Origin of the sequence: Salinisphaera sp. T5B8 (assembly GCF_040361255.1) — a bacterium.
Classification (GTDB): domain Bacteria; phylum Pseudomonadota; class Gammaproteobacteria; order Nevskiales; family Salinisphaeraceae; genus Salinisphaera.
Genome location: NZ_APNG01000020.1, coordinates 1 through 57,671, shown reverse-complemented (window position 1 = coordinate 57,671; position 57,671 = coordinate 1). Strand labels below are relative to the sequence as shown.

At 62.5% G+C, this 57,671-nt stretch carries 54 protein-coding genes (1 of these 54 running past the window's edge); 43 read left to right on the top strand and 11 right to left on the bottom strand.

The window, feature by feature from the left end; genetic code table 11:
- The 3 genes in view from dapC to map are tightly spaced (each overlapping or abutting the next) and all read right to left on the bottom strand, a layout consistent with a single transcriptional unit that may run on beyond the window.
- On the bottom strand, window positions 1-199 hold the start of the coding sequence (gene dapC, locus T5B8_RS16165) for a succinyldiaminopimelate transaminase (RefSeq protein WP_353180403.1). The gene continues 1,007 nt to the left of window position 1, outside the view; only the first 199 of its 1,206 coding nucleotides appear in the window; its start codon is at window positions 197-199; its stop codon lies beyond the left edge, outside the window.
- Window positions 196-2,868, bottom strand: a complete 2,673-nt coding sequence (gene glnD, locus T5B8_RS16160) for a [protein-PII] uridylyltransferase (RefSeq protein WP_353180402.1) — start codon at window positions 2,866-2,868, stop codon at window positions 196-198. Before glnD ends, dapC begins: the two co-directional genes overlap by 4 nt.
- Window positions 2,869-3,633 carry a type I methionyl aminopeptidase gene (map, locus tag T5B8_RS16155; protein WP_353180400.1) on the bottom strand — a complete coding sequence of 255 codons (765 nt, stop codon included), beginning with the start codon at window positions 3,631-3,633 and terminating at the stop codon, window positions 2,869-2,871.
- 260 nt (window positions 3,634-3,893) lie between these two features.
- Here map and rpsB point away from each other — a divergent pair, with 260 nt between their 5' ends.
- The 22 genes from rpsB (at window position 3,894) to truD (ending at window position 28,690) form a co-directional block, all read left to right on the top strand.
- Window positions 3,894-4,808, top strand: a complete 915-nt coding sequence (gene rpsB / locus T5B8_RS16150) for a 30S ribosomal protein S2 (protein WP_353180398.1) — start codon at window positions 3,894-3,896, stop codon at window positions 4,806-4,808.
- A 68-nt stretch (window positions 4,809-4,876) separates the two neighbouring features.
- Window positions 4,877-5,758, top strand: coding sequence for a translation elongation factor Ts (gene tsf / locus T5B8_RS16145; protein ID WP_353180396.1), 882 nt, complete (start codon window positions 4,877-4,879; stop codon window positions 5,756-5,758).
- 127 nt (window positions 5,759-5,885) lie between these two features.
- Window positions 5,886-6,629: a UMP kinase gene (gene pyrH / locus T5B8_RS16140; protein WP_353180394.1), complete on the top strand. Its 744-nt coding sequence runs from the start codon at window positions 5,886-5,888 to the stop codon at window positions 6,627-6,629.
- Complete coding sequence (gene frr / locus T5B8_RS16135; RefSeq protein WP_353180393.1) at window positions 6,626-7,183, top strand: ribosome recycling factor; 558 nt, start codon at window positions 6,626-6,628, stop codon at window positions 7,181-7,183. Before pyrH ends, frr begins: the two co-directional genes overlap by 4 nt.
- 37 nt (window positions 7,184-7,220) lie before the next feature.
- Window positions 7,221-7,943 (top strand): polyprenyl diphosphate synthase, encoded by a 723-nt coding sequence (gene uppS / locus T5B8_RS16130; protein WP_353180391.1) that lies wholly within the window; start codon window positions 7,221-7,223, stop codon window positions 7,941-7,943.
- 3 nt (window positions 7,944-7,946) lie between these two features.
- A complete protein-coding gene (locus T5B8_RS16125; protein ID WP_353180389.1) occupies window positions 7,947-8,777 on the top strand; it encodes a phosphatidate cytidylyltransferase in 831 nt (276 codons plus the stop codon).
- Between the two features lie 131 nt (window positions 8,778-8,908).
- Window positions 8,909-10,270, top strand: a complete 1,362-nt coding sequence (gene rseP, locus T5B8_RS16120) for an RIP metalloprotease RseP (RefSeq protein ID WP_353180388.1) — start codon at window positions 8,909-8,911, stop codon at window positions 10,268-10,270.
- A gap of 16 nt (window positions 10,271-10,286) precedes the next feature.
- Window positions 10,287-12,650 (top strand): outer membrane protein assembly factor BamA, encoded by a 2,364-nt coding sequence (gene bamA / locus T5B8_RS16115; RefSeq protein WP_353180386.1) that lies wholly within the window; start codon window positions 10,287-10,289, stop codon window positions 12,648-12,650.
- Window positions 12,651-12,684: 34 nt separating this feature from the next.
- A complete protein-coding gene (locus tag T5B8_RS16110; protein WP_353180385.1) occupies window positions 12,685-13,224 on the top strand; it encodes an OmpH/Skp family outer membrane protein in 540 nt (179 codons plus the stop codon).
- A 2-nt stretch (window positions 13,225-13,226) separates the two neighbouring features.
- On the top strand, window positions 13,227-14,276 hold the full coding sequence (gene lpxD, locus T5B8_RS16105) for a UDP-3-O-(3-hydroxymyristoyl)glucosamine N-acyltransferase (RefSeq protein ID WP_353180384.1): 1,050 nt from the start codon (window positions 13,227-13,229) through the stop codon (window positions 14,274-14,276).
- The gene (gene fabZ / locus T5B8_RS16100) at window positions 14,273-14,722 is read left to right on the top strand and encodes a 3-hydroxyacyl-ACP dehydratase FabZ (RefSeq protein WP_353180382.1); all 450 of its coding nucleotides are present in this window, start codon (window positions 14,273-14,275) and stop codon (window positions 14,720-14,722) included. Before lpxD ends, fabZ begins: the two co-directional genes overlap by 4 nt.
- Entirely contained in the window at window positions 14,712-15,485 is a 774-nt protein-coding gene (lpxA, locus tag T5B8_RS16095; RefSeq protein WP_353180380.1) for an acyl-ACP--UDP-N-acetylglucosamine O-acyltransferase, read from the top strand. Before fabZ ends, lpxA begins: the two co-directional genes overlap by 11 nt.
- Window position 15,486: 1 nt before the next feature.
- Window positions 15,487-16,647: a lipid-A-disaccharide synthase gene (gene lpxB / locus T5B8_RS16090; protein WP_353180378.1), complete on the top strand. Its 1,161-nt coding sequence runs from the start codon at window positions 15,487-15,489 to the stop codon at window positions 16,645-16,647.
- Window positions 16,644-17,258, top strand: a complete 615-nt coding sequence (gene rnhB, locus T5B8_RS16085; RefSeq protein ID WP_353180376.1) for a ribonuclease HII — start codon at window positions 16,644-16,646, stop codon at window positions 17,256-17,258. The genes lpxB and rnhB overlap by 4 nt, the downstream gene beginning before the upstream one ends.
- A 204-nt stretch (window positions 17,259-17,462) precedes the next feature.
- The gene (gene dnaE, locus T5B8_RS16080) at window positions 17,463-20,963 is read left to right on the top strand and encodes a DNA polymerase III subunit alpha (protein ID WP_353180374.1); all 3,501 of its coding nucleotides are present in this window, start codon (window positions 17,463-17,465) and stop codon (window positions 20,961-20,963) included.
- A 30-nt stretch (window positions 20,964-20,993) separates the two neighbouring features.
- Window positions 20,994-21,965: an acetyl-CoA carboxylase carboxyltransferase subunit alpha gene (locus T5B8_RS16075; protein WP_353180373.1), complete on the top strand. Its 972-nt coding sequence runs from the start codon at window positions 20,994-20,996 to the stop codon at window positions 21,963-21,965.
- A complete protein-coding gene (gene tilS / locus T5B8_RS16070) occupies window positions 21,962-23,257 on the top strand; it encodes a tRNA lysidine(34) synthetase TilS (protein WP_353180371.1) in 1,296 nt (431 codons plus the stop codon). The genes T5B8_RS16075 and tilS overlap by 4 nt, the downstream gene beginning before the upstream one ends.
- Before the next feature lie 81 nt (window positions 23,258-23,338).
- Window positions 23,339-24,994: a CTP synthase gene (pyrG, locus tag T5B8_RS16065; protein WP_353180369.1), complete on the top strand. Its 1,656-nt coding sequence runs from the start codon at window positions 23,339-23,341 to the stop codon at window positions 24,992-24,994.
- Window positions 24,995-24,999: 5 nt separating this feature from the next.
- Complete coding sequence (gene kdsA, locus T5B8_RS16060) at window positions 25,000-25,842, top strand: 3-deoxy-8-phosphooctulonate synthase (protein WP_353180422.1); 843 nt, start codon at window positions 25,000-25,002, stop codon at window positions 25,840-25,842.
- A gap of 23 nt (window positions 25,843-25,865) precedes the next feature.
- Window positions 25,866-27,149, top strand: coding sequence for a phosphopyruvate hydratase (gene eno, locus T5B8_RS16055; RefSeq protein WP_353180367.1), 1,284 nt, complete (start codon window positions 25,866-25,868; stop codon window positions 27,147-27,149).
- A gap of 48 nt (window positions 27,150-27,197) precedes the next feature.
- Window positions 27,198-27,632: a septum formation initiator family protein gene (locus T5B8_RS16050; protein ID WP_353180365.1), complete on the top strand. Its 435-nt coding sequence runs from the start codon at window positions 27,198-27,200 to the stop codon at window positions 27,630-27,632.
- Complete coding sequence (gene truD / locus T5B8_RS16045) at window positions 27,629-28,690, top strand: tRNA pseudouridine(13) synthase TruD (protein WP_353180363.1); 1,062 nt, start codon at window positions 27,629-27,631, stop codon at window positions 28,688-28,690. Before T5B8_RS16050 ends, truD begins: the two co-directional genes overlap by 4 nt.
- Window positions 28,691-28,769: 79 nt before the next feature.
- On the opposite strand, the gene T5B8_RS16040 is transcribed toward truD, so the two are convergent.
- Entirely contained in the window at window positions 28,770-29,366 is a 597-nt protein-coding gene (locus tag T5B8_RS16040) for a Smr/MutS family protein (RefSeq protein WP_353180361.1), read from the bottom strand.
- Between the two features lie 85 nt (window positions 29,367-29,451).
- Between T5B8_RS16040 and surE the strand changes: the two genes are divergently transcribed.
- The 8 genes from surE to recJ all read left to right on the top strand — a co-directional run bounded on the left by surE (window position 29,452) and on the right by recJ (window position 38,394).
- A complete protein-coding gene (surE, locus tag T5B8_RS16035) occupies window positions 29,452-30,201 on the top strand; it encodes a 5'/3'-nucleotidase SurE (protein WP_353180359.1) in 750 nt (249 codons plus the stop codon).
- 2 nt (window positions 30,202-30,203) lie between these two features.
- The gene (locus T5B8_RS16030; RefSeq protein ID WP_353180357.1) at window positions 30,204-30,890 is read left to right on the top strand and encodes a protein-L-isoaspartate(D-aspartate) O-methyltransferase; all 687 of its coding nucleotides are present in this window, start codon (window positions 30,204-30,206) and stop codon (window positions 30,888-30,890) included.
- A 63-nt stretch (window positions 30,891-30,953) separates the two neighbouring features.
- The gene (locus T5B8_RS16025) at window positions 30,954-31,529 is read left to right on the top strand and encodes a YqaA family protein (RefSeq protein ID WP_353180355.1); all 576 of its coding nucleotides are present in this window, start codon (window positions 30,954-30,956) and stop codon (window positions 31,527-31,529) included.
- On the top strand, window positions 31,526-32,437 hold the full coding sequence (locus T5B8_RS16020; protein ID WP_353180354.1) for a peptidoglycan DD-metalloendopeptidase family protein: 912 nt from the start codon (window positions 31,526-31,528) through the stop codon (window positions 32,435-32,437). Before T5B8_RS16025 ends, T5B8_RS16020 begins: the two co-directional genes overlap by 4 nt.
- A gap of 205 nt (window positions 32,438-32,642) precedes the next feature.
- The gene (gene alaC / locus T5B8_RS16015; RefSeq protein ID WP_353180353.1) at window positions 32,643-33,854 is read left to right on the top strand and encodes an alanine transaminase; all 1,212 of its coding nucleotides are present in this window, start codon (window positions 32,643-32,645) and stop codon (window positions 33,852-33,854) included.
- Window positions 33,855-33,888: 34 nt separating this feature from the next.
- The gene (locus tag T5B8_RS16010) at window positions 33,889-35,202 is read left to right on the top strand and encodes a homoserine dehydrogenase (protein WP_353180352.1); all 1,314 of its coding nucleotides are present in this window, start codon (window positions 33,889-33,891) and stop codon (window positions 35,200-35,202) included.
- A gap of 16 nt (window positions 35,203-35,218) precedes the next feature.
- Window positions 35,219-36,607: a threonine synthase gene (gene thrC / locus T5B8_RS16005; protein ID WP_353180350.1), complete on the top strand. Its 1,389-nt coding sequence runs from the start codon at window positions 35,219-35,221 to the stop codon at window positions 36,605-36,607.
- A 62-nt stretch (window positions 36,608-36,669) separates the two neighbouring features.
- Entirely contained in the window at window positions 36,670-38,394 is a 1,725-nt protein-coding gene (recJ, locus tag T5B8_RS16000; RefSeq protein WP_353180348.1) for a single-stranded-DNA-specific exonuclease RecJ, read from the top strand.
- 37 nt (window positions 38,395-38,431) lie between these two features.
- Here the strand turns inward: recJ and T5B8_RS15995 are convergent, their stop codons facing one another.
- From T5B8_RS15995 to sufB, 6 genes are all read right to left on the bottom strand, one after another.
- Window positions 38,432-38,728: a hypothetical protein gene (locus T5B8_RS15995; RefSeq protein ID WP_353180346.1), complete on the bottom strand. Its 297-nt coding sequence runs from the start codon at window positions 38,726-38,728 to the stop codon at window positions 38,432-38,434.
- A gap of 52 nt (window positions 38,729-38,780) precedes the next feature.
- Window positions 38,781-39,101 (bottom strand): non-heme iron oxygenase ferredoxin subunit, encoded by a 321-nt coding sequence (locus T5B8_RS15990; protein ID WP_353180344.1) that lies wholly within the window; start codon window positions 39,099-39,101, stop codon window positions 38,781-38,783.
- A 136-nt stretch (window positions 39,102-39,237) separates the two neighbouring features.
- Window positions 39,238-40,488 carry a SufS family cysteine desulfurase gene (locus tag T5B8_RS15985; RefSeq protein ID WP_353180342.1) on the bottom strand — a complete coding sequence of 417 codons (1,251 nt, stop codon included), beginning with the start codon at window positions 40,486-40,488 and terminating at the stop codon, window positions 39,238-39,240.
- A gap of 25 nt (window positions 40,489-40,513) precedes the next feature.
- Window positions 40,514-41,842 carry a Fe-S cluster assembly protein SufD gene (sufD, locus tag T5B8_RS15980; RefSeq protein WP_353180340.1) on the bottom strand — a complete coding sequence of 443 codons (1,329 nt, stop codon included), beginning with the start codon at window positions 41,840-41,842 and terminating at the stop codon, window positions 40,514-40,516.
- Window positions 41,839-42,600: a Fe-S cluster assembly ATPase SufC gene (sufC, locus tag T5B8_RS15975; protein WP_353180338.1), complete on the bottom strand. Its 762-nt coding sequence runs from the start codon at window positions 42,598-42,600 to the stop codon at window positions 41,839-41,841. Before sufC ends, sufD begins: the two co-directional genes overlap by 4 nt.
- 83 nt (window positions 42,601-42,683) lie before the next feature.
- Window positions 42,684-44,171 (bottom strand): Fe-S cluster assembly protein SufB, encoded by a 1,488-nt coding sequence (gene sufB, locus T5B8_RS15970; protein ID WP_353180336.1) that lies wholly within the window; start codon window positions 44,169-44,171, stop codon window positions 42,684-42,686.
- 209 nt (window positions 44,172-44,380) lie between these two features.
- Here sufB and T5B8_RS15965 point away from each other — a divergent pair, with 209 nt between their 5' ends.
- From T5B8_RS15965 to T5B8_RS15945, 5 genes are all read left to right on the top strand, one after another.
- Window positions 44,381-44,821 carry a DUF3015 family protein gene (locus tag T5B8_RS15965; protein ID WP_353180334.1) on the top strand — a complete coding sequence of 147 codons (441 nt, stop codon included), beginning with the start codon at window positions 44,381-44,383 and terminating at the stop codon, window positions 44,819-44,821.
- A gap of 122 nt (window positions 44,822-44,943) precedes the next feature.
- Window positions 44,944-45,387, top strand: a complete 444-nt coding sequence (locus tag T5B8_RS15960) for an acyl-CoA thioesterase (RefSeq protein WP_353180332.1) — start codon at window positions 44,944-44,946, stop codon at window positions 45,385-45,387.
- 2 nt (window positions 45,388-45,389) lie between these two features.
- On the top strand, window positions 45,390-45,665 hold the full coding sequence (locus tag T5B8_RS15955) for an Rdx family protein (protein WP_353180331.1): 276 nt from the start codon (window positions 45,390-45,392) through the stop codon (window positions 45,663-45,665).
- 268 nt (window positions 45,666-45,933) lie between these two features.
- On the top strand, window positions 45,934-47,070 hold the full coding sequence (locus T5B8_RS15950) for a helix-turn-helix transcriptional regulator (protein ID WP_353180329.1): 1,137 nt from the start codon (window positions 45,934-45,936) through the stop codon (window positions 47,068-47,070).
- Between the two features lie 233 nt (window positions 47,071-47,303).
- Window positions 47,304-48,143, top strand: a complete 840-nt coding sequence (locus T5B8_RS15945; protein ID WP_353180328.1) for a hypothetical protein — start codon at window positions 47,304-47,306, stop codon at window positions 48,141-48,143.
- Between the two features lie 143 nt (window positions 48,144-48,286).
- Here the strand turns inward: T5B8_RS15945 and T5B8_RS15940 are convergent, their stop codons facing one another.
- Window positions 48,287-48,688: a MerR family transcriptional regulator gene (locus T5B8_RS15940; RefSeq protein ID WP_348767776.1), complete on the bottom strand. Its 402-nt coding sequence runs from the start codon at window positions 48,686-48,688 to the stop codon at window positions 48,287-48,289.
- 88 nt (window positions 48,689-48,776) lie between these two features.
- On the opposite strand from T5B8_RS15940, the gene lnt reads away from it, so the two are divergent.
- The 8 genes from lnt to T5B8_RS15900 form a co-directional block, all read left to right on the top strand.
- Window positions 48,777-50,318, top strand: coding sequence for an apolipoprotein N-acyltransferase (gene lnt, locus T5B8_RS15935; protein ID WP_348767775.1), 1,542 nt, complete (start codon window positions 48,777-48,779; stop codon window positions 50,316-50,318).
- 134 nt (window positions 50,319-50,452) lie between these two features.
- The gene (locus tag T5B8_RS15930; protein WP_353180325.1) at window positions 50,453-51,082 is read left to right on the top strand and encodes a cation efflux transmembrane domain-containing protein; all 630 of its coding nucleotides are present in this window, start codon (window positions 50,453-50,455) and stop codon (window positions 51,080-51,082) included.
- Window positions 51,083-51,184: 102 nt separating this feature from the next.
- Entirely contained in the window at window positions 51,185-51,673 is a 489-nt protein-coding gene (gene lspA, locus T5B8_RS15925) for a signal peptidase II (RefSeq protein ID WP_353180323.1), read from the top strand.
- Window positions 51,674-51,809: 136 nt separating this feature from the next.
- Window positions 51,810-52,046: a hypothetical protein gene (locus T5B8_RS15920; RefSeq protein WP_348767950.1), complete on the top strand. Its 237-nt coding sequence runs from the start codon at window positions 51,810-51,812 to the stop codon at window positions 52,044-52,046.
- Entirely contained in the window at window positions 52,046-53,686 is a 1,641-nt protein-coding gene (locus T5B8_RS15915; protein ID WP_353180321.1) for a multicopper oxidase family protein, read from the top strand. The genes T5B8_RS15920 and T5B8_RS15915 overlap by 1 nt, the downstream gene beginning before the upstream one ends.
- Before the next feature lie 143 nt (window positions 53,687-53,829).
- On the top strand, window positions 53,830-54,465 hold the full coding sequence (locus T5B8_RS15910) for a peroxiredoxin (protein WP_353180319.1): 636 nt from the start codon (window positions 53,830-53,832) through the stop codon (window positions 54,463-54,465).
- A gap of 275 nt (window positions 54,466-54,740) precedes the next feature.
- Window positions 54,741-55,301: a recombinase family protein gene (locus tag T5B8_RS15905; protein WP_348766634.1), complete on the top strand. Its 561-nt coding sequence runs from the start codon at window positions 54,741-54,743 to the stop codon at window positions 55,299-55,301.
- A 3-nt stretch (window positions 55,302-55,304) separates the two neighbouring features.
- Window positions 55,305-57,671: Tn3 family transposase (locus tag T5B8_RS15900; protein ID WP_353180316.1), on the top strand; the 2,367-nt coding region annotated here is incomplete at its 3' end.

Sequence of the window (57,671 nt, the reverse complement as noted above, 5' to 3'; positions counted from 1 at the left end):
TGCCCTGGGTTGGCGGATAGTGGGCGATGCCGTCGAGGGCGCCGAGTAGTGCGACGCGGGCTACTTCCGCCGGTGGGTGCTGAGGCTCGCCGATCGCCAGGGAAATGGGTGGCTGGGCCGTGTTCGGCTGCGTATCGCGCAACAGCGCCGACAGGCGCTCGAATGGATACGGCTGCAGCGCATCGAGACGTGGGTTCATGGGCCGTTCTTGTCGAGTTCGTTGGTCAGGGTCTGTCGTAGCCGCGATCGGGTTTCGCGATCCCGTAGGGGCGCGTGGTCGCGGTCGGTAATAAAGAACACGTCTTCGGCCCGTTCGCCGATGGTCGCGATCTTGGCGGTCTCCAGCAGAATGCCGAAGCGGTAGAAGGTATCGCCGATCAGCGACAACAGGCCGGGCCGGTCGGCGGTGACCACCTCCATGACGGTACAGGCACGCTCGGGTGTCTCGCTGAAATAGATCTGGGTGGGCACATTGAAATAACGGGCACGCCGCGACGCGCGCCGGGTGACGTCAATGCTCTCGACCTCGGGATTGGCAATCGCCGCGCGCAGGGTGTCCTCGATTTCCCGTCGGCGATAGGCATCGGTGATGGGCTGGCCGTCGCTTTCGCAGATTACGTAGGTGTCGAGCGTGTAGTCGTCACGCGTGGTGTTGATACGCGCATCCAGAATCGATAACCCTAGCTGGGCCAGTACGCCGGTGGCCACGCCGAACAGATAGTTGCGATCACGGCTGTAGACGAACAGGGTGCTGCCCTGATCGGAGATCTCGGCGACAGTGACCAGCGGGCCGTCACCGTCGTGGGTGACGATCGCACGTGTCTGTCGGGCGATTTCTTCGGGGCTGTGCCGGAGGAAATAATCCGGTTCAAAACGTGACCATACTTCCTTGAATCGCGGTGTATTTACCCGGGATCGGGTCAGCATGGCAGCGGCTGCACTACGGGTTTCGGCAATCAGCTCGGCTTCGTCGAGTGGATCGTCCAGGCCGCGTTCGAGCGCACGCCGTGTGCTGGTATACAGATCGACGAGCAGGCTTTCCTTCCAGGAGTTCCACAGATTCGGGTTCGTGGCACGGATATCGCAAACCGTCAGCAGGAACAGCCGATCCAGTCGTTCCCGGTTGCCGACTTCACGTGCGAACTCATTAACCACCTGTACATCGTTGATATCGCGTCGTTGTGCGGTCATCGACATCAGCAGGTGCTGGCGTACGAGCCAGCACACCAGCTCGGTATCGTCCGACGAAATACCGTGGTCCACGCAGAATTTGCGGGCGTCGACTGCGCCCAGTTCGGAATGGTCGCCGCCGCGGCCCTTGGCGATATCGTGCATGAGCCCGGCGATATAGAGGATCTGCGGTTTGTTGAGCGACTGCATGAGTTCGCTTGCAAAGGGCAGTTCGTGCTGGAAGCGGGGCAGTACCAGCCGGCGCAGATTGCGAATGACGAACAGGGTGTGTTCGTCGACCGTGAGCGTATGAAACAGGTCGTACTGCATGCGCCCGATGATCTTGCCGAAGTTCGGCAGGTAGCGGCCCAGTATGCCGTAGCGGTTCATCCGCCTGAGTGCCCGGGTCACTCCGCCGCGCTGGCGTAGTATCTCGGTAAAAAGTCGCCGGCAATGGATTGAATTGCGGAAGTTTTTATCGATGAGGTGGCGATCGCGACGCATCAGGCGCAGGGTATGCGCACGAATGCCGGTCAAGCGCGGACGCGTCTGCATGAGATAGAAGATCTCGAGCAGTGCGCTGGGGTGCTTGACGAAGACATCGTCGGCGGTAACTTCAATGAAACCGTGGCGTGACTGGAACCGTTCGTTGATCGGGCGCGCGCGTTCGTCGTCGCCGAAATGAAGAATCGCTTCGGAAAAAAGTTGCAGCAGAATATCGTTAAGCGCGGTTAGCGCTTTGATATTACGGTAATATTTCTGCATGAACTGTTCGACGGCAAGGTTGTTTTCCTCGTCCTCGTAGCCCAGCAGTTTGGCGATCTGGATCTGGTGATCGAACAGCAGTCGGTCTTCCGGTCGGTCCGTGAGCGTGTGCAGAGCAAAGCGTACGCGCCAGAGAAAGGCCTGACCCCGTTTGAGCTCAGTGAACTCGCGGTCGCTCAGGAAGCCGTAGTCGACCAGCCCGTCCAGCGTCTGGGCGGCGAACTGACGTTTGGCCACCCAGGCGATGGTCTGGATATCGCGCAGCCCGCCGGGCGATTCCTTGGTATTGGGTTCGAGCTTGTAGGCGGTTTCGTCGTAGCGGGCATGGCGCGCCTGCTGTTCCTCGATCTTGGCCTTGAAGAACTCGGCCGAGGGCCAGATGTGTTCGACCGAGGTCGCTGCGCGCATGGCGGCGAACAGGGCCGCGTCGCCGGCTAGCGCACGCGACTCCATGAGGTTGGTCATGATGGTGATATCGCCTGCGGCCTGTTCGGCACACTCGGCCGGAGAGCGCACGCTATGGCCGACTTCCAGACCGATATCCCATAGATGGGTCAAAAAGCGCTCTAGCGCCGGGCCGACCGTATCGAGCGTGCCCTGGCGATAGAGTATGAGCAGGTCGATATCCGAATGCGGCAGCAGTTCGCCGCGCCCGTAGCCGCCGACCGCCACCAGGCAGGCATCGGATGAGTCAGCCAGGGCCTGCCAGGCATTGGTGAGCACGGCATCGACCAGTTCGCTACGCGCGCCCACGAGCACATCGACATGCGCGCCGGCCCGAAACGCGCGTTCGATACGTTCGCGCCCGGTATCGAGATATTCGCGCGCCTGCGCGATCGACGCACCTTCGGCGTTGCCCGCGCGGGCAATGAAATCGTCCCAGTCGCCGAGTTCGGCCTGGGCGCGGCGGCGGGTCTCGACGGTTTGAGCCATCTAGGCGCTCAGCTGGCTGGGGGTGAGGATTTCCACGCCATCTTCGGTCACCAGCACGGTGTGTTCCCACTGGGCCGACAGCGAATGATCCTTGGTGACCACGGTCCAGCCGTCGGGCAGTACTTTTACGTGCCGCTTGCCGGCGTTGACCATGGGCTCGATGGTGAACGTCATGCCGGCTTCCAGGCGCAGGCCCTGGCCGGCCTTGCCGTAGTGCAGCACCTGTGGCTCTTCATGAAAACCCAGACCGATGCCGTGGCCGCAGTACTCGCGCACGACCGAAGCGCGTTTGGATTCCACGAAGGCCTGAATCGTCGCGCCGATATCGCCCAGGGTCGCGCCCGGGCGCACCACCTCGATGCCCTTGTAGAGCGCGGCTTCGGCGATATCCGACAGGCGGCGGGCCTTGATCGAGGGTTCGCCAGCGAAATACATACGCGAGCTGTCGCCGTGATAGCCGTCCTTGATCAGGGTGACATCAATATTGACCGCGTCGCCTTTCTTGAGCGCCTTTTCGCCCGGGATGCCGTGGCAAACGACGTGATTGATCGATGTGCAGATCGATTTCGGGAAGCCGTGGTAGTTCAGTGGCGCGGGCGTGGTGCCCAGCTCGTCGACCATGTAATCGTGACAGATCGTATTGAGTTCGTCGGTCGTCACGCCGGGCTGCACATGCGGCGTGATCATATCCAGAACCTGCGCGGCCAGACGGCCGGCCTCGCGCATCTTGTCCTGTTCTTCGGGGGTCTTGATGGTCACGCTCATGCGTTATCGGTCCTTGCTAAAATCGTCTATGAATCGCGGCCGATTTACGGCCGATGCTAGCCTGCGAAGGGCCGCTATGGTATAAACCGCTCGCGTTCGCGGCAATGCAAGGCCCTGAACGCTTGTATGAACGGTCGATAACGACCGTATTCGATATCGAAAATCCGCACGCGTGTCGGCACATGAAACGGGGTGCCTGTCTGCTCATGCAGATCGGTTGTTTCATGGGATGCGCGTAAGCCACAACCCGGAGACAATCCATGAGTCAGATCAGCATGCGCCAGTTGCTTGAGGCGGGGGTTCATTTCGGCCACCGCACCCGTTACTGGAACCCCAAGATGGCCCCCTATATCTTTGGCCATCGCAACAAGATCCATATCATCAACCTCGAAGAGACCCTGCCGCTCTTCAAGGATGCCTACAACTATATCAGCCGCCTGTCCGCCAACGGCGGCAACGTCATGTTCGTGGGCACCAAGCGCGCCGCGCGCGAAGCCGTGGGCAAGCAGGCCCGGCGTTGCGGCATGCCGTTCGTCAACCATCGTTGGCTCGGTGGCATGCTCACCAACTTCAAGACGGTCAAGAACTCGATTCAGCGTCTGCACGATCTCGAGCAGATGATCGAAGACGGCTCGATTCGCAAGCTCAACAAGCGTGAAGCCCTCGATCTGTATCGCGAGCGCGACAAGCTCGAGCGCAGCATCGGCGGCATCAAGGAAATGACCAGCCTGCCGGATGCGCTGTTCATCATCGACGTCGGCTTCGAAAAGATCGCCGTCGACGAAGCGCGCAAGCTCGGTATTCCGGTTATCGCCGTGGTCGATACCAACTGCTCGCCGGAAAATATCGATGTGGTCATTCCGGGTAACGACGACGCCATTCGCGCGATTCGTATCTACACCGAAATGGTCGCCGACGCCGTGTTGGCCGGCCGTGGCAGCAAGGGTGACTTCACCGGCCAGGACGACGCCATGGTCGAGGTTCAGGAGCAGGGCGACAGCCACGAACCGGGCAAGCCCGCCGAGGCACAGGCCGCCAGCGAAGCCACCCAGAACTCCGTGATCCAGGAGTCGCAGGGTGAAGCCGAGCCCACCGCGACCGCGTCGCTGGGCGATGTGGCCTCCGTGCCCTCGGAAGACCCCGAACAGGCCGATCCCAAGCAGGCCGACAAGTAATTACGTGCGCGCCGGCGTGCAATCGGCACGACGGCGCGCTCGCACCCCAACTTTGCGGAGAAACAATCATGGCAATTAGTGCTGCTCTGGTTAAGGAGCTGCGGGAACGCACCGGCGCCGGCATGATGGAGTGCAAGAAGGCACTCACGGCCACCGATGGCGATATCGATGCCGCGGCCGACAACATGCGTCGCGAAGGCCTGGCCAAGGCCGACAAGAAGGCAGGCCGTGTGGCTGCCGAAGGGCGTATCGCCACGGCGGTGTCCGACGACAAGACCGTCGCGGTGTTGCTGGAAGCCAACTGCGAAACCGATTTCGTCGGCAAGAACGACGACTTCGTGAACTTTGCCGAACTGGCGGCGAAGGCCGCGCTCGACAACGCGCCCGCGGATGTCGACGCCCTGGCCGAACTGGAAGTGGACGGCGAAAGCCTGGATGCCAAGCGCCGTGCGCTGGTCGCCAAGCTTGGCGAAAACATCACCATTCGTCGTTTTCGTCGTATCGAAGCCGGCGAAGGCAAGCTCGACGTCTATATGCACGGCGCGCGTATCGGCAGCGCGGTGGCGATTGTCGGTGGCGAAGCCGAACTCGCCCGCGATCTGGCCATGCACGTAGCCGCCAGCGCGCCTGCGCATCTGTCGGCTGACGATGTGCCGCAGGAACGTCGCGATTCCGAAAAGGAATTGCTCATGGCGCAGGCACGTGACAGCGGCAAGCCGGAAGAGATCATCGAAAAAATGGTCGAAGGTCGGCTGCGCAAGTTCCTGGGCGAGATCACGCTCCTGGGTCAGCCGTTCGTCAAGGATCCCGACATGACGGTCGAAAAGCTGTGCAAGCAGCAGAACGCGACCATTACCGACTATGCCCGTCTGGAAGTCGGCGAAGGGATCGAGAGGAAACAGGAAGACTTCGCTGCCGAGGTCAAGGCACAAGCCGAAAAGAGCGCCTAAGGGCGTAACGGCCGGCTGCCGAGGCAGCCGGCTTTTTTTTGACCGCGCCCGTATCGCATGATCGGGAGCTAAGTTATCGTTGCCGGCCAGGAGCCGCTTCCATGTTGTCGTACTGCTGCGCCATTCGATGAGCAAGAATAAATCGACCTGTAAACGCATATTGCTGAAACTCAGCGGTGAGGCCCTCATGGGCCAGGCCGATTACGGTATTTCGGCCGAAGTCGTCGAGCGACTCGCGGCTGAAATCAAGGGCCTGATCGAGTCGGGTGTCCAGGTCGCGCTCGTGGTGGGCGGTGGCAACATCTTCCGCGGCGTCGGCCTGGCCGGCCGCGGCATGGATCGCGTCACCGGCGATCAGATGGGCATGCTGGCCACGGTGATCAATGCACTGGGCCTGCAGGACGCCATCGAGCATGCGGGTATGACCGCGCGCGTGATGTCGGCAATCCGTATCAACCAGGTGTGCGAAGACTATATCCGGCGTCGTGCCATTCGCCATCTGGAAAAGGGGCGCGTGGTGATCTTCGCGGCCGGTACCGGCAACCCGTTTTTCACCACGGACTCGGCGGCGAGTCTGCGCGCGGTCGAGATCAATGCCGATCTCATGCTCAAGGCCACCAAGGTCGACGGCATCTACAGCGCGGACCCGATGCGCGACAGTAGCGCCAAACGCTATACGCACCTGACCTATGATGAAGTCATAGATCAGCGCCTCAGCGTGATGGATACCACCGCCATCGTACTCTGCCGCGATAACGGCATGCCGCTACGGGTGTTCGATATCAACCGGGCCGGCGATCTCGCCCGCATCGTCGCCGGCGACGACGTGGGTACGCTGGTCGACAACGACACGACGAGAAGCAACGGATGATTGACGAGATATACAGCGACGCACAACAGCGCATGGATAAGACCATCAACGTCATGCGCGAGAATTTCAGCAAGATCCGCACCGGGCGCGCGAGCACCAGTCTGCTCGATCACGTCACCGTGGAGTACTACGGCTCCGAGGTGCCGCTCAACCAGGCTGCGAACGTGGCCCTGGAAGACGCGCGCACGATCACCATCCAGCCGTGGGAAAAGTCGATGGTGCAGCCGGTCGAGAAGGCGATCATGAAAGCCGACCTCGGCCTCAACCCGTCGACGGCCGGGCAGGTGATTCGCGTGGTACTGCCGCCGTTGACCGAAGACCGCCGCAAGGATCTGGTGAAGGTCATCCGCGCAGAAGCCGAGGACGGGCGCGTGGCGATCCGCAATATCCGTCGCGATGCCAACTCCACGCTCAAGGAACTGGTCAACGAAAAGGAGATCAGTGCCGACGATCAGCACGGCGGGGAAGCGCGGATTCAGAAACTCACCGATCAGCATATCGACCGGATTGACAGCCTGCTCGAGGACAAGGAAAAGGAGATCATGACGGTTTGAACGAACCGTCGATCGAGTTCGAGCGCCAGGTGCGAATATGACTGTGCCCGACCACGTCGCAATTATCATGGACGGCAACGGCCGCTGGGCGAGCCGGCGTGGTCTGCCGCGCGCGGCCGGGCATCGCTCGGGCGCGCAGGCGGTGCGCGCGATCGTGGAAAGCGCTAGAGAACAGTCAGTTAAAACATTGACGCTGTTCGCATTTTCGAGCGAAAACTGGCAGCGGCCAAAAACTGAAGTGCGTGTGCTGCTGGATCTGTTCCGACGCACGATCCGTCGTGAAATCGATTCCATGAACGAGTCCGGCGTACGCCTGAGCTTCATTGGTGAGCGGGCACATTTCTCCGAAGCCCTGCAACAGGAAATGGCCCAGGCCGAGCAGCGCACGCGCGATAACGAGGCGCTCAACCTCGTGATCGCTATCGACTACGGCGGCCGTTGGGATCTGGTGCAGGCGGCCCGCCGACTGGCGCGCGATTGTCGCGACAACGCCCTCGATCCCGACGATATCGACGAGCACAGCCTCGGCGAGCGCATGGCGTTGGCCGATTTCCCGGCCCCGGATCTGTTCATCCGCACCGGCGGCGAACGTCGGATCAGCAACTTTCTGCTCTGGGATCTGGCCTACAGCGAATTGTATTTCTCCGACGAACTCTGGCCGGATTTCGACGGCCATAGCCTGGCCTGTGCGATCGAATGGTTCGGCCAGCGCCAGCGCCGTTTCGGACGACTGCCGCAAGCCACGGCAACGGGGCTCTAGCGGATGCTGGCCACACGCATCGCGACCGCGCTGGTGGTGGTACCGCTGGCGGTGCTGGGCATGCTCTATCTGCCGACTTTCGCCATCACGCTGGTCTTTTCGGTGCTCATGTTGCTGGGCGCCTGGGAGTGGGCAGGGCTGTTGCGCCTGCGCGATACCGGCCATGTGGCGATGGTACTGGCGACGGCCGCATTGATTTTCGTGTTCGCACTCATTCGTAGCCAGTGGTGGCTGGTCGCGGTGGACAATCTGCTCATCGGCGCAGCCTGTATCTGGTGGTTGATCGCGATCGGCTGGATCGTGCGCTATCCGAATGGCTGGGCGACGGTGATGGGGCGTATCGATGTCGGTGTGGCCACCGGCCTGCTCACCCTCGTCGCCGCGGTCGCGGCCGTGACCTATCTGCATCAGAGCGATCAGGGTGCGTTGCTGTTGCTGGCCTTTTTCTTTCTGATCTGGGCGGCGGATACGGGTGCCTATATTGCCGGACGTACCCTGGGCCGGCATAAACTCGCCCCGGCGGTCAGCCCGGGCAAGACACGAGAAGGCGCGATCGGCGGTATCGTTGCGGCCATGGTGTTTGCCGGGGCCGGCGCGTGGGTGCTCGGCTACGGCGGCGAGCGGCTTGTGGGGTTCGTGGTGCTGGGTGCCTGGGTCGCGATCATTTCGATCGTGGGCGATCTGACCATCAGCATGTTCAAGCGCCATGCCGGTATCAAGGATAGCGGGACGTTGTTTCCCGGCCATGGCGGGGTGCTCGACCGGCTCGATAGCGTGCTGGCCGCCGCGCCCTGGTTCGTGGCCGGCCTGCACTGGCTGCCCAGTACGCTCTAGCGCCGGGCTGCGTTCGTCGCAGGGTGGGCGCGCGCAGGTACACTATGCAGTACCCGGCTTGGGTACGTTCACTTAATCCAGGTTTTCGTCCTCGCCGGTGACACTGCCGGCGCGCGGGAGAAGTAAGTTACATGTCTGACTGGCTGATGTCGGTTCCAGCGTTCATCGTGGCGATCGGCCTGCTCGTGGCCGTGCACGAATACGGCCATTTCTGGGTCGCCCGCCGGATGGGCGTGAAAGTGCTGCGCTATTCGATCGGCTTCGGCCATCGTATCTGGGGCTTCACCGGGCGCCGCAGCGGGATCGAGTACTGGCTGTCGGCGATTCCCCTGGGCGGCTACGTGAAGATGCTCGACGAACGCGAGGGCGAAGTCGCCGAGGCCGACAAGCCCTATGCCTTCAACCGCCAGCACCCCGCCCGCCGGATCGCGATCGTGGCCGCCGGCCCGGGGGTGAATTTCCTGTTCGCGATCGCTGCCTACTGGCTGGTGTTCATGATTGGTGTGGCCGGTATCAAGCCGATGATCGCGGCCGCGCCCGAGGCCAGTCTCGCCGCCCAGGCAGGTCTGCGCGCCGGCGATGAAATCGTGGCCATCGACGATCGCCCGATCGAGAACTGGGAGGATCTGCGCCTGGGCCTGATCGAGCGCGGGCTCGATGGCCAGGCGATCGATCTGGATGTGCGCGGCGGCGATGGCGATACGCGCGATGTACGTCTCGATCTGTCCGATGTGCCCGCCGACCCGGAAAAACTGTTCGATCGCCTCGGACTGGCGCCGTACCAGCCGCCGGCCACGCCACTGATTGCTGAGGTGCTGCCTGATAGTGCGGCCAGTCGCGCGGGTGTGAAGCAGGGCGACGAAATACAGGCGGTCGACGGCCAGACGGTGGATACGCCGCAGGCTCTGGTCGACCGCATCAAGTCCAGCCCGGGCGCACGTGTCGTGCTCACGGTGGAACGCGATGGCGCGAGCCGCGAAATCCCGGTAACGCTGGATTCGGTCGACAATGATGCAGGCGAGGCTCAAGGGCGGCTGGGCGCCCAGATTGGCGTCGACAGCCAGGCCTGGGAGAGCATGCGCACCACACGCCAGCTCGGCCCGCTGGCGGCGATTCCGGCGGCGGTCGCCAAAACCTGGGAAGTCTCGGCGCTGACGGTTCGCCTGATGGGGCGTATGGTCACCGGCGAGGTCTCTTGGCGCAACGTCAGCGGCCCGATCCAGATCGCCAATTATGCCGGCCAGAGTGCGAGTATCGGTCTGGAAGCGTTCGTGGGCTTTCTGGCGCTGGTCAGCGTCAGTCTGGCGGTGCTCAACCTGCTGCCGATTCCGGTGTTAGACGGGGGGCATCTTCTGTATTATTCGATCGAATGGATAAGGGGCCGACCTCTTTCAGAGGCGGTACAGGTCGCAGGGCAGCAGGTCGGCATGGTCGCTCTGCTGATGCTGATGACCCTGGCTTTCTACAACGATATCCTGCGCTTGCTCGGGTAAGTAAGGTTCTTGAAATATGCCTGTATGTGTGACGCGCGCGTTCGCCGTGCTGCTGTGTCTTTTCGCCGCGAGCGCCTGGGCGCAGGCTCAATCGCCGGATTCCGGCTACGACTTTCGTGTCGACGACGTGCGCGTAACCGGCGTACAACGGCTCGAGCCGGGTACCGTGCTCACCTATCTGCCGCTGTCGGTGGGCGATCGCATGAGCGAAGCCCGGGCCCAGCAGTCCATTCGTGCGCTCTACGATACGGGGCTGTTCGAGAACGTCGCCCTGCAACGTGAAGGCAACACGCTGATCGTCGATGTCACCGAGCGGCCCGAAATCGCGCGCTTCACCATCGAGGGCAACAAGAATATCGGTGGCGACAAGCTCAAGGAGGCGCTGGCCGAGCAGGGTCTGGCCCAGGGCGAGCTCTACAAGCGTTCGCTGGTCGATCAGCTCGAACAGGAACTGCGGCGTCAGTACTACGCCAACGGTTATTACAGCGTGGCGATCGATACGAAGGTCACCGAGCTCGACAACAACCGTGTGGCCATCGATATCGATGTAACCGAAGGTGAAGTCGCCTCGATCAAGGACATCAACATCATCGGCAACGAGCACTTCAGCGACGAAGAACTGCTGGATGTGTTCGAACTCAAGCCGAGTTCACCGGCCTATACCCACCCGCTGACCTTCTGGCGCAGCCGCGATCGCTATTCGCGCGAAAAGCTGCTCGGCGATCTCGAATCGCTGAACTCGTTCTACCAGAACCGCGGCTATATCCGTTTCAATGTTTCGTCGATCCAGGTGTCGTTGTCGCCGGACAACCGCAACATCTTTCTGACCATCAATGTCGACGAAGGCGATGAGTACAAGATCAGCGACTATAAATTCGCCGGCGACATGATCGTGCCCCAGACCAGCCTGCAGCGGCTGGTCACCGTCGAGCCGGGCGAGACGTTCTCGCGCAGCCAGGTCGATGCCTCGGCCAACAGCATCAGCTCCGGGCTGGCCGATTTCGGTTACGCCTTTGCCGATGTCGATCCGCTCACCCGTATCGATGACGAAGACAAGACCGTCGATCTGACCTTCTTCATCGATCCCGGCAAGCGCGCGTACGTGCGCCAGATCACCTTCAACGGCAACGACAAGACCAACGACGAAACCCTGCGCCGGGAAATGCGCCAGTTCGAGGGCGCGCCGTTCTCGCGGCGCGGCGTCGAACGCTCGCGTACGCGTCTGGCGCGGCTGCCCTATATTCAGGACGTGCAGGTCAATACCGAAAAGGTCGCCGGTAGCGAAGACCTGGTCGATGTCGACTACGACGTGACCGAACGTGCGGCCGGCACCCTTCAGTTCGGCGTCGGCTTCTCCGATGCCCAGGGCTTTCTGATCAACGGCAGTGTCTCGCACAGCAACTTCCGCGGGACCGGCAACCGCCTGACCCTGCGCGCGGAAACCAACGACTACGCCAAGAGCGTGGGCGCGAGCTGGACCGATCCGTATTTCACCGATGAAGGCGTGTCGCGCACGATCTCGGCGTTCTATCGCAATACCGATCAGCTCATTCGTATCGGTTCCGGTTTCGACCTGAACTCGATCGGCGGTGCGGTGACCTTCGGCCTGCCCATTACCGAGTACTCGCAGCTACGCGCCGGCCTCGGCGTGGAAAGCAACGAGATCAACTCGGCGGTCAATCGCCGTGGCGAGGAACAGCTTTCCGACCAGCTTGCGGAGTTCATCGAGGAAAACGGCAAGGAAGCCACGACCTATGAACTCCAGACCGGCTGGTCGCGCGATACGCGTAATCGGACGTTCTTTGCCACGCGTGGCAGCAATACCGAGTTCCAGTTCAATATCAAGGGCCCGGGGTCGGATCTGGAGTATTACGACACCAGCCTCGAACACGAGCGCTATTTCCGTGTCGGTGCCTGGGTGCCCGGCTTGTCCGACAAGATGGTGCTGTCGATGGACGGCCGTGTCGCCCAGACCGATGTCTGGGGCAAGGGCGAGGATGTGCCACCCTACGACAACTTCTTCGCCGGTGGCGCGCGTTCGGTGCGTGGTTACTCCAACGGTGGCCTGGGCCCGCGTGATTCGCTCGACAATCCGTATGGCGGCCAGTTTCTGACGACTTTGCAGAGCGAGCTGGTCATCCCGACCTTCCTCGAGTCGGATAACAAGTCGACCCGCCTGACCGCGTTCTACGACATCGGTAACGTCTACGAAGACGCCAGCGCGTTCGAAGCCTCCGATCTGCACAAGTCCGCAGGTGTCGCGTTCTACTGGTTCACGCCGTTCTTCGGGCTGCTGCGCGTGAGCTATGCCGCCTATGTGGACGATCCCGACAACGACGACGTCGATCGCTTCCAGTTCTCCTTCGGTGTCGGGCTGTAAGGCGCGACTGGAACAGGTTCGAAAGATGGCGGACATGCAATCGTTACGCAGGCTCGCATTCACGCTCGCGGTGGCGTTCGCGCTCGCGAGCGCCGCGCCGCTGCAGGCGGCACAGCCCACCGATGGCACCGCCAACGAGGTGCTGCGTATCGGCGTGGTCGATGTGGCCCGCGTGGTCAATGAATCGCCCCAGGCTGCCCGTGCCAAATCCAGCATGGCGACGCAATTCGCCAAGCGAAAGAACGAGCTGGAAGCCAAATCGAACGCGCTGCGTCAGGACATGGATCGCCTGGCCCAGGACGGTTCGGTAATGAGTGAAGCCGATCGCGACAAGCTGCAAAGCGATATTCGGGATCGCCAGCGCGAATTACAGCTCGAGCGCAGCAAGTACAACGACGATGTGTCGGATGCCGAACAAAAGGAGTTCGAGCAGATGCGCGCCGATATCCTCAAGATCATCGATCAATACGCCGAGGACAACGGCTACGATCTGATCCTCGGCGATGGCGTGATCTACAGCAGCAAAGCGGTCGATGTGACCGACGAGATCCTGGCCGAACTCGGAGATAGCTAGGCATGGCCGCGAGCAGGGCGGCCGCGGTCACACTCGCGACGCTGGCCGAACGCTTCGATCTGGTCGTGCAGGGCAGTGCGGCGCAGACCGCCATCCGTGGCGTGTGTGCGCTCGAGCCGGGCAAGCCGGACTGTATCGCCTTTGCCGAAAATGCCGGTCAGATCGAATCGATCAATCGCAGCGCGGCCGCTGCCGTGATCTGCCCGGCGGCGGTGGCCGAGGCAATCGAAAGCCCCGTACTGGTTGCGAAACAGCCCCGGCTGGCGTTCGCGCGTGTGGCTGCCCTGTTCGAGCGCCCGTCAGCCCCTGCCGGCATCCACGCGCGCGCAGTCGTAGCCGAAACCGCGCAAATCGATACGCAGGCCAGCATCGCTGCCAACGTGATCGTGGGCGAACATAGCGTCATCGCGGCGGGCGCGGTCATCGGCGCGAATACAGTCATTGGCGAGGGTGTGCGTATCGGCGCCGATACACGCATTGCCAGTAATTGCAGTATCGGCGACGACGTGCGCATGGGCGAACGCGTCTCGATCGAAGCCAATGCGGTGATCGGCGGGCGCGGCTTCGGACTGGTGCACAACGGCCGCGGCTGGGAGGCGATTCCACAGATGGGAAGCGTGCATCTCGGCGACGATGTCGAAATCGGCGCCGGCACGACCGTCGATCGCGGCGCGCTTGACGATACCGTGATCGCGCGCGGGGCGAAGATCGACAACCAGGTTCATATCGCCCACAACTGTCGTATTGGCGAACATACGGTGATCGCCGGCTGTACCGGTATTGCCGGCTCCTGCACGATCGGCGCGAACTGCATGATCGGCGGCGGTGTAGGAATCGGCGATCATGTGCATATTGCTGATGGCGTGATCATTACCGCCGCCAGCCAGGTTCCCAAGAATATCGACCGAGGCGGCGTATACTCCTCGACTTTTCGCGCGATGCCGGCCACGGGCTGGCGCAAGCGCCTGGCCCTGTTTCGACAGCTCGACAAGATCGAGCGGCGCCTGCGACGCGTGGAGCGCGCCGGACTTTCATCGGAGAACAACGAATGAGCGATCAAGACGATATCAAGGCCATCATGCGGCAATTACCGCATCGGTTTCCGTTTCTGCTGGTGGATCGCGTGCTCTCCTGCGAACCGGGCAAATCGATCACCGCCCTCAAGAACGTCACCATCAACGAACCGTTCTTCCCAGGGCATTTTCCCAGCGAACCGGTGATGCCCGGCGTGCTCATCCTCGAAGCGCTGGCGCAGGCCGGGCTGATTCTGGGCATGCGGACGGTGGAATCGGAAGAGGGCACGATCGTGTATTTCGCCGGTATCGACAAGGCGCGTTTCAAGCGCCGCGTCGTGCCGGGCGATCAACTGCTGCTCAAGCTGGTGGTCGGCTCGGCCAAGAAGCGGATCTGGCGCTTCGATGCCGAAGCCTGGGTCGGTGACGAGCTGGCCTGCCGTGCCCAGATGATGGCTGTTCCGGGGAAGCCCGATGCCAATTGATCCCAGCGCACAAGTTCATCCCGAGGCCGAGATCGGCGACGATGTCGATATCGGGCCGTTCAGTGTTATCGGCCCGCATGTCAAGATTGGCGCCGGCACACGGATTGGCCCGCATGTGGTTATTTCCGGGCATACGACGATCGGGCGCGAGAATCAGATTTTCCAGTTCGTCTCGCTCGGTGCCGAACCGCAGCATCGCGTGTATGCGGGCGAGCCCACGCGTCTGACGATCGGCGATCGCAATACGTTTCGCGAATACTGTAGCGTGCACCGCGGTACGGTCATCGACCAGAGCGAAACCATCATCGGCGACGACAATCTGCTGATGGCCTACACCCATGTCGCCCATGATTGCGTTCTGGGAAACGGCATCACCATGGCCAATGGCGCCAGCCTGGCCGGGCACGTGCGCATCGGCGATTTCTGTATTCTGGCCGGTTTCGCGCTGGTCTATCAGTTCCGCCGTGTAGGCACGATGGCGTTTCTGGCCTATTGCAGCGGTGTTCAGCAGGATGTACCCGCCTTCGTGCGCAGTGCCGGCGCGCCGGCTGTGCCGCATGGCGTCAATTCGGTCGGCATGCGCCGTCGCGGCTACAGCGAAGAAGAAGTCACCGCCGCCAAGCGGGCCTATCGCACCATCTATCGCTCCAAGCTGCGCCTGGAACAGGCCCGCGAGGCTTTGCGCGAGCCGGCCCAGTCGAGCGAAGCGGTGCGCCTGATGCTCGAGTCGCTCGAACAGGCCGAGCGCGGCATCATTCGCTAGGGTGGCCAACAGGCAGCGGCGGTTTTTCATCGTCGCCGGGGAACAGTCCGGCGACGTACTCGGCGCGGGGCTGATTCGTGCGCTGAAAAAACGCTATCCGCAGGCGGTTTTCGAAGGCGTGACCGGCCCGCGTATGCGCGAGGCGGGTTGCGAAACGCTGGCCGATATCGAGGCGTTATCGCTGTTCGGTATCAGCGAGGTGATCGGCCAGATACCGCGTCTGCTGCGCCTGCGGCGCCGCCTGTTCGCCCATGTGATCGACAGCGCGCCCGATGTATTCATCGGTATCGATGCGCCGGCCTTCAACACCACGCTGGAAATGCAGCTGCGCGCGCGGGGCATGACCACGGTGCATTATGTCTGCCCGACTGCCTGGGCCTGGCGCCAGGGCCGCACTAAGAATATTCGCAAGGCGGTGGACCTGCTGCTCGCGATCTTTCCGTTCGAAGAGGCCTTCTTTCGCCGTTTCGATATTCCGGTGACCTTCGTCGGTCATCCCCTGGCTAACGAGCTGCCGTTGCATCCGGATAGCATGAGCGCACGTCGTGCACTGGGTCTGGATACCCAGCGCCCGCTGGTTGGGCTGTTGCCGGGCAGTCGTCGTTCCGAGGTCAGCCGGCTGGGGCCGATCTTCATCGACACCGCGCGCTGGCTACGCAAGCGCCACCCGGATGTCGCCTTCGTCGCGCCCATGGCCTCGCCGCGTGTGCGTGAACTGTTCGCCGCGCAATTGGAAAATGCCGGCGCCGATCTGGATATTCGACTGATCGACGGGCGTTCGCGCGAGGTCATGCGCGCGGCGAACGTATTGCTGCTGGCCTCGGGCACGGCGACGCTGGAAGCGCTGTTGGCGAAAACGCCGATGGTCGTGGCCTATAAGCTGTCGCCCATGAACTATGCCATCGCGAAGGTGTTCAATCTGATCAAGACCGAACACGTGAGCATGCCCAATCTGCTGGCCGCCCGTGCGCTGGTGCCCGAATGTCTGCAACAGGATGCCCGCGTCGATGTCATCGGCCCGCAAGTGGACCGGCTGCTCAATTCAGCGACGGCACGCGCCGCACAAACCGACGCCTTTGACGCGATTCATGCGCAGCTCGCCCTGGATGCCGATGAACGCGCGGCCGCTGCGGTTGCCGAGCTGCTCGAGTCGCGTCCATGAGGCGCGGCCCGCGTCGTTTTGCCTGCCCGTTCGTGGCCGGGGTCGATGAAGTCGGGCGGGGGCCGCTGGCCGGGCCGGTCGTGGCTGCGGCGGTTATCCTGCCGGCCAAACCCTTGCTGCGAGGACTGGCCGATTCCAAGGCGCTGGGCGAACGCGAGCGTGAACGCATGGATGCACGTATCCGCAGTCGCGCATTGGCCTATGCCATCGCCGAGGCGTCGGCGGCCGAAATCGACAGCCTGAATATTCTCCAGGCCAGCCTGCTGGCCATGCAGCGGGCGGTGAGCGCGCTACGATTGACGCCATTCTCCGCCTGGGTCGATGGCAATCAGCCGCCGCCGCTGAATCTGCCCCTGCGTACCGTCGTGGGCGGTGATGGCAGCGTGCCGGCGATCAGTGCGGCCTCGATCATCGCCAAGGTCGCCCGCGACCGGCAGATGTGCGAACTGGATGTGATCTATCCAGGCTATGGTTTCGCCCAGCACAAGGGCTATGGTACGCGGGCCCACCGAGACGCGATCGATGCGTTCGGCGTGACCCCCATTCATCGACGCAGTTTCGCGCCGATCACGCGGGCACTGCAGGCACGGCAGGTCGATTTCATCGAGTAGGCGAAACCGGCAAACGCCCGCAGGCCGGGCGTTGTCGCGAAAGCCGGTTCGCTTGCGTGCGACCGATCTGCCAATCGTGCGGGATTGCTCGTTAGAATGATCGGCGAACATGCGCGGCGCATAGCACGGCCTCGTCTGCCGTGGCTGTCGCGCGCCGCCCTGCGTCGGCCCTTTGCCGACGAAACCGACCGACCCGAAGAGCCTATGCCTGCCGAATTCGTCCATCTGCGTGTCCATACCGAATACTCGTTGTCCGACGGCATCGTGCGGATCAAGCCGCTGCTGGCCCAGACGCGCGAGGCCAACATGCCGGCGGTGGCCATTACCGACAACGTCAATCTGTTCGGCATGGTCAAGTTCTACAAGGCCGCGCTGGGCGCCGGCATCAAGCCGATCGTGGGCGTGGATCTGCATATCGACGAAGGCCCGCAGGAAACGCCCTCGCGGTTGACCCTGCTGGCCCAGAATCGAACCGGTTACCGCAATCTCTGCGATCTGCTCACCCAGGCGTATCTGCACGGCCAGCATCGCGGCCAGGTGCTCTGCCAGCGGGAATGGGTGGCCGAAAAAGCCGAGGGCCTGATCGCGCTGTCGGGCGGCATGGTGGGCGATACCGGCATTGCGCTCATGGCTGGCAAGCCCGAGATCGCGACCGCACGCGCCGCCGAATGGCAGCAGATCTTCGGCGATCGTTACTATCTGGAAGTCACGCGCTGCGAGCGCACCGGCGAGGCGGCCTGGCTGTCGGAAACGGTGGGGTTGGCCCTGCGCTGCGATATTCCGATCGTGGCCACCAACGACGTGCGCTTCCCCCATGCCGACGATTTCGATGCCCATGAAGCCCGCGTGGCCATTCATGGCGGCTATACGCTGGCTGACCCGCGCCGGCCGAAGAACTACACGCCCGAGCAGTATCTGAAAACGCCCGAACAGATGGCCGAGCTGTTCGCGGATTTGCCGGAAGCGCTGGAAAACAGCGTGGAGATCGCGCGCCGTTGCAATCTGGAACTCACGCTCGGCGAGAACGTGCTGCCGGAATTCCCGGTGCCGGAGGGCCACGACGCGGCGTCGTTTTTGCGCGCGGAATCCGAATCCGGGTTGGCTGAACGCCTCGAGTTGCTATACCCGGACGAAGACGAGCGCGAACGACGCAAGCCCGAATACGACGCACGTCTGGATCACGAACTCGACGTAATCAAGACGATGGGCTTTCCCGGCTACTTTCTCATCGTTGCCGACTTCATCCGCTGGGCCCGTGAAAACGGCGTGCCGGTGGGCCCGGGGCGTGGTTCCGGTGCCGGCTCGCTCGTGGCCTATGTGCTCGGTATTACCGATCTGGATCCATTGGCTTACGACCTGCTGTTCGAGCGGTTTCTCAACCCCGAACGTGTCTCCATGCCCGACTTCGATGTCGACTTCTGCATGGACGGGCGCGACCGCGTGATCGAATACGTCGCCCAGCGCTACGGCCAGGAAAAGGTCAGCCAGATCATCACCTACGGCACCATGGCTGCCAAGGCCGTGGTGCGCGACGTCGGCCGTGTGCTCGGCCATCCCTACGGCATGGTCGACCGCATTGCCAAGCAGGTGCCGTTCGCCCCCGACATGACGCTCACCCGCGCCCTCGAGGAGTCGGAAGAGCTGCGCCAATCACGCGAGGATGAAGAGATCGGCTATCTGCTCGATCTCGCACTCGCCCTGGAGGGCCTGTCGCGCAACCCGGGCAAGCATGCCGGCGGCGTGGTCATTGCACCGTCGAACCTCATCGACTTCACACCGCTGTATTGCGAAGCCGGCGGGTCCAACCGGGTGACCCAGTTCGACAAGGATGATGTCGAAGCCGTGGGCCTGGTGAAGTTCGACTTTCTGGGCCTGCGTACGCTCACCATCATCGATCGCGCGGTACAGGTCGCCAATGCGCGGCTGGCGAAATCGGGCAAGGACCCGATCGATATCCGCGCCATTCCGCTCGACGACAAGAAACCCTACGAGCTGCTCAAGGCCGGCGATACCACGGCCGTGTTCCAGCTCGAATCCTCGGGCATGCGCCGGCTGGTCAAGCAGCTCAAGCCCGATGAACTCGAGGATATCGTGGCGCTGGTCGCGCTCTACCGGCCGGGCCCGCTAGAATCCGGCATGGTCGAGGACTTCATCGACCGCAAGCACGGCAAGGCGCGGGTGGTGTATCCGCACGACAGCCTGGCCGAAGTGCTCGAGCCCACCTATGGCGTGATCCTGTATCAGGAGCAGGTGATGCAGATCGCTCAGGTGCTGGCTGGCTACAGCCTGGGCAACGCCGATTTGCTGCGTCGTGCCATGGGCAAGAAAAAGCCCGAGGAAATGGCCAAGCAACGGGATGGCTTCGTCAAGGGCGCAGTGGCCAACGGTATCGAAGAGGATACCGCGGCCTATATCTTCGATCTGGTCGAGAAATTCGCCGGCTACGGCTTCAACAAGTCGCATTCGGCCGCCTACGCGCTGGTGTCGTACCAGACCGCCTGGCTCAAGGCTTATTACCCGGCCGATTTCATGTCGGCGGTGCTCTCCGCGGATATGGATCACACCGACAAGGTCGTGATCATGATCGACGAATGCCATCGATTGAATATCGATGTGCTGCCGCCGGACGTGAATTCCTCGGAATACAACTTTTCCGTGGTCGACGATAACGCCATTCGCTACGGCCTCGGCGCGATCAAGGGTCTGGGCCGCGGCGCGATCGAGACCGTGATGGAGGAACGCCGTGCAAACGGTGCCTACGCCAATCTCTATGATTTCTGCCGGCGTATCGATACCTCCAAGGCCAACCGACGCGCGCTGGAAGCATTGATCAACGCCGGCGCGCTGGATCAGCTCGGCCCGAACCGGGCCAGCCTCATGCAGGGGCTCACGCGTGCGCTGGCCGCCGCCGAGCAGGATCGCAATGCGGCCAGTGCCGGTCAGAACGACATGTTCGGGCTCGCCGAAGACGCTGCCGACAACATGGGCCCGCCGCTGGAAGAGCGCCCGGAATGGCCGGAGGACGAACGCCTCAAGGCCGAGCGCGACACGCTGGGGTTGTATCTGACCGGCCATCCCATCAAGGCCTGGGAAGACGAACTGGCACTGATGACCAATGGCAAGATCGCCGAACAGGTCGCGGCCATGCCGCGTCCGGAGGAAGGCGGGCGCGGTCGGCGCGGCGGCAACAAGCGTAGTGCGGTGGTCGCGGGTCTGGTGGTGGAAGTCCGGCGCATGAAAAAAGGCCGGCGCATCATCGTGGTGCTCGACGACGGCAGCGCGCGTATCGAATGTCCGCTGTTCGAGGACAAGGCCGCCGAATACGGTCATCTACTCGCCGCGGACAAGCTCGTCGTGGTCGAAGGCAAGTTGCAGTTCGACGACTTTACCGATGGTTTCCGTCTGAATGCGGAAACGGTGATGGATTTCGACACAGCGCAGGCGCGATTTGCCCATCGGGTGTTGCTGCGGGCCACGCCCAAGGTGGATGTCGAGGCGCTGGTCGGCTGTGTGGATCGCCACCGTGCCGAGGAGGCGGGCTGCGATGTCGTCGTGCGCTACAGCAACGATCAGGCCCGTGCCGTGCTCACGCTTGGCGAGACCCGTGTACGCCTGTGCGACGAATTGCTGGCCGATCTCAAGCACCTCGTGGGTGCGGATCACGTGCAAGTACGTTATCGTCGCGGGCAGTCTCTTACCCAGTAAACCGCGCAGCGGTCGCAGCAGCAATACACGATGGCGCAGAAAAACCTCGACTATCTCGATTTCGAACAGCCGATTGCGGAGTTGCAGGAAAAGATCGAGGAACTGCGCTTCGTCGCCGACGGCAGCGAGGTCAATCTCAATGAAGAGATTACCAAGCTCGAGGGCAAGCGCCGCAACCTGACCGAGCAGATCTTTTCCAAGCTGTCGACCTGGCAGGTCGCGCAGATGGCGCGCCATCCGCTGCGACCCTATACCCAGGACTATATCGACGGCATGTTCACCGATTTCGTCGAGCTGCATGGCGATCGCGCCTATGCCGACGATGCCGCGATCATCGGCGGTACGGCACGCCTGGGGGGTCAGTCGGTGATGGTGATCGGCCACCAGAAAGGCCGCGATACCAAGGAAAAGATTCATCGCAACTTCGGCATGCCGCGGCCCGAGGGCTATCGCAAGGCGCTGCGGCTGATGAAGCTCGCCGAGCGTTTCAACATGCCGGTGCTGACCTTCATCGATACGCCTGGCGCCTATCCGGGCATTGGCGCGGAAGAACGCAATCAGTCCGAAGCGATCGCGCGCAATCTGTTCGAAATGGCACGCCTGCGTGTGCCGATTCTGTGCACGGTCGTGGGCGAGGGCGGCTCGGGCGGCGCGCTGGCCGTGGGCGTGGGCGATCATCTGATGATGCTCCAGTACAGCATCTATTCGGTCATCTCGCCGGAAGGCTGTGCCTCGATTCTGTGGAAATCGGCCGAACGTGCCGAAGAAGCGGCTGAAGCGATGAAAGTGGGTTCGGAAGACCTGCACCGACTCAAGCTGGTCGACGAAGTGCTGGAAGAGCCGCTTGGCGGCGCGCATCGCGACCCCAAGCAGCTGATGAGCCAGATGCGCGAACGGCTGCTGGCAAACATGACCCGGCTCAAGCGCATGGGCGTGGATGAACTGCTGGAAGCGCGCTATAACCGCTGGATGGCCTTCGGCGATTTCAAGCTCGTGGGGTGAACGACGCCTTCGCGGCCCTGCCTGCAGCGTTTGCGCAGGTCCCCACCGGTACAAAGCGACTGGCTGTCGCATTCAGCGGCGGTCTGGACTCCACGGCCTTGTTGCATGCGCTTATCGACAGCGCGCCGACGTGGCCTGTACGCGCGATTCATGTCTGTCATCACCTGCAGCCCGAGGCGCAATCCTGGGCGCTCGCCTGTGCACGCCAGGCCGAGGCCTCGGGCGTGGCTTTCACGCGGCTCGACGTCGCCGTCGAAACCCGCGGGCGCGGCCTGGAAGCCGCGGCACGCAAGGCGCGCTATGCCGCGCTCGAAGCCGAACTGGCACGCGGCGAGACGCTGATCACTGCCCATCATGCCCGCGATCAGGCCGAGACCTTTGTGTTGCAGGCGCTGCGCGGCGCCGGGCCCCAAGGGCTGGCGGCCATGCCACGGGTGGCTGCCCTCGGCGCCCATTGCCACTGGCGGCCCTGGCTGCATATCGACCACGATACGATCACTGCCTATGCGCGCGCGCACCAGCTCGACTGGATCGATGATCCCAGCAATCACGATCCGAATGTGGCCCGCAGCTTTTTGCGCGAAGCGGTCATGCCGGAACTCAGAAAGCGCTGGCCGCAAGCCGATCGACTGCTGTCGCGCAGTGCCGCCCATGCCGGCGAAGCCGCGGCCGCTATCGACGCGCTGGCCGATATCGATCTCGCACAGATGTGGCGCAACGATGCGACGCTCGACGCCAGCGCGCTGGCAACGCTGGACTGGCCCCGGGCGAAGCAGGTCGTGCGACGCTGGCTCGACCAGGACGGACACGATCGCCCGGATCATCGCCACGTCGCGGCGATCGTGGCGCTTGGCGCGTCGCGCCTGGCGGCCAGCCCCTGTGTTGCGTTCGCCGATACCGAGGTGCGCCTGTTCGACGGGCGGCTGTATGCCATGGCCCGTCTTGCGCCCGTGCCCGAGCGGTTCGCCTGTGTCTGGCACGGGCGCGCGCCTGCGACGTTGCCGGCCGGCTGTGGCGAGATTGCGCTGGCGCCGGCGCCGCCGCGCGATCTGGATCTGGAAGTCCGGCTGCGTCGCGGCGGTGAGCGGGTCAGCGATGCGCAGGGCGGGCATCGAGGGGTGAAGGATATTCTGCGCGAAGCGCGCCTTGCGCCGTGGCTGCGCGCGCGCGTGCCGCTGGTCTACCACGCGGATACGTTGATTGCGATTGGCGATATCTGGCGGCATCCGCATGTCGCACAGCTGTTGCACTGCGATATCGGTCGCTTCATCTGGCGCGATCGACCGGCATAGCGCGCGATTGCGCGTTGTCGGTGACCGACCTTTCGGCTAGCATGCGCGCTGTTATTCCCCGGTATGAGTCTTGGATCGCGCATGGCAGGCGACGCGGCGGGTACCCGCTATATTTTCGTGACCGGCGGGGTGGTGTCCTCGCTCGGCAAAGGCATCGCGGCAGCGTCGCTCGGCGCACTGCTTGAAGCACGGGGCCAACGCGTCTCGGTAATCAAGCTCGATCCGTATCTGAACGTGGATGCGGGCACCATGAGCCCGTTCCAGCACGGCGAGGTCTATGTGACCCGCGACGGCGCCGAAACCGACCTGGATCTGGGCCATTACGAGCGCTTTCTGAAAACGCGCACGTCCCGGCTGTCGAATTTCACCACCGGTCAGATCTACAACAACGTCATCAACAAGGAGCGCCGCGGCGACTACCTGGGTGGCACGGTGCAGGTCATCCCGCATATCACCGACGAGATCAAGCGCTGCATTCTCGAAGGCGGCGAGGGCGCGGACATCTGCCTGGTCGAGATCGGCGGCACGGTGGGCGATATCGAATCGCTGCCGTTTCTCGAGGCGATTCGTCAGTTCGCGGTCGAGCTCGGCCATCACCGGGTGCTGTTCATGCATTTGACGCTGGTGCCCTATATCGCTTCCAGCGGCGAGATGAAGACCAAACCGACCCAGCATTCGGCCAAGGAGCTGCGCTCGATCGGCATCCAGCCGGATATTCTGCTGTGTCGCGTGGACCGGCCGTTGCCGGAGAACGAACGCCGCAAGATCGCGTTGTTCACCAACGTGTCCGAGCGCGCGGTGATCGCCTGTATCGACGTCGACGACATCTACAAGATGCCGGGCCTGCTGCAGGCCCAGTCGCTGGACGCGCTGGTACTCGAGCATTTCAATATTTCCGCGCCGAGCGCGGATCTGTCCAACTGGGCAGAACTCGTGGAAGCCCGCCGTACCCAGGATGTCACCGTCAAGGTGGCCATGGTGGGTAAGTATGTGGATCTGGCCGATGCCTACAAGTCGGTCAACGAAGCGCTGTCACATGCCGGTTTGCATACGGGCACCCGGGTGGATATCCATTATCTGGATTCGGAGACGGTCGAACGCGACGGCGGCGAGTGCCTGGCCGGCATGGATGCGATCCTCGTGCCCGGCGGCTTTGGCGAACGTGGCATCGAAGGCAAGATTACCGCGGCGCGCTATGCCCGCACCCATCAGATTCCGTATTTCGGCATCTGTCTGGGCATGCAGGTGGCCTGTATCGAATTCGCGCGCGATATCGCGGGCCTGGAAGGCGCCCACAGCACGGAGTTCGTGGCCAATCCCGCGCATCCGGTGATTGCCCTGGTCACGGAATGGCATGATCTGGCCGGCGAGGTGCAAAAACGCCACGCCGATGTGGATCTGGGTGGGACCATGCGCCTGGGCGAGCAGCGCTGCGATCTGGTGCCCGATACGCTGGCCGCGCGTTGTTACAACGCCACCGAGGTGTTCGAACGCCATCGCCATCGTTACGAATTCAACAACCACTATCGCGACGTGCTGGCCGACAAGGGCCTGGTGTTTTCCGGCATCTCGGCAGAAGACAACCTGGTCGAGATTGTCGAGCTGCCGGATCATCCGTGGTTTCTGGGCTGCCAGTTCCATCCGGAATTCACCTCCACGCCGCGTTCCGGGCATCCGCTGTTCATCGGCTTCATTGCCGCGGCGCGCGCCCACTGTACGGCAGGCGCGACCGGCTGATGGCCATGCGACTGTGCGATTTCGAGGTCGGCATCGACCGGCCGTTGTTTCTCATCGCCGGGCCGGACAGCCTGGAATCGCCCGGCATGATCATGGACGTGGCCGGGCATCTGGCCGAGCTCTGTCGCGAGCTGGGCATCGGCTATATCTTCAAGGGCTCGTTCGACAAGGCCAACCGCAGTTCCGGCGATAGTTATCGCGGCCCCGGCATCGATGCCGGCCTGGATATGCTGGCTGCGGTCAAGCGCGACATCGGCGTGCCCGTGACCACCGATGTGCACGTCGAATCCCAGATCGCGCCGGTCGCCGAGGTCGTGGATTTGTTGCAGACGCCGGCGTTTCTCTGCCGCCAGACCGATTTCATCCAGGCGGTCGCGGCCAGCGGCACGCCAGTGAATATCAAGAAAGGCCAGTTCCTGTCGCCGGCCGAGATGAACGGCGTCGTCGCCAAGGCCCGGGCCGCGGGCGGCGAGCAGATCATGGTCTGCGAGCGCGGCTATGCCTTTGGCTACAACAATCTCGTGGCCGATATGCGCAGTCTGGCGATCATGCGTGACACCGATTGCCCGGTGGTGTTCGATGCCACCCATTCGGTACAGCTGCCGGGCGGGCAGGGCACACGCTCGGGCGGCGCGCGCGAGCAGATTCCGGTACTGTCGCGTGCGGCCGTGGCGGCCGGTATTTCCGGTTTGTTCATGGAAACCCATCCGGACCCCGACAATGCCCTGTGTGATGGGCCCAACTCATGGCCGCTTGCGCATATGCGCGAGCTGCTGGAAACGCTGGTCGAGCTCGATGGCGTGGTCAAGCGCCGCGGCACGATCGAATCGACGCTCGTCCAACCTTAAATAAACGCGAAAGCAGTATTCCTATGTCGAAGATCAAGCAAATTCGTGGATACCAGGTCATCGATTCGCGCGGCAACCCCACGGTAGCGGCCCGCGTAACGCTGGAAACCGGTGCCGTCGGCACGGCCATGGTGCCCTCGGGCGCCTCCACCGGCAGCCTCGAAGCCGTGGAATTGCGTGATGGCGATGCCGATCGTTTTCTCGGCAAGGGCGTGACCCGGGCCGTGGCCAATATCAACGGCGAAATCGCCAAGAAGCTCAAGGGCTTCGAAGCCGACGACCAGGCCGGTCTCGACAAGACGCTCATCGAACTCGACGGTACCGACAACAAGGGTCGGCTGGGCGCGAATGCGCTGCTGGGTGTGTCGCTGGCGGTGGCCCACGCCGCGGCCAACGATAACAAGCAGGGCTTGTATGACTTTCTCGGCCACGACGATGCCGTGAACCTGCCGGTGCCGATGATGAACGTCATCAACGGCGGCGCCCATGCCGACAACAACGTCGACATGCAGGAGTTCATGATCGTGCCCGCTGGCGCGCCGAGTTTTTCGGAAGCCATGCGCTGCGGTGCTGAAATCTTCCAGCATCTCAAGAAGCTGCTGGGCGAACGCGGGCTGGCCACGGCGGTGGGCGACGAGGGCGGCTTCGCGCCGAATCTGCCGTCGAACGCCGCTGCGCTGGATACCCTGGTCGAGGCCATCGAACGCGCGGGCTACAAGCCCGGTGGCGATGTCTGGCTCGGCCTCGATGCCGCCAGCACCGAGTTCTGCGAAAACGGGCGCTACAAGCTGTCGTCCGAAAACGTCGACTACGACGCAGCCGGCTTCGTGGATTATCTGGCGGGGCTGGTCGACCAGTACCCGATCATCACGATCGAAGACGGCATGGCCGAAGACGACTGGGATGGCTGGGCGCTGCTCACCGAGCGCCTGGGCGATCGCGTGCAGCTGGTGGGCGACGACCTGTTCGTGACCAACACGCGCATCCTCCAGAAAGGCATCGAGGAAGGCATCGCCAACTCGATTCTGATCAAGCCCAACCAGATCGGCACGCTTACCGAAACCCTGCGTGCCATCGACGTGGCCACGCGCGCCGAATACACGGCGGTGGTGTCGCATCGCTCCGGCGAAACCGAGGATTCCACGATCGCGGATCTGGCCGTGGCCACCTCGGCGACCCAGATCAAGACCGGCTCGCTGTCGCGCTCGGACCGGATCGCCAAGTACAACCGCCTGCTCATGATCGAAGCCGAGCTGGGTACACGGGCGGTCTACCCGGGTCGCGCCGCGTTCAACGTCGGCTTTTGATCGGGTTTTGGCGCGCCCAACCCGGCCATGCCTGAGCGACGTCGCGATATGAGTACGATGCGTGCCGAGATCGGCCACCGGCTGTCGCGGCTGAGCGCAGATCTGTCCGGCGCTAGACAGCCTAGGCCGCCGCGCTACAATCGCCGCATGTATCGCGCCGTCATCATCGTGCTTCTGGTCGTGCTTGCCGCGTTGCAGTATCGGCTCTGGATTGCCGATGGTGGCTGGGCGGAAGTGCATCGTCTGAGCGAGATGAAGCAGGACCTGCGCGCCGCCAACGAGCGCAACGAGGCCCGCAACGATGCGTTGCAGGCCGAGGTCGACGACCTCAAATCCGGCGAGAGTGCCACGGAAGGGCGCGCGCGTTCGGATATGGGCATGATCAAGCGCGACGAGGAGTTCTTTCTGACCATCGCGCCGCCCGGATCGACCCCGTCCAAGCCTGAGCCCAAGGCCGCCGACGACGCATCGGACGACCAATGACGCTTGTCGATGGCGATGCGGTCGATATGGCCGCATTGGCCTATGCGCGTGGCCCAGCGCCCGCGGCGCGCGCCGTGCTGCGCCAGCAGCCGGCCGATTTCTTTGTCGATGAAGACTGCGATATCGCCTTGTCCGGCAGCGGCGAACATCTGTGGTGCCGGATCGAAAAAACCGGGCTGAACACACAGGATGCGGTTCAGGCGCTGTCGCGTGCGACCGGCGTGCATCCGCGCCAGATCGGCTTCGCGGGCATGAAAGATCGTCACGCGGTCACCCGCCAGTGGTTGTCGATCGCCTGGCCCATCGCCCGTGAACTGCCGGATCTCGGCGGAATCGACGGTATCGAAGTGCTCGAAATGCGCCGCCACGAACGCAAGCTCAAGCGCGGGGCGCATCGCGGCAATCGGTTCGTTCTACGCCTGCGCGCACTGGTGGCCGATCGGCAAACACTTGAAGCCGATCTGGAGCGCGTACGCGCGATGGGCGTACCCAATTATTTCGGGGCGCAGCGCTTCGGTCATGGCGGTCGCAATCTCGGCCTCTCGCGGGCGCTGTTCGCCGGCAAGCGGCTGTCGCGCAACCGGCGCGGCTTCGCGCTATCGGCCGCGCGTTCGCTGTTGTTCAATGCGGTTGTTGATGCCCGCGTTCGCGATGGCAGTTGGAATGCGCTGATCGACGGCGAAGCGGTGATGCTCGACGGCAGCCACAGCGTCTTCTCGCTGGCCGACACCGAGCAGAGCGCCGACGAACTGGAACAGCGGCTGGCGCGTTTCGACATCCACCCCAGCGGGCCGATGGCCGGCCGTGGTGGCCAGGACGTGATCAGCGGCCGTGCGCAATCACTCGAACAGGCGGTGCTGGCTGAATACGGCGATCTGGTGGCCGGGCTCGAGCGTTGCGACGTGGATGCCGGGCGTCGCGCGCTGCGTCTGGCCGTACCGTCGCTGGATTGGCAGTTCGAGGACGATACAACGCTCGTGCTGTCGTTCTGGTTGCCGCCCGGTGCGTTCGCGACCAGCGTACTGCGCGAAATCGTGGATGCCGTCGAGGCGGGCTGACCGCGCGGTTTGGCCCAGGGCCGAGAGCTGCCTGTCGGCGGCAGCGTCAAAGCAAGGCCAGATCGGCGCCGCTAAGCATTCAGCCCCGTCGAAGCAGCACGTATACCGCGCCGGTACCACCGTCGTTCTCGCGCGCCGAGCAATAGGCGAGCACTTCGTCGCGCTGGCGCAGCCAGTGCGCGACCTTGACCTTGAGGACCGGCCCGCGGTGGCCCGAGCGCAGGCCCTTGCCGTGGACCACGCGCACGCAGCGATAGCCACGATCGAGTGCTTCGCGCAGGAATACCGCCAGACAATAGCGCGCAACATCCACGATCATGCCGTGCAGGTCGATTTCGGCCTGACAGCGATACTGGCCACGGCGTAGCTTGCGCATCACCGACAGTTGGACGCCTTCGCGGCGGTGGAACAGGTCGTCACCGGTTTCGATATCGTCGCCGGGCGAGAAATCCAGCAGTTCGCCGATCACTGCCTGTTCGTCGGCCTCACGCATGGCAGGCCGCGCGGAGGGCATATCACGCCACGGCCGTCGGCGTTGGCCTTTGGCGATTTCGGCGACCGGGCCCACGGCCTCGCGAAACAGCGCGCTGTCGTCGTCGCTGACCGGGGTATCGCGATCGGCGCGTGTGGGGTCGGGTCGATTGCGACGGTGGGCCATGCCGGGCGATTCACTCAAGCAGAAAAGCGTCGATTTAGCTATGCTAGCGAGCCTGCGGCGTGCTTGCACGCGCCGATATTCTCGCTATCTATCGAACCCTTGCATGCGATTACTGCTGAGTAACGATGACGGCTGTCACGCGCCCGGCCTGACCGCGCTGCGTGGCGCGCTGGTCAGGATATGTGACGAGCTGGTCACGGTCGCCCCCGATCGTAACCGCAGCGGTGCGAGCAACTCGCTCACCCTGGAACGCCCGCTACGCGTCAACCAGGTCGCCGAAGGGCTGTATTCGGTCGACGGCACGCCCACCGACTGTGTGCATCTGGCCACCACCGGTCTGTTCGAACAGGAGGCGGATATGGTCGTCTCCGGTATCAACCACGGCGCCAATCTCGGCGACGACGTGCTGTATTCGGGTACCGTGGCCGCCGCCACCGAAGGTCGCTCGCTGGGCCTGCCTGCGGTGGCGATTTCGCTGGTGGGCGAGAACCCGCGCCATTTTGATACCGCGGCTCGGGTTGCGGTTGCGGTCGTGAAACTGCTCATCGCGCATCCGCTGCCGCGTGACACCATTCTCAATGTCAACGTGCCGGATCTGTCCTACGAAGAGCTCGGCGGTTTTGTCGCCACGCGGTTGGGCAACCGCCATCGGGCAGAACAGCTGGTCGAAGACAGCGATCCGCGCGGGCGGCCGATCTTCTGGATCGGACGTGCCGGCGGCGAGGCCGATGCCGGCCCCGGTACCGACTTTCATGCCATCGCCCAGGGGCAGGTGTCGATCACGCCGATCCAGATCGATCTCACCCAGCACGATGCGGTCGGTGCGCTTGGCGACTGGGTACGCCGGCTTTGAACATGCAGGACAAACATCCGCATGTGCGTGGCTTCGGTATGGCCTCGGCACGCAGCCGGGCGCGCCTGGTCGAACGGCTGCGCGGGCTGGGTATCGACAACGAAATCGTGCTCGAGGTCATGGAAAAGGTGCCGCGGCATCAGTTCGTCGACGAAGCCATGACCAGCCGGGCCTACGACGATACCGCGCTGCCGATTGGCTACGGCCAGACTATTTCCCAGCCTTATATCGTCGCCCAGATGACAGCTCTGCTGATCGCCGACGGCGTGCCGGACAATGTGCTCGAAATCGGCACCGGCAGTGGTTATCAGGCCGCGGTGCTCGCCGAGATCGTGCCGTCGATCTATACCGTCGAACGTATCGAGCCGCTCTACGAGCGCGCCCGCCGCCGGTTTGCCGAACTGGGCTATCGCAATATCCGCTCGCGCCTGGCGCGCGACGGGGTGCTGGGTCTGCCCGATTATGGTCCGTTCGAGGCCATTCTGGTGACTGCGGGCGCAGAAACGCTGCCTACCTCGCTCTACGAACAGCTCGCCGATGGCGGGCGCATGATCGTGCCGGTGGGCCCGAGCGGCGATCAACGGCTGATCGTGGTACGCCGCGACGGCGGCTATTTCGAGCAGGTCGTGCTCGACGCGGTGAGTTTCGTTCCCCTGATCGAGCAGCGTAGCGATGAACCCAGTCATTGAACACGCAGAAAGGCGTACGCACACCATAGCCCGGGTTACGACACGGGCAGGGCACGGCAACTGATGTTCCGGCGTCTCTACGACTGGATGGTCCGGGCATCCGGCCACCGCCGCGCGCCGTCGTTACTGGCATTGCTGGCGTTTGCGGAGTCCTCGTTCTTCCCGATTCCGCCGGATGTCATGCTGGCGCCGATGACGCTGGCGCGCCCGAGCCGGGCCTGGCAGTTCGCCGCGATCACCACGGTTGCGTCGGTGGTGGGCGGTATGCTCGGCTACTGGATCGGCGCGCTGTTTCTGGAAGCCTTGCTGCCCTGGCTCAAGGAGCTGGGCTATTATTCGGCCTATGCCACCGCCCGGGACTGGTTTGAAACCTATGGCTTCTGGGCGGTATTGCTCGCCGGCGTATCGCCGATTCCGTACAAGGTGTTCACGATCGCCGCGGGCGCCGTGGCCATGCCGTTTTTGCCGTTCGTGGCGGGTTCCATCGTGGGCCGCGGCGTTCGCTTTTTTCTGGTGGCCGGGCTGGTACGCTTTCTGGGACCGGTTTTCGAGCAACGCCTGCTCAAATATATCGATTGGATCGGATGGGCTATCGTCGCCGTCATCGTTGTCGTCATCGCCGTACTGCAGTTGCGATGAAGCGCCTGGCGCTGGTGCTACTCGTGGTAGTCGCGCTCGCCGGTTGCTCCATCCGCGGCGCGATGCGTCCGGATACCTATACCGTGCGCCGCGGCGATACGCTGTCGAAGATCGCGGCGACTTACGGCATGGACTGGCGCGATCTGGCTCGCTGGAACAACATTCGCGCGCCCTACATCATCGAAGTGGGTCAGCGCATATCGCTGGACCCGTACCCGCCGCTGGATTATCCGCGCCGCAATACGACGCAACGCGACCGGCCCGTGGCGGCGCCGCCGGCACCACGCCAGCCCCGGGTTGCGCGTGCGCCGCAGGATTCGCGTGCCGCCCAGGAAGCCGCCATTCAGGCATCCACACCCGAACTCAAGCGCACCATCGAGCACGCGCCGCCGGCGCGCCCGAATACCGCGAGTCGCCCGGCCGCGCCGACCACGGCCCCCACGGCCTCGGACGACGCGGATGCGGCCACCGATGCGCAGATAACCCAGGCCAGCCGCCAGGCGCCGACCCAGCCAACGCGCACCGGCGGGCCAAGCGCGGACGGCTGGCAATGGCCGGCCAGCGGTTCGATCATTCGCAGCTATGCAGCCCAGCGCACGCGCCAGGGCATCGATATCGGCGGGCGCGAGGGCTCGCCGGTCTATGCGGCGTCGAGTGGCCGCGTGGTCTATAACGGCACCGGGCTCAAGGGCTACGGCAAGTTGATCATCATCAAGCACGACGAAAAATATCTCTCGGCCTACGGCTTCACCCGCAATACTCGCGTCTCGCAGGGCCAGGACGTGGCCGCCGGCACGCATATCGCCGATATGGGTCTGGGCCCGCAGAACCAGCCGATGCTGCATTTCGAGATTCGGCGCGACGGTCGGCCCATCGACCCGGCCAGCGTACTGCCCAACGCCGATTGATCCCGTACGCGCTTGGCCCGTGTCTCCGGTGCCTGGACCGCCAAGGTCCGCCTCGGTTGGTCGGCCCGGGTAAGGTCGGCCACAAGCCGGCTTTACGCGGTCCGGCACGCCGGTAGTCGCTTGCGGGCGATTCTGGCAAACTGCCGCGTCTTGTCTTGTTTGTATGTCCCACCGAGCCCGCCGTGGCTCATGAACCCGATCGACCATGTCAAATCCGTCGCCCAAATCTGAATTCGCGCGTATCAAACGCTTGCCGCCGTATGTATTCGGCATCATCGGCGAACTCAAGCAGGCGGCGCGAGCGCGGGGCGAGGACATCATCGATTTCGGCATGGGCAACCCCGACCAGCCCACGCCCGACCATATCGTCAACAAGCTCGTGGACGCCGCCCAGCGCCCGGATACGCATCGTTATTCGGTATCCAAGGGCGTGCCGCGCCTGCGCCTGGCCATCTGCGACTGGTACAAGCGCAAGTTCGATGTGGATCTGGACCCGGCGACCGAAGCGATCGTCACCATGGGCTCGAAAGAGGGCCTGGCGCATCTCATGCTCGCCATTCTCGAGCACGGCGATCAGGTGCTGGTGCCCAACCCGGCGTATCCGATCCATCCCTACGGCGCGGTGATCGCCGGTGCGGACGTGCGTCATGTGCGCATGATGCCCGACTCGGACTTCTTCGCCGAGCTGGAACGCGCGATCAAGGAATCCTGGCCGCGCCCGAAGATGATGCTGCTCAATTTTCCGGCCAACCCGACCACCCAGTGCGTGGAGCTGGAATTTTTCGAGCGCTGTGTGGCCATGGCACGCGAGTACGATCTGTGGATCGTGCAGGATCTGGCCTATGCGGATCTGTGTTTCGACGGCTACGAAGCGCCGTCGATTCTGCAGGTGCCGGGCGCCAAGGATGTGGCCGTGGAGTGCTATACGCTGTCCAAGAGCTACAACATGCCCGGCTGGCGGGTGGGCTTCATGTGTGGCAACCCGACACTGATCGCGGCCCTGGCACGCATGAAATCCTATCTCGACTACGGCATGTTCACGCCCGTGCAGGTGGCCGCGATCGCCGCGCTCAACGGCCCGCAGGATTGCGTGACCGAGATTCGGGACATGTACCAGAAGCGCCGCGACGTGCTCTGCGACGGCCTCAACGATATCGGCTGGCGGGTCGATCGGCCCAAGGCCACGATGTTCGTGTGGGCGCCGATCCCCGAGCCGTATCTGGAAATGGGTTCGTTGGAATTCACCAAGAAACTGCTGGCCGACGCCGAAGTGGCCGTGTCGCCCGGCGTGGGCTTTGGCGAGTACGGCGATACGCATGTGCGTTTCGGCCTGATCGAGAACGAACAACGCACGCGCCAGGCGCTGCGCAACATCAAACGCATGTTCAAGCGCGACGGGCTGATCGACAGCCTGTAGCCGCGCGCTGCGCGAATACAACCAGGAGACGAGAGTGCAACCGGTCAACGTAGGACTACTCGGGCTCGGCACCGTGGGTGCGGGCGCGGTCAATCTGCTCGAACGCAACGGCGTGGAGATTACCCGTCGTGCCGGGCGCGAGATTCGCGTGGTGCGCGCAGCCGTGCGCAACCCCGACAAGGCGCGCGAATGCGCCACCGCCGATATCGAAATCGGCACCGATTGCCAGGCCGTGGTCACCGATCCGAATATCGACGTGGTGCTGGAGCTGATCGGCGGCGATACCGAGGCCTACGATCTGGTCATGGCCGCCATTGCCAACGGCAAGCATGTGGTCACCGCGAACAAGCATCTGATTGCATTGCACGGTAACGAGATTTTCGCCGCGGCCGACGAGGCCGGTGTGGTGGTTTCCTTCGAGGCCGCCGTGGCCGGCGGTATTCCGATCATCAAGGCGATGCGTGAAAGCCTGGCGGCCAACCATATCGAATGGGTCGCCGGCATCATCAACGGCACCGGCAATTTCATTCTCAGCCAGATGATCTTCGAGGACCAGAGCTTCGAGGATGCGTTGGCCGATGCGCAGCGCCTGGGCTTCGCCGAGGCCGACCCGACCTTCGACGTGGAAGGCATCGATGCGGCCCACAAACTGGCCATTATCGGCGCGATCGCCTTCGGCATTCCGTTGTCGTTCGACAAGATCTTCACCCAGGGCATTCGCGATATCGACAGCGTGGATATCGAGTACTGCGCGGAACTGGGCTACCGCATCAAGCATCTGGGCATCGCCCGGCGCGGCGACAACGGTGTGGAATTGCGTGTGCATCCGACCCTGGTATCGCAGAAGGCGCTGTTGGCCAACGTCGAGGGCGAGAAGAACGCGATCATGGTCCATGGCGATGCCGTAGGCCCGACCGTTTACTACGGCGCGGGCGCCGGCGCGGGCCCGACGGCCTCCTCCGTGGTCGCGGACCTGATCGATACCGTACGCATCATGAGCATCGACCCGAAAGGGCGGGTACCGCATCTGGCCTTCCAGCCGGATGAAATCACCGACGAGCCGATCGTGGGCCACGAGGATTTCGTCTGCGGCCATTATTTCCGGGTGCAGGTTGCCGACCAGATCGGCGTGATGGCCGAGATCACGCGTGCGCTGGCGGATCAGCAGATCGGTATCGAGGCCATCCTGCAGAAGGACCCGCCCACCGAGGAAGACGATGCCCGCGTGATGATCGTGACCAAGGCTGCTCGCGAAGGCCAGTTGATGAAAGTGCTCGATCATATTCGCTCGCTGCCCTACGCGCGCGAGGGCATCGTGCATATGCGCGTGGCCCAATTCGAAGACTAACGGCGCGAGGCGAACCATGCGATATATCAGCACCCGCGGCGATGCGCCCGCGCTGAGTTTCGAAGAGGTCGTGCTCACCGGCATGGCCAGCGACGGTGGCCTGTATGTGCCTGAGCATATCCCCGAGTTCTCGCGCGACGAGATCGCGGCGATGGCAGGGCTGCCGTATACCGAAATCGCCTTTCGGGTGATGAAGCCGTTCGTGGGCGGCGAGATCGACGACGCCATCTTTCGTCGCCTGATCGACGAAACCTATGCCACCTTCAAGCACGACGCGGTCGTGCCGCTCAAGCAGCTGTCGCACAACCACCATCTGCTCGAGCTGTTCCATGGGCCGACACTGGCGTTCAAGGATGTCGCGCTGCAACTGCTCGGGCGCCTGCTCGATCATTTTCTTGCCAAGCGCGATGAAAAGGGCGTGATCATGGGCGCCACGTCGGGCGATACCGGCTCGGCCGCGATCGAGGGCTGTCGCCACTGCGACAACCTGGACATATTCATTCTGCATCCGCACGAGCGCGTGTCGGCGGTGCAGCGTCGGCAGATGACCACCGTGCTGGCCGACAATGTCCACAATATCGCGATTGAAGGTAATTTCGACGACGCCCAGGCCATGGTCAAGGCCAGTTTCGCTGACCAGGGGTTCTTGCAGGGCACGCGCCTGATCGCGGTGAACTCGATCAACTGGGCCCGCATCATGGCCCAGATCGTCTACTACGTGGCGTCGGCGGTGGCCATGGGCGCGCCGCATCGCGAAGTCAGCTTCTGTGTGCCGTCGGCCAACTTCGGCAACCTGTTCGCCGGCTATATGGCCAAACGCATGGGCCTGCCGGTCAAGCAGTTCGTGATCGCGACCAACGCCAACGACATTCTGCATCGCACGATCACCGACAACGATTTCTCCAAGACCGAGCTCAAGCCCACGCTCGCGCCGTCCATGGATATCGTGGTGTCGTCGAACTTCGAACGTTTGCTGTTCGAAGCCTATGGGCGCGACGGTCAGGCCGTGGCCGATCTGATGGCCCGCTTTGCCGATTCGCCCACCGCGCTCGACGACGCGCCACTGGCCGATCTGCGCAAGCTGTTCGCCAGCCATAGCGTGGACGACGACACGATTCTGGAAGTGATCCGCGAAGCCTTCGAACACACGGGCGAGCTGCTCGATCCGCATACCGCGACCGGCTACCGGGCCGCCCAGCGGGTGCGCAGCGATGCCACGACGCCGATGATCACGCTGGCTACCGCGCACCCCGCCAAGTTCGAGGAAGCCGTGGTCAAGGCCGGCTTTGAAGGCGCGCCGTTGCCCGAGAACATGCACGATCTGATGACGCGCGAAGAGCGCTACGACGTACTGCCCGCCGAACTGAAAGCGGTACAGGCCTACGTCGCCGAACATCGCCACTAGGCGGGCCGCGACGCCGGTTGGCGTCGCCCGCCGTGTTTGAAGCCGCCATGTCTGACCAGGCCATGAGGCGCGACCAACCCGAGTTGCCACGCATCGTCGAGCGCCGTGCAGACGTAGCCCCTGGGCTAAGCGCTATCGAATCGCCGTTATTGCAACGCCTGTATGCCGGGCGCGGCGTGACAACGCCCGACGAGCTGGATTATGGCCTGCGCGGGCTGCCGCATTTTTCCGGCCTGCGCGGTATCGACCGTGCCTGCGATTTGATCGAGCACGCCATGCAGGGCGGCCATCGGATTCTGATCGTGGGTGATTTCGACGCCGATGGTGCGACCAGCACCGCACTCGTGTGCGATGTGCTCGAAGCCATGGGGGCAGGGCGTGTGTCCTATTTCCTGCCGCATCGCGCGCGTCACGGTTATGGCCTGTCGCCTGCGGTAGTCGAGGCCGTAGGCGCGGGCGAGCCCGGCGATCTGATTGTCACCGTCGACAACGGCATTGCCAGCATGACGGGCGTGGCGGCCGCGCAGCGCGCGGGCTGGCGCGTGCTCGTATGCGATCACCATCTGCCGGGCGATACGCTGCCCGCCGCCGAAGCGATCGTGAATCCCAACCAGCCGGGCTGTGCATTCGTGGGCAAGGCGCTCGCCGGCGTTGGCGTCGCTTTCTATTTGATGGCCGCAGTGCGTGCGCGTCTGGCCGCCAAAGACGCCAATCGTGCGCTGCCGCGCCTGAGCGATTATCTGGATCTGGTGGCCGTGGGCACGGTGGCCGATGTGGTGCGCCTGGATCATCTCAATCGCATGCTGGTCAGCCAGGGCTTGCGGCGTATACGGCGTGGCCTGGCCCGGCCCGGCATCGCGGCGCTGATCGAGGTGGCCGGACGCGATGCGGCCCGCCTGAACGCGGCTGATATCGGCTTCGCCGTGGGGCCACGGCTGAATGCGGCCGGGCGGCTTGAGGATATGTCGATCGGCGTGGCCTGTCTGCGGGCCCGCGATCCAGCCACGGCGCAACAAAAGGCCAGCGAACTCGCGGCGATCAACCGCCAGCGTCAGAGCGTGCAGCGCCGTATGCAGAGCGAGGCTGACAACGCATTGGTCAGGCTCGAGCGCACGCCCGCCGAGCGTTCGGCGCTGGTGGTGCATAGCCACGATTGGCATGAAGGCATCGTGGGCTTGATTGCCTCGCGTCTTCGCGAGCGCCACGGTCGGCCCGTCGTCGCCTTCGCGCCGGGCGCCCATGGTCTGCTCAAGGGCTCGGCGCGTTCGATCGCCGGCCTGCATATTCGCGACGCACTGGCCGCGGTGGATACGCGCCACCCGGGCCTGATCACCCAGTTCGGCGGGCATGCGCAGGCGGCGGGCCTGGTGCTCTCCCCGGACGCGCTCGAAGGCTTCGAACAGGCGCTGGAGTCAGCCGTTGCCGAACGTCTGACGGCTGCCATGCTCAGCCCGGATATCGTCACCGACGGCTCGCTGGCTGCCCACGAACTGGACCTGGATACGGCCTGCCTGCTCGAAGCCAGTGGGCCCTGGGGCAACGGCTTCGAAGAGCCGCTGTTTCACGGCCTCTTCGAAATCGTGTCGCAACGCATCGTGGGCGAACGCCACCTGAAACTTGAAGTGCGCCACCCGCAGGCGCATACGACCATCGAAGCGATGGTCTTCAATCATGCCGATCTGCTGGAAACCGGCGCGGTGTACCGGCTGGTCTATCGTCTGGCCGTGAACGTGTTTCGCCAACGCATGCGTGCCAATCTGATCGTCAGTACCGTCCGCCGCGAGTGACTGCGTCAGACGCGGCGCACGAATACGCCTGGCGGGATCAACCGGTCGCGGGGCGGGCGAGCAATTGCAGCTGTACCACGAATGCGAGCGCGGGAAAGCCGATCAGAATGGCGAGCCAGATGAGAAGCTGATCGGAAAAACGATAGAGCAGCCAGAAATACAGGCCTGCGAGTGCGAAGGCGAGCACGCTGTGAATCAACGCGACGAGCAGGCCCGTCTGCTCGATGGCCAGACTGCTGAATAGCGCAAACAGCGCCCATAGACCGGCGAACAGTAACGGCCGGCCGTACTGGCTGGCCAGCCAGCCGAGAAAAATCAGTACGAGTACGCCCATATCGGTTATCGCCGAGCCCGCCGACGGCTCGTCGAGCGGCTAGCGATCGTGGTCAGTCGAAGCGGTCGTCACAGACCTGAACCATGCCGTCTTCGACGCGCACCGGAAACGCGTGGACGTCTTCGTAGGCGGGCGGGGTCAGGGCCTTGCCGTTCTTGATACAGAAACGCGCGCCGTGGCGCGGACAGATGATTTGATAGCCCTCGACCTCGCCGCTGGCCAGCTCGCCGCCATCATGGGTGCACATGTCCTCGATGGCGTAATAGGCGCCTTCACGGTAGAACACGGCCACCATCACATCGTCGACATCGACGACTCGGCATTGGCCTTCCTTGAGTTCGCCGTCCTTGGCGACATCCACCCAGTCCGTCATTGCTTGCTCTCGATTCGGTTGCGAAGGAAAACGGCAGATATTGTTTCATGCGAGCCGGTAAGCGCGCCAACGCACCGGGGCGTCTGTGGCCAGCTTTAGCCAAAACGCGGCGGCTCAGCGTGTGGACGTCTACCGGCTACCCGAAGATGCGCTGTACGCTTTCCAGGCCCTTGATCAGCGCGTTGACGTCGTCTTCGTCGTTGTAGGCCGCGAACGACGCCCGTGCGGTTGCCGGTACACCAAAGCGTGTCATCAACGGCATGGCGCAGTGGTGGCCGGTACGGATAGCCACGCCCGATTCGTCGAGGAGGGTGCCGATGTCGTGGGCGTGTACGCCTTCCATTACGAACGAAATCGTCGCCGCCTTGCCCGGGGCCGTGCCGATGATGCGCAGCCCGTCGATGGCTTGCATGCCTGCTGTGGCGCGTTCGAGCAGGCCGTGTTCGTAGGTCGCGATATCGTTGAGGTCGAACCCTTCGAGGTATTCGATCGCCGCGCCGAAGGCCGCCGCGCCCGCGATATTGGGCGTGCCGGCTTCAAACTTATACGGCAGCTCGTTCCAGGTCGTGCCGTCGAAAGACACGGTTTCGATCATGTCGCCGCCGCCTTGATAAGGCGGCATGGCGTCGAGCAGGGCTTCGCGGCCGTAGAGCACGCCGATCCCGGTGGGGCCGAACAGCTTGTGTCCGGAAAAGGCATAGAAATCAGCGCCAATGGCTTGGACGTCGACTGGCATATGCGCCACGGCCTGGGCGCCGTCGATAACCGTCACGGCATCCACCGCATGCGCGGCGGCAACCATGTCGGCGACCGGTAATACCGTGCCCAGGGCGTTGGAGATATGCGCAAAGGCAGCAATGGCCGTGCGTTCGGAAAGCTTTTGCTTGAAGGCTTCCAGCGTGACGCTGCCGTCGTCCTCGACCGGTACGACCACGATCTTCGCGCCGGTTTCTTCGGCCACCATCTGCCAGGGCACGATATTCGAATGGTGCTCGAGCTCGGTGAGCAGGATTTCGTCGCCGGCGGTCAAACGCGGGCGCGCATAACACTGAGCCACCAGATTGATGCCGTCGGTGGTGCCGCGGGTGTAGACCACCTCGGCACGGCTGGCGGCGTTGATAAAGCGCATCAGCCGGTCACGCGCGCCTTCGTACTGGCGCGTGGCGCGTTGCGACAGGGCGTGAATCGCCCGGTGCACGTTCGCGTTGGCGTGGCGATAGTAGTCGTCGCTGGCCTTGATGACCTTCAGCGGCTTTTGCGTAGTCGCTGCGTTGTCGAGATACGACAATCGCATGCCGCTGTCGAGCGACTCCGACAGAATCGGAAAGTCGGCACGAAAGCGAGCGGCATCGAATGCGGTGGGTTGAACAGCGTCTGCTATAGCCATGCGTCCTCCGGGATGACCCGTTGTATCAGGCGAGGTCGGCGTAACCCTGACCGCCGGGCAGCTTGGACAGTAGCGCGGCTTCGACAAAGCGCTCGAGCGGGGCGATACCGACCTTCTGCACCAGGGCATTGGCGAAGCTGTAGGTCAGAATCGCGCGGGCGCCGTCATCGGCCACGCCGCGGCTCTTGAGATAGAAGACCGCGTCTTCGTCGAGCTGGCCCACGGTGGAGCCGTGCGCGGCCACGACGTCGTCGGCATAGATCTCCAGCTCGGGCTTGGCATCCACCTCGGCCTTGTCGGACAACAGCAGCGCATCGCTGCTCAGATCCGAGTCGGTTTTCTGCGCGTCCTTGCGGATCAGGATCTTGCCGTTGAAGACACCGCGACCGTAATCGGCCAGCACACCCTTGTACATCTCGCGTGACACGCTGTGCTCGGTGTCGTGATCCACACAGGTGTGGTTGTCCATATGCTGACGACCGGTCGGCACGTAGACGCCGTAGAAATGCACTTCGGCATTCGGGTCGACCAACCGCGCGTTGGTATCCGTGCGCGCCAGACGGCCACCCAGGTCGAAGCCATGGTTGAACACGCGGCTGTCGCGCGTCTGGTGCGCGAAAAAGCTCGCCGTATGATAACCGCGTGTCGATTCCTGCTGTACGCGACAGCGTGTGAGCTGCGCGTTCTCGCCCATTTCGGCTTCGGTGACCACGTTGGTGAAGTAGGGCTTATCGCCCAGGCCTGCGTAGTGTTCGATCACCGTCGCCTGGCTGCCACGATCCATCACGTAGCGATGGCGTACCTGCGACATGCGGTCTTCGTGACCACCGCTGGAGAGCGTGATCACATGAATGGGCTTGTCCGCGGCGGCATTGGCGCTGATGTGCACATAGGCGCCGTCGGTCGCGAACGCCGCGTTCATGTCGGACAGGCTACCCGGCTGGGTGTCGATAGCGGCCGATCGCACGCGGGCATCGTCGTTGTCGTTGAGGTATTGCGCAAACGACTGCACCTGCACACCTTCGGGCAGGCCGTCGAGCGCCGACAGGCGCGCGTTGAAATGACCGTCCACGATCACGATGCGATAGGCATCGAGGTCGGCCGGCAGGAACGCGGCGAGCGCGTCCTGCGATACCTCGCCGGCCTCGGAGCTGGCCTCGAAGCGGCGTTTTTCCAGCGGACGCAGGCTGGTGTACTTCCAGTGTTCCTGGCGTGTATCGGGGAAGCCGGCATCGGCGAACGCCTTGAGCGCGTCCTTGCGCGCCCGCTGGTTCGCGTCGCTGCCCGGCAGGTCACGCTCGAGACGGGCGTACTCGGCCAGATAGTGGTCGATAAGCGGCGCGATATTGCTCATGACGAAGCCGTCTCGCGATCGGTTTCCAGGTTCGCGTAGCCTTGCTCTTCGAGCGTGTCGGCCAGTTCCGGGCCGCCCGAGCGCACGATACGGCCATTGGCCAGTACGTGAACGCGGTCGGGCACCACGTGCTCGAGCAGGCGCTTGTAATGGGTCACGAGCACGGTCGAATGCTCGGGCGAGCGCAGGCGGTTGATGCCGTCGGCGACGATCTTCAAGGCGTCGATATCCAGGCCCGAGTCGGTTTCGTCGAGAATCGACAGGCTCGGCTCGAGCATGAGCATCTGGAAGATCTCGTTGCGCTTTTTCTCGCCGCCGGAGAAATCCTCGTTCACGCCGCGCTTGGCCATGTCCATGCTCATGCCCACATGCGCGATCTTTTCGTTGACCAGCTGCATGAATTCCATGGCTTCGATCTCGGGCTCGCCGCGATACTTGCGACGCGCGTTCAGCGCTGCACGCAGCAGATAGAGATTCGATACGCCCGGGATCTCCACCGGGTACTGAAAGCCCAGGAATACGCCTTCGCAGGCGCGTTCGTCGGCGTCGAGTTCGAGCAGATCCTTGCCCTTGTAGGTGACACTGCCGCCGGTGATGTCGTAGTCCTCGCGCCCGGCAAGAATGCTCGCCAGGGTGGACTTGCCGGAGCCGTTCGGGCCCATGATCGCATGCACTTCGCCGGCGGGGATCTCGAGGTCGATGCCGCGCAGGATCGGCTTGCCCTCGACCTCTGCCTGTAGGTTCTTGATGGAAAGCATAGAGTGTTTTTAACGAATGAAACGTGGAAGGCCCGCGCACGCGGCACGGGCCCGATAGTCATTGGCCGGGCTGTCGCGAACGACTAGCCGACGGCGTTCTCGAGCGTGACGTTGAGCAGTTTCTGGGCTTCGACGGCAAACTCCATCGGCAGCTCCTTGAACACGTCCTTGCAGAAACCGTTGACGATCAGGTTGACCGCATCTTCTTCCGACAGGCCGCGCTGCTGACAATAGAACATCTGATCCTCACCAATCTTGGAGGTGGTGGCCTCGTGTTCAAGCTTGGCAGTGGAGTTCTTGGTTTCGACGTACGGGAAGGTGTGAGCCCCGCACTTGTCGCCGATCAGCAGACTGTCGCACTGGGTGAAGTTACGGGCGTTGTCGGCGCTGGGCAGAATCTTGACCAGGCCGCGATAGGACTGCTCGCCGCGTGCGGCCGAAATACCCTTGGCAATAATGGTGGACTTGGTGTTCTTGCCCACGTGGATCATCTTGGTGCCGGTATCGGCCTGCTGCATGCCGCGGGTGACCGCCACCGAGTAGAACTCGCCGACCGAATTATCGCCGGTGAGCACGCAGCTCGGGTACTTCCAGGTGATCGCCGAGCCGGTTTCGACCTGTGTCCAGGAAATCTTGGAGCGATCGCCGCGGCAGTCGCCACGCTTGGTCACGAAGTTGTAGATGCCGCCCTTGCCGTTTTCGTCGCCGGGGTACCAGTTCTGAACCGTCGAGTACTTGATCTCGGCGTCTTCCTGGGCCACCAATTCGACCACGGCCGCGTGCAGCTGGTTTTCGTCACGCTGCGGCGCGGTGCAGCCTTCCAGATAGCTTACGTGGCTGCCTTTTTCCGCAATGATGAGCGTGCGCTCGAACTGGCCCGTGTTTTCCGCGTTAATGCGGAAATAGGTCGACAACTCCATCGGGCAGCGCACGCCTTCCGGGATGTAGACGAAGGAACCGTCCGTGAACACGGCCGCATTCAGGCCGGCGAAGAAGTTGTCGCCGCGCGGTACCACCGTACCCAGATGCTTTTTAACCAGCTCCGGATACTCGCGGATGGCCTCCGAGATCGAGCAGAAGATCACGCCTGCCTCGGCAAGCTTGTCCTTGAACGTGGTCGCCACCGACACGCTGTCGAATACGGCATCGACCGCGACGTTGCTCTTCTTGGTCGGGTACTGCGCGCCTTCGACGCCGGCCAGCATTTCCTGCTCGTGCAGGGGGATGCCGAGCTTCTCGTAGGTTTCGAGCAGTTTGGGGTCGACCTCGTCCAGGCTCTTGGGCTTGTCCTTGGCGCTCTTGGGCGCGGAGTAGTAGGAGATCTTCTGGTAGTCGATTTCCGGATAGTGCAGATGCGGCCAGGTGGGCGTGCGCATCTGTTTCCACTGGCGGAACGCTTCCAGGCGCCATTCGAGCATCCATTCCGGCTCGTCCTTCTTTGCCGAAATGAAACGAATGACATCCTCGTTGAGCCCCGGAGCGACGGTATCGGATTCCAGATCGGTGACGAAGCCGGCCTCGTACTCGCGCTCGGCGACAAGTGTTTCGACGTCTTCCTGATGTGCGGCCATAGCGTTTGGATCGTTCGAAAAATTACGCGTTTATATACGCAAGTATAACGTGAATCGGGCATGCCCCGGCGGCATCCGTACCGATGTCATTGATAGTGGGGGTCTATTGAAAACGTTCAAGGCATTGCCAGCGCCAAAGCATATTGCCAACTCGGCGGATTCCCGCTTTAATGGCAGCACTTACATACTGATAATCAAGGGAGTTCCATATGCGGCCTATGATTCGTCTGGGGGCATTGGCCCTGGTGGGCACGGCCGTCGCCGGCTGCTCGCAGATCACCATCACGTCCGACACCATCGTCGACGGTACCGCCCGTATCGCGGATGCGACCACCAACGCCGTTCAGGCTACCAGCAACGTCACTACGGACACGGCCAATGACGTGGATGCGCGCACGCATGCCGCCCGCCGCGAATTCGTCGGTTCGCAGATGGCCATGATCAAGCGTGAAGCCGCACGCGGCCAGGGCGAAAACCTGGAAACGCTGGCCTACATGATGCAGGCCGACGATGCCCAGGCCTTCGAACAGCAGGTTCAGGCCAACTATCAGACGCTGTTCGCCACCGACGCCGACGCTGATCAGTGGCTGAGCCGTCTCTACGACGTCGTGGGCACGCCGCCGGACATGGCGCTTGCCGCTGCGGGCTGAACCCGTTCGTAGTAATCCGGGCCGGCATAGGACATGCCGGCCTTTTTTGTGCCGCTCTGGCGCGCACGGTGCGGCCACGCTAGGCTAGCCGCCGATTCATACCACTGGCGCGAGGTTGCGCGATGGCGCGCACTGACGACTGGGATATCGAAACACCGTTTATTGCCCGCTTCGTTGTCGGCGAAACGCATATCGATCGTCTGCAGCACATGAACAACGCGGTCTATCTTACGTTCATGGAGCAGGCCGCCTGGCAGCATACCGAAGCGCTGGGTATCGGCTGGCAAACCTATGTCGACCTCGATGCGGCCTGTGTGGTCCATCGTCACGAGCTCGACTACCTGATGCCGGCCCACCTCGGCGACGAACTCGACGTGGCCACCTGGATTGCCGAAAACGACGGGCGACTGGCCATGTGGCGTGCCTTTCAGGTGCGCCGGGTTGCTGACGGTCGCACGATATTTCGTGCCCGCACGCACTATGTCACGGTCAAACTCTCCAACGGCCGCGCACGCCGCATGCCCCAGCTATTCGTCGACGCCTACCGACCGGCCGCCGACGCCTAGTCATGCCCGCGCCACGTGTCGAAATCCATTTCTGCCCCGGCTGTCGCTGGCAGGCCCGGGCGGCCTGGATGGCCCAGGAACTGCTCACCACCTTCGGCGACGCCCTCGGCGAAGTTGCGATCGTGCCGGCGGCTTCCGGGGTGTTCGAGATCCATCTCGACGGCGAACTGCTGCACTCACGCAAACGCGACGGCGGCTTTCCCGAAACCAAGCCCGTCAAGCAGATGGTTCGCGACCGCATCGATCCCGAGCGCGGATTGGGGCATAGCGACCGGTAGGGACGCCGCCCATGCGCGACGTCGCGGACGCGTTCTAAATCTGCGTGTTACATGCAGCACATAGTCAAAGCTGTATCGTACTGAATAGATAAATGAATTACTCATGCCGTTCGACCGCGCGCGCTTAGTTACGCGCCGTATTTGCGATATGCGGCAGCGATGGCTATAAAAAGCCCGTCGTAAGCGTATTCCGCCAACGGCGACGTTCAGGGGAAATTCGAGAAAGATCTCGTTGCACTATTGCTAGATACCATCGGGGGACGGTGTCATGCAGAACTCAGAGCTCGGTCGCGTTATCGGCCGCATCTATGACGCGGCGCTCGATCCCGACCTATGGTCCGACTTCATCGGCGATATCGCCGCGCTGACGGGCCGGCGCCAGGGCTGCCTCGAAATGCTCGATTATCGTAGCCAGCAGGCGAATATTGTTGGCTATACCGGCTACGACATCACGCCAGCGCTCGCCGATCCGTCGACGATCGAGCACGACCCCTGGGCCCCGAAGGTCGATCCGGACTTTCGAGGCGGCTATCTGATCGGCCATCAAATACTTCCGGAAACGGAGCGCCGTCAAACCGTCTTCGCAAACGATATTGCACCGAACCTGTCGATGGAAACTTTCGACATGTTCGCCATGGTCGCCCGGCAACTGCCCGATACACCCATTAGCGACGCCTTCGGCGGACTTCTCATCTATTCGAGCGAGCGCGAAGGTCATTTCTCGCCGAACGATATCAAGCTGATGGAACTCATCCGGCCGCATCTGCTTCGTGCACTCCATATCCAGGGCGAGATCGGGTTCGCCCGCGCGACCACACTGATGCACGACGAACTACTCGGTGCCATGCGTACCGCCTGTTGGCTGGTCGATACCGAGGGCAAGCCACAATATGCCAATGCCAAGGCGGAACGCCTGGAACGCCGCGGCGAAATGCGTCGGCAGGCCGGGCGTCTGGCCGCGCGTGACCGGGAGGTCGATCGCTGGCTGCAGAAACGACTACACGGCTGGAGCCGTGGTAACGGGATGATCGGCGGAAAAGACAGCTTCGCCTACTATCGAGACGCCGAAGAACGCCCGCAGTTTCTAACCGTAATGCCGCTCGCGCCGGACCGGTTCAATCGGCTCATGCCCGGGCACCCGATCCGGCCATGCCTCTTGGTTGCAGTCTCGGATCAGCAACCGGATCTCGAATCGAATATCGACACGGTCGCCGGTGCCTTCGAATTGACCCCGGCGGAAACCGAGGTGTTGGCCTTGTTCGCCCGCGGGGCCAACCCCCAGCGCATCGCCGAGCACACGCAAAAGCGCCTGGCTACCGTGCGTACTCAGTTCAATAGCGTACTGAACAAAACGGGGACGAACAGTCAGGCCGAGTTACTGGCGTTGGTACATAACACGGTGTGAGCCTTAGCGGGCTCGGCGGGCCGACTGTCGGGGCTTGTCAACTACAAAATTGGGGTCGTCAAGATAACCGATACTTTGCACGATCAAAACAACTGCCTGAGTTGCGAAGTCGCTCTGCAGAGCGACCGACCTGCGTGGTGATCGTGGCCTGGGCCATTATCTGAGGATCTAGTCGAGTCTCGTTCGCAAAAAAAAAATCAATACATATACATATAATGAAACCGGGAGCAGGCATGTCTACATCTGCAACGATTCGATGTCTTTCGGCTTTACTGATCGGACTGATTTTAGTCGGCTGCACGAGGTACCAATTCCCCCAGCGCATGGTTAAGTTCTCAGATCACGAAATGGAACCCGGCAAGCTATTCAGTATGTCTTATCCCGCCGACTTGAGGGCGTCTACGCTCAGCCTGCGACTATCACCGGCTATGCCTCAAAGTGTCAGGGAGGATGCAGCTTTAATATGGAGCGAATTTAAGCAAGCAACGAGCAAACTGGAGACTTGTGAAAGTGGCCTGACAAAGGGTTTTGCAACCAAGTGCGAAACCGAGCGAAAGAGAGTTGAAAAGCTATCGAACGACTTCGCTCAACTCGCCGCAATTTGGGGGAATATACGAATTCTCGCCGAACCCCCGCCTGACGTGGCGGTTACCGCAGACCTTACCTTTGATCTAGGTAAAGACGCCGATAAATCGGATATCGTCAAAGCAACTGCCGCAGCAGAAGCCGTTGCGAAACAAATCAACCTAAGCAACGAAAGTGACGTCAAACGGCATCTGATGTACCGCCTAAACGAAGCGTTCTATAACAATCCTACTTGGGATGATGAAAAATATGCAGCGCTTTTCGTGGAGATCGTACGCCATAAACCGACACCAACACCCCCAAGCGCAACGCCGGATTTCGCGCAAATATGCCGTACGTCCAAAGAACTGGCCGGGAAAGATCTGTCGAAATGCCCTGACGTGTTGGCGTCGTCAGATACGAAGGAAGAGGGGGCGAAAGAGGTGTGCCGTACATTCACGACCTGCATCGCGACACGAACGCTCACTTATCAGGCGTCTATCGAGTAATTCGTTTATCCGCGTTAGCCGCCTAGCGGCCTTTTAATGTACTTACTGCGGACGGAGGCTCTAGTATGGGGTCAACTCACGAAACGGAAAAAATCGTACGTTAAGCCGCGACGCTCGAACACAGAGTATCGGTGACACTGCTCCTAGTTCGCCAAAGCCTCGATGATGCGGCAATCCTTAATCCGGCCGCCCTGGCAGGCATGGATAATACCCTCCAATGATTTTTCCATGGCCTGCAAGTCCGCAAGCTTGTCACGCACGGTTTCGAGATGCTTTTCTGCGAGTTGAGCTACATCTTCACACGAGGCATCGCTCTGATCCGTCCGCGCCAGCAAAGTGCGCACATTGTCCTGGCTGAACCCCAGTTGACGGCAGCGCTTGATGAAAGTCAGTCGTTGTACGTGTGAGGCGCCATAGTGACGCTGGCCGCCGAAACCACGGCCGGCTTCGGGCAGCAGGCCGACCTCACCATAGTAGCGAATAGTTGATATACGCACCCCCGTGCGTCTAGCCAATTCACCAATACGCAAGTGCGATTGCGTCATGGAGCACCTCATGATTGAAGCTCTAGTTACTATAGCTTTTATCATGCCGTGACTATCGCCTACAGACAAGCAAGCGGCCGAGGTGTGCATGCGACAACAAACTTTGGTAAATCGCTTGCTCAAGGCAGCTCCGATAACACGACTTGGCGTCCTTTGGAGATACGGTCTGGCGCTGTTCGCTGGCGCGGTGCTGCCGCTGGCTTTCGCGCCGGTGGGATGGAGTTGGCTGGCTGTGTTGTCGCCGGCGGTACTATTCATACTCGCGGCCGGCCTGACGAAACGTCCCTCGCTCTGGGCGGCCTACCTCTTCGGCTTGGGTTACTTCGGCGTGGGGGTGTCGTGGGTTTTTATCAGCATCAGCCGTTATGGCAGCGGTCTCGTCATGGCCACGCTCGTTACCATGGGCTTTGTAGCGCTGCTTGCCTTGTTTCCGTTGTCCGCGATTTATCTCGTGCGCATGCTGCGGCCTCAAATGGACGGCCTCGCATTGTGGCTCGGGTTGCCGGCGGCATGGGTATTGAGTGAATGGGCACGACTCTGGTTCCTGAGCGGCTTTCCCTGGCTGTTTCTGGGTTATAGCCAGGTTGATACGCAGCTTGCCTCGATCGCACCGGTATTTGGTGTGCTGGGGGTGAGCTTTGTTCTGGCTCTGTTGGCTGGTGTACTCGCGTGGGTGGGGCTTCATCCCACTCTGCGACGCACGGTAATCGGCGTGGGCGTGCTGGGCGCACTATTCATCGGCGCGTCGCTGCTCGACCGAGAATGGACCCGGCCGGTGGCCGAGCCGGTATCGGTGGCGCTCGTGCAAGGCAATATGCCACAAGACATGAAGTGGAAGCCGCAGATGTTACCGCTGACCCTGAAACGCTATCGAGCGCTCACCGAGCCGTATGCGAGCGCCGACCTCATCGTCTGGCCGGAAACGGCTATTCCGACGTGGTACGACCTCGCTGTCGGCGATCTGGACCGAATCCAGTCACAGCTTGGTACACACGGCGCGACGTTGATACTCGGGATTCCGGTACGGACTGATCAAGGCGAGGCCTACAATGCCGCCGTCAGTTTGGGGCGCCCGCCACGGTTTTACTACAAGCGTCATCTGGTGCCCTTCGGCGAATACATTCCATTGCGCGGACTTCTCGGTCCGCTGCTCAATATCCTGGGCGCGCCGGTCACGGATTTTAGTGCAGGGCAAAACCCCCGCCTGTTGCGCGCTGGCGATCTGCCGATCGGTGCGTTGATCTGCTATGACATTGCCTTCGGCGCCGAAGTCGCCGACCTGCTACCGAAAGCGCAGTTATTGGTCAATCTCAGTAACGACGCCTGGTTCGGTGACTCACTCGGCCCGCACCAGCATTTGCAGATTGCACAGATGCGCGCCATTGAAACCGGTCGCCCGCTTCTGCGGGCGACCAACACCGGCCTTACAGCCGTGATCGATCACGACGGTCGCCTGTTGGCGCGCGCACCTCAGTTCGAGGCCACTGTTTTGACCGCCGAGGTGATACCCCGGACGGGGGCGACGCCTTATGTCCGCTGGCGGGACAAGCCCGTGCTGGCGTTGATCGTGGTGGCGCTGGGCCTGCTTGTTGTGCTGCGAGTGGCCAGTAAACGAATGCTTTTTCGCTAACTGCTTGACTCTCTAGTTGCTAGAGGTTTTAGGCTTGCGCTCGATACTACGATCAATAGCTGATTACGGCCGGGCGTATAAGGCGTTGTCGCCTAAACACGAGCGGTTCTAACGCTTCTCGGAGACCATGTAACATGTCTGATTGCGGCTGTGAATTCGAGGCCAAGGACAAAGCGCAACAAACTGCGCTGTACTGGCTGCTGGCGATTAACGGCGTGATGTTCCTGGCTGAATTCGCGATTGGTCTGCTAGGCGGCTCCACGGCGCTGATCGCCGATTCACTCGACAACTTCGCTGATGCGGCGGTTTATTCGGCTGGGTTGTACGCGGTCGGTCGCGCCGCTTACCACAAAGCACGCGCCGCGTCCATAGGCGGGGTCGTGCAGATACTGCTCGCTTTGTTCGCCTTGGGCGAAGTGGTCCGACGGACCGTGATGGGCAGCGACCCCGAGCCCGCCTACATGGTGGCGATGGGCTTGGCGGCACTTGTCGCGAATATCACGTGTTTGCTCATCATCGCCCGCCATCGGGAAGGCGGCGTCCATATGCGCGCCAGTTGGATCTTTTCGGCCAATGACGTGATTGCCAATGTTGGCGTCATTGTCGGCAGCGCGCTTGTCTACTTCCTCGATAGCCGTTTTCCTGACCTCATCATCGGTCTTGTCGTCGGAATCATCGTGCTGCTCGGCGGTATCCGCATCCTCAAGGACGCGCGTAAAACCCGAGCCGAACTTGAGGCATCATCGCCATCGGAAGCGCCTTGACGTGGCAATCGGTGCCGGCAACATGAACGTCTGCCGACGTACTACGGTGCGTGCGGCAGAACAAGGGCGCCAGGGGAGTGTCTGGTGTCTACGCGTTCGATAGTGAGCAAGGAGAACGCACTGACCCCGCGCGGCAGGCTGCGCTGGTTGTGGTTGACCTTTGCGCTACTGGTCGTGGATCAGGTGACCAAGTATGCGGCCAGTATCTATCTTGACTATGGCGAGCGCAGAGCCGTCACAGAATTTTTTAACTGGACACTTCTACACAATACGGGTGCTGCATTCAGCTTTCTGGCCGATGCCGGTGGGTGGCAGCGGGCATTCCTGATCGGTGTCGCCGTCGTTATATCAGCCTCGCTGCTGGGCTGGCTGTGGCGCGGAGTGGCTTCGCAAGGTCAAGCGATCGCGCTCAGTGCGATTTTAGGCGGTGCGCTGGGCAACTTGACGGATCGCCTGCTACGCGGCCATGTCGTCGACTTTCTCGATTTCCATTACGCACAGTATCACTGGCCGGCATTCAACCTGGCCGATGTCTGGATCATAACGGGCGCCGCATCACTGATGTGGGCGCATACAAAATACCGCGGGTGAGCGTCTCGGCCGGATCGCTGAGTCCCGGCTCGGACTGCCTGCATCCCCACCGCTGGCCGGGCACGCCAGAGTAATTTTGAATGACAAGTACGGCACGACATCTAAATCGCTACCGGCCAAAAGCATGGAAAACACCATGAAACTATTCGTAGCATTGCTGTTGAGCCTGCTGGGCGCCATCGTGGGGACAGCCCCTGCCGCGGGACAGACCGGCCCGGGCCGCATGGGCGACGGCGGCATGATGAACGAATCGATGATGCAATGCGGCATGATGGGTGGCCCGATGATGGTCGCCTGGATGCTGTTTGCGCTTCTCGTGTTGAGCGTATTGGTGCTCGCCGTGGTGGCGCTGATCAAGTACCTGCGTAGCTGATGACGACGATCGACCCTAAACGCCGCATGCTATTGCGTTGCGTGGGCGGCCTTGCGGGTATCACCGCTTTGACGCCCACAACCCTGTTGACGGCGTGTAAAGATAGCGCGGCCGCGGGTACGAAGCACGAAGGCGCGGGCCATTACGGCCTCGAAAACGGCCCCTTCGATGTCGACCTGCGGCTGCGTGCGCAGCCAGACACGGCGCCCATCCTGCACGGCACCCCCAGCGAGGTCTGGCGCTACACGGCCGATCTGCGCGGCGGCCCCGCGGATACTCTCGCCACGGTCGGCGACAGCTACACCGGGCCGTTGATCCGGCTACGCCGCGGCCAGCGTTTCCACGCCCGGCTGGAGAACGGCCTGCCGGAGGACACCACCGTGCATTGGCATGGCCTGCACGTGCCGTCGGATGTGGATGGCCAGCCGCGGCTGCCGATCAAGCCCGGCGAAGCCATGACCGTTGCCTTCGAGGTGCGCGACCGCGCTGGGCTGTATTGGTACCACCCGCACCCGCACGGCCCTAATGGTGGGCGGGTCGGCTTCCAATCCTATGCCGGCCTGGCCGGCCCGCTAGTCATCGAGGACGAGGCCGAGCGCGCCCTGGGGCTGCCGGCCGGGGACCAGGAAATGATCCTGGTACTGCAAGACCGCCGCTTCGCCGGCGACAACGAGTTGACCTATATCGGCAGCGGCATGGGCACCATGATGACCCGCATGCGCGGCTTTCTCGGCGACCGCATCCTGGTCAACGGCCGCCCCGATGCCGCACGCGAAGTCGCCACCCGGCCGTACCGACTGCGCATCCTCAACGGCTCCAATTCGCGCATCTACAAGCTGGCCTGGAGCGACGGCCGGCCCATGACCGTGCTCGGCACCGACGGCGGCCTGCTGGCGGCGCCAGGCCAATATCCCTACGTGACCCTGGCGCCGGCCCAGCGCATCGATCTGTGGGTGGATTTATCCACGAACGACCCCGGCGATGAATTGCGCCTGCTCAGCGACAGCTACCAGGCCGGGATGATGGACAACATGATGGGTGACGGCATGGGCGACGGTTGCAAGAGAGATGGTCGTAGGGCCGGCATGATGGGAAACATGATGGGCGGCTCGGAGCTGCCAGCCGGCGCCCGCTTCGACATACTCACCCTGCGCGTCACGCGGCGCGAACGCGGCAAGGAACGACTGCCCAAACGTCTTGCCGAGGATTTACAGCCGCCGCCGGTCGACCGTGATACCCCGGCGCGTCGCTTCAAACTGAGTAGGGTCATGATGCGCGGCTTCGCCATCAACGGCCGCCAATTCAAAGGCGCCACCGTGGCCGACGACGAAATCGTGCGCTTGGGAAAAACCGAAGTTTGGGAGTTTGTCAACGACTCCATGATGCCGCATCCCATGCACGTGCACGGGCTGCAGTTTGCGGTCGTCGGGCGAGAGCCAATCGGCGGGCGCCGGCACTGGAGCGGCCTGGCCGCCGGGCTGGTGGATGCCGGCCGGCGCGACACGGTACTCGTATTGCCGGGCGAACGCGTGCGTATCGCGGTGACCTTCGCCGATTTCGAGGGGCTTTATATCTACCATTGTCACAACATGGAGCATGAGGACAACGGCATGATGCGCTATTACCGCGTCCGGGCATGAGCGCGGCTACACCCGCGGCATTCACTACGACACCAAGCAGGCGATACCGTAGCGATCGGTCGGTACGTGCTAGGTCCGACCGCCCCGGCGACCGCGTCCATTGAAGGTCGCCGACATCTTCTTCATCGAACAGGAGTATAGATATGAGCCTACGATTAGGCGATACCGCACCGAACTTTACGGCCGATACCACCGAAGGCCGCATCGATTTCCACGAGTGGCTCGGCGACGGCTGGGGCATGTTGATGTCGCATCCGGCCGATTTCACGCCGGTCTGCACCACCGAGCTGGGCGCGGTCGGCGGCCTCAAGGAACAGTTCGCCAAGCGCGACACTAAAGCCATCGTGGTATCGGTGGATTCGGTGGATGATCACAAGCGCTGGTCGGCCGATATCGAGGAAACCCAAGGCCAGTCCGTGAACTTCCCGATCATCGGCGATTCCGACCGCAAGGTCGCGGAACTCTACGACATGATCCACCCGAACGCCGGCGATACGTCGACGGTGCGCAGTGTGTTCATCATCGATTCCAACAAGAAGATCCGGATGACGCTGACCTATCCGAAGAGCGCCGGGCGCAACTTCGACGAGATCCTGCGGGTGGTCGATTCATTGCAGCTCACCGACAATCACAAGGTCACCACCCCGGCCAACTGGCAGGACGGCGACGACGTGATCGTGTCGCCTGCGCTGTCCAACGAAGAGGCCGAAAAGCTGTTCCCGGCCGGCTGGAACGAGCTCAAGCCCTACCTGCGCATGACCAAGCAGCCCAACGAATAATGTGCGGAATGCGCGACTAAGCGATCGCCCGGGCACACTCAAGTGTTGTGCCCGGGTTTAAACTTGGCCGAGCTAAATCCGCACCTAATGCTACGCCTCTCTCGGCTAATGGGAACGCCATACCTTGTGCTGGTGCGTCAAGGTAAAGTACACCCTATCCGGACGTCAGGCGGCTGATCTCAAATGCGTCAGGATAGAGTCGCATTGAGCAATGATTGACGTTTGTCGTCCAGGGTCATAGAGTCCAATCTGACACATTGGCTCGGGGAAGCGATTTGAACGGCCAACGCATCGGTTATGTCCGCGTCAGTAGTGTGGGTCAGAACGTCGAGCGCCAGCTTGAGCAGGTCACAGTCGATCGCGTGTTCACCGACAAGGCGTCCGGCAAAGACACGCACCGACCCGAGTTGGAACGGCTGATCGCGTTCGTCCGCGAAGGCGATACCGTTGTGGTCCACAGCATGGATCGGCTGGCGCGCAACCTCGACGACCTACGCCGGTTGGTTTACGCGTTGACTGAGCGCGGTGTCGGCATCGAATTCGTGAAGGAGAATCTGACCTTCACTGCCGAGGCGTCGCCGATGGCCAATCTCATGCTATCGGTGATGGGCGCGTTCGCTGAATTCGAACGCGCGCTGATCCGCGAACGTCAGCTCGAAGGCATCGCGCTGGCCAAGCGACGAGGCAAGTACAAGGGGCGTAAGAAAGCCTTGTCGTCCGACCAGATCGCCGAGCTTCGACAGCGCGTGGCCGACGGCGAGCAGAAAGCGAAGCTGGCCCGCGATCTGGGTATTAGCCGCGAGACGCTGTACCAATACCTCCGAGCGGATGCCTGAACCATGCCCCGTCGCCGTCTACTGAGTGCCGCCGACCGGGATAGCCTGCTGACCTTCCCGGCGACAGACGACGAACTGATTCGACACTACACCTTCTCGGAACCCGAGCTGGCGGTCATTTCCCAACGGCGCGGTGCGCATAACCGGCTCGGTTTCGCGGTGCAGTTGTGCTATCTACGCTATCCCGGCGTTACGCTGCCGACCGATGCGCGGCCGCCGGCCGCCTTGCTAGCCCTGATCGGTCAACAGCTGAATATTGATCCGGACATCTGGCCGCAGTATGCCCAGCGGCCCGAAACCCGGCGTGAGCACTTGGTCGAATTGCAGGCTTGGTTAAACCTGTCCCCGTTCAGCGGCGCGGATTATCGGCGGCTCATGAAACCGATTGCCGAGCTGGCCCAGCAAACGGACCGGGGCATCGTGCTGGCCGAGGCGTTGGTCGAGAAGCTGCGGCAAGAGCGCATCATCCTGCCGCCGTTGGCGGTCATCGAGCGCGTATGTAGCGAAGCGCTCACACGCGGCACGCGCCTTGTCTATGAGGCGTTGACCGCGCCGTTAACCGCTAATCACCGGCATGCCTTTGCGCGGCTTTTGGCGATTCGCGCCGAGACCGCGCATAGCACGCTCGCCTGGCTACGCCAGTCGCCGGGCCCGCCGCGGCCAAAGCATATTCGGGCGCACCTCGAACGGTTGCAAACCGTTCATGATTTGGACTTGCCGACCGGTTTGGAACACGTCGTTCACCAGAACCGCCTGCTGAAATTGGCTCGCGAGGGTGGCCAAATGACGGCCCAGCACTTGCGCGACCTGGAATCGACGCGTCGTCATGCGACGCTGGCCGCGGTTCTCCTCGATACGCGTGCCACGCTGATCGACGAAATTATCGATCTGCACGATCGCTTCATGGGCTCGCTGTTCAATAAGGCCAAACGCACCCATGCCGAGCGGTTCCAGCAATCCGGAAAGGAAATCAATAGCAAGGTTCGCCTGTACTCCCGCGTCGGCCGCGCACTGCTTGAGGCCAAGCAAAACGGCGGCGATCCGTTTGCTGCAATCGAAGCGATCGTGCCGTGGGACGTATTCAGCGAAAGCATCGCTGAAGCGGAGAAGCTGGCGCAATCCGAAGACTTCGATTACCTCGCCTTGATCGGTAGCGGCTTCAATGCCCTTCGGCGCTATACACCGACGCTTCTGGAATCGTTGAAACTGAAGGCCGCACCGGCGGCACGCGAACTGCTCGCAGGTATCGAGCTGTTGAAAGACATGAACCGGCACCAAGCCCGGAAAGTACCCGACGATGCGCCGACCCGCTTCATTCGTAAGCGCTGGGCGACTTTGGTCTATACAGCCGGCGGGATTGACCGACGTTTCTATGAGTTGTGCGTGTTATCGGAACTCAAGAACGCGCTGCGTTCGGGCGACATCTGGGTGCAGAATTCGCGCCAGTTCAAGGACTTCGAGGATTACTTGCTGCCGCCAGCGCGCTTCGTCGATCAGCGCGAGCAGCAAGCGCTGGGATTGGCGATCGAAACCGATTGCGAAGGTTATCTCGAATCCCGATTGAGTGCTTTGGCACACGAGTTGGCCACCGTCGAGCGATTGGCCGCGGCCGATACGTTACCGGATGCCGGCTTCACGCCCGCGGGCCGTCTCAAGATCACACCGCTGGATAAGGCCGTGCCCGACGGCGCGGAAGCGCTGATGCAGCAGGCCTACAGTCGGCTGCCTCATCTCAAGATCACCGAACTATTGCTGGAAGTCGATGACTGGACCGGCTTTACGCAGCACTTTACCCATCTCAAAAGTGGCGCCGCCACCGGTGACCGGCAGTTGTTGTTGACCACGATCCTGGCGGACGCGATCAACCTCGGGCTGGCAAAGATGGCCGAATCCTGTCCCGATGCCACCTACGCCAAGCTAACGTGGCTGCAAGCCTGGCATATCCGCGACGAGACCTATGCAGCGGCATTATCTGAATTAACCAATGCCCAGTTTCGCCAGCCGTTCGCGGCGTACTGGGGCGACGGCACCACGTCGTCGTCGGACGGCCAGAACTTCAAGGCCGGGGGCCGGGGCCAGTTTGCCGGCCACGTGAACCTGAAGTACGGCCAGGAACCGGGCGTGCAGTTCTACACGCATATCTCCGATCAATATGCGCCGTTCCACACCAAGGTCATCAATGCCACGGTTCGCGATGCGACCCATGTCTTGGACGGACTGCTGTATCACGAATCGGATCTACGGATCGCCGAGCACTACACCGATACAGCCGGTTTTACCGATCATGTATTCGCGTTGATGCAGCTACTGGGGTATCGCTTCGCACCGCGTATTCGCGATCTGGCCGACCGGCGCCTGTATATTCCAGGT

Bases quoted from the DNA above. Each gene is read 5' to 3' on its own strand.
- glnD (WP_353180402.1), bottom strand. From the start codon at position 2,868: ATGGCTCAAACCGTCGAGACCCGCCGCCGCGCCCAGGCCGAACTCGGC.
- map (WP_353180400.1), bottom strand. From the start codon at position 3,633: ATGAGCGTGACCATCAAGACCCCCGAAGAACAGGACAAGATGCGCGAG.
- rpsB (WP_353180398.1), top strand. From the start codon at position 3,894: ATGAGTCAGATCAGCATGCGCCAGTTGCTTGAGGCGGGGGTTCATTTC.
- tsf (WP_353180396.1), top strand. From the start codon at position 4,877: ATGGCAATTAGTGCTGCTCTGGTTAAGGAGCTGCGGGAACGCACCGGC.
- pyrH (WP_353180394.1), top strand. From the start codon at position 5,886: ATGAGCAAGAATAAATCGACCTGTAAACGCATATTGCTGAAACTCAGC.
- frr (WP_353180393.1), top strand. From the start codon at position 6,626: ATGATTGACGAGATATACAGCGACGCACAACAGCGCATGGATAAGACC.
- uppS (WP_353180391.1), top strand. From the start codon at position 7,221: ATGACTGTGCCCGACCACGTCGCAATTATCATGGACGGCAACGGCCGC.
- T5B8_RS16125 (WP_353180389.1), top strand. From the start codon at position 7,947: ATGCTGGCCACACGCATCGCGACCGCGCTGGTGGTGGTACCGCTGGCG.
- rseP (WP_353180388.1), top strand. From the start codon at position 8,909: ATGTCTGACTGGCTGATGTCGGTTCCAGCGTTCATCGTGGCGATCGGC.
- bamA (WP_353180386.1), top strand. From the start codon at position 10,287: ATGCCTGTATGTGTGACGCGCGCGTTCGCCGTGCTGCTGTGTCTTTTC.
- T5B8_RS16110 (WP_353180385.1), top strand. From the start codon at position 12,685: ATGCAATCGTTACGCAGGCTCGCATTCACGCTCGCGGTGGCGTTCGCG.
- lpxD (WP_353180384.1), top strand. From the start codon at position 13,227: ATGGCCGCGAGCAGGGCGGCCGCGGTCACACTCGCGACGCTGGCCGAA.
- fabZ (WP_353180382.1), top strand. From the start codon at position 14,273: ATGAGCGATCAAGACGATATCAAGGCCATCATGCGGCAATTACCGCAT.
- lpxA (WP_353180380.1), top strand. From the start codon at position 14,712: ATGCCAATTGATCCCAGCGCACAAGTTCATCCCGAGGCCGAGATCGGC.
- rnhB (WP_353180376.1), top strand. From the start codon at position 16,644: ATGAGGCGCGGCCCGCGTCGTTTTGCCTGCCCGTTCGTGGCCGGGGTC.
- dnaE (WP_353180374.1), top strand. From the start codon at position 17,463: ATGCCTGCCGAATTCGTCCATCTGCGTGTCCATACCGAATACTCGTTG.
- T5B8_RS16075 (WP_353180373.1), top strand. From the start codon at position 20,994: ATGGCGCAGAAAAACCTCGACTATCTCGATTTCGAACAGCCGATTGCG.
- pyrG (WP_353180369.1), top strand. From the start codon at position 23,339: ATGGCAGGCGACGCGGCGGGTACCCGCTATATTTTCGTGACCGGCGGG.
- kdsA (WP_353180422.1), top strand. From the start codon at position 25,000: ATGCGACTGTGCGATTTCGAGGTCGGCATCGACCGGCCGTTGTTTCTC.
- eno (WP_353180367.1), top strand. From the start codon at position 25,866: ATGTCGAAGATCAAGCAAATTCGTGGATACCAGGTCATCGATTCGCGC.
- T5B8_RS16050 (WP_353180365.1), top strand. From the start codon at position 27,198: ATGAGTACGATGCGTGCCGAGATCGGCCACCGGCTGTCGCGGCTGAGC.
- truD (WP_353180363.1), top strand. From the start codon at position 27,629: ATGACGCTTGTCGATGGCGATGCGGTCGATATGGCCGCATTGGCCTAT.
- surE (WP_353180359.1), top strand. From the start codon at position 29,452: ATGCGATTACTGCTGAGTAACGATGACGGCTGTCACGCGCCCGGCCTG.
- T5B8_RS16030 (WP_353180357.1), top strand. From the start codon at position 30,204: ATGCAGGACAAACATCCGCATGTGCGTGGCTTCGGTATGGCCTCGGCA.
- T5B8_RS16025 (WP_353180355.1), top strand. From the start codon at position 30,954: ATGTTCCGGCGTCTCTACGACTGGATGGTCCGGGCATCCGGCCACCGC.
- T5B8_RS16020 (WP_353180354.1), top strand. From the start codon at position 31,526: ATGAAGCGCCTGGCGCTGGTGCTACTCGTGGTAGTCGCGCTCGCCGGT.
- alaC (WP_353180353.1), top strand. From the start codon at position 32,643: ATGTCAAATCCGTCGCCCAAATCTGAATTCGCGCGTATCAAACGCTTG.
- thrC (WP_353180350.1), top strand. From the start codon at position 35,219: ATGCGATATATCAGCACCCGCGGCGATGCGCCCGCGCTGAGTTTCGAA.
- recJ (WP_353180348.1), top strand. From the start codon at position 36,670: ATGAGGCGCGACCAACCCGAGTTGCCACGCATCGTCGAGCGCCGTGCA.
- T5B8_RS15995 (WP_353180346.1), bottom strand. From the start codon at position 38,728: ATGGGCGTACTCGTACTGATTTTTCTCGGCTGGCTGGCCAGCCAGTAC.
- T5B8_RS15990 (WP_353180344.1), bottom strand. From the start codon at position 39,101: ATGACGGACTGGGTGGATGTCGCCAAGGACGGCGAACTCAAGGAAGGC.
- T5B8_RS15985 (WP_353180342.1), bottom strand. From the start codon at position 40,488: ATGGCTATAGCAGACGCTGTTCAACCCACCGCATTCGATGCCGCTCGC.
- sufD (WP_353180340.1), bottom strand. From the start codon at position 41,842: ATGAGCAATATCGCGCCGCTTATCGACCACTATCTGGCCGAGTACGCC.
- sufC (WP_353180338.1), bottom strand. From the start codon at position 42,600: ATGCTTTCCATCAAGAACCTACAGGCAGAGGTCGAGGGCAAGCCGATC.
- sufB (WP_353180336.1), bottom strand. From the start codon at position 44,171: ATGGCCGCACATCAGGAAGACGTCGAAACACTTGTCGCCGAGCGCGAG.
- T5B8_RS15965 (WP_353180334.1), top strand. From the start codon at position 44,381: ATGCGGCCTATGATTCGTCTGGGGGCATTGGCCCTGGTGGGCACGGCC.
- T5B8_RS15960 (WP_353180332.1), top strand. From the start codon at position 44,944: ATGGCGCGCACTGACGACTGGGATATCGAAACACCGTTTATTGCCCGC.
- T5B8_RS15955 (WP_353180331.1), top strand. From the start codon at position 45,390: ATGCCCGCGCCACGTGTCGAAATCCATTTCTGCCCCGGCTGTCGCTGG.
- T5B8_RS15950 (WP_353180329.1), top strand. From the start codon at position 45,934: ATGCAGAACTCAGAGCTCGGTCGCGTTATCGGCCGCATCTATGACGCG.
- T5B8_RS15945 (WP_353180328.1), top strand. From the start codon at position 47,304: ATGTCTACATCTGCAACGATTCGATGTCTTTCGGCTTTACTGATCGGA.
- T5B8_RS15940 (WP_348767776.1), bottom strand. From the start codon at position 48,688: ATGACGCAATCGCACTTGCGTATTGGTGAATTGGCTAGACGCACGGGG.
- lnt (WP_348767775.1), top strand. From the start codon at position 48,777: ATGCGACAACAAACTTTGGTAAATCGCTTGCTCAAGGCAGCTCCGATA.
- T5B8_RS15930 (WP_353180325.1), top strand. From the start codon at position 50,453: ATGTCTGATTGCGGCTGTGAATTCGAGGCCAAGGACAAAGCGCAACAA.
- T5B8_RS15920 (WP_348767950.1), top strand. From the start codon at position 51,810: ATGAAACTATTCGTAGCATTGCTGTTGAGCCTGCTGGGCGCCATCGTG.
- T5B8_RS15915 (WP_353180321.1), top strand. From the start codon at position 52,046: ATGACGACGATCGACCCTAAACGCCGCATGCTATTGCGTTGCGTGGGC.
- T5B8_RS15910 (WP_353180319.1), top strand. From the start codon at position 53,830: ATGAGCCTACGATTAGGCGATACCGCACCGAACTTTACGGCCGATACC.